At 43.3% G+C, this 57,671-nt stretch carries 47 protein-coding genes and 2 pseudogenes (1 of these 49 only partly in view); 20 read left to right on the top strand and 29 right to left on the bottom strand.

From position 1 onward, the window contains the following. Positions 1–435 precede the first annotated feature (435 nt). A complete protein-coding gene (locus tag CXF83_RS15805) occupies positions 436–681 on the bottom strand; it encodes a hypothetical protein (RefSeq protein WP_101093552.1) in 246 nt (81 codons plus the stop codon). 525 nt (positions 682–1,206) lie between these two features. Here CXF83_RS15805 and CXF83_RS15800 point away from each other — a divergent pair. Next, positions 1,207–2,100 carry a hypothetical protein gene (locus CXF83_RS15800; RefSeq protein WP_232775129.1) on the top strand — a complete coding sequence of 298 codons (894 nt, stop codon included), beginning with the start codon at positions 1,207–1,209 and terminating at the stop codon, positions 2,098–2,100. A gap of 1,087 nt (positions 2,101–3,187) precedes the next feature. Beyond that, positions 3,188–3,397: pseudogene (locus tag CXF83_RS15795) on the top strand (IS5/IS1182 family transposase); the annotation flags it as partial. A 171-nt stretch (positions 3,398–3,568) separates the two neighbouring features. On the opposite strand, the gene CXF83_RS15790 reads toward CXF83_RS15795, so the two are convergent. Beyond that, a complete protein-coding gene (locus tag CXF83_RS15790) occupies positions 3,569–4,333 on the bottom strand; it encodes a Crp/Fnr family transcriptional regulator (protein WP_232775128.1) in 765 nt (254 codons plus the stop codon). Positions 4,334–4,769: 436 nt separating this feature from the next. Between CXF83_RS15790 and CXF83_RS15785 the strand changes: the two genes are divergently transcribed. The 6 genes from CXF83_RS15785 to CXF83_RS15760 all read left to right on the top strand — a co-directional run bounded on the left by CXF83_RS15785 (position 4,770) and on the right by CXF83_RS15760 (position 12,183). After that, positions 4,770–5,720 carry a DmsE family decaheme c-type cytochrome gene (locus CXF83_RS15785; RefSeq protein WP_101089286.1) on the top strand — a complete coding sequence of 317 codons (951 nt, stop codon included), beginning with the start codon at positions 4,770–4,772 and terminating at the stop codon, positions 5,718–5,720. Between the two features lie 14 nt (positions 5,721–5,734). Continuing rightward, positions 5,735–7,729, top strand: a complete 1,995-nt coding sequence (locus tag CXF83_RS15780) for an MtrB/PioB family decaheme-associated outer membrane protein (RefSeq protein WP_101089285.1) — start codon at positions 5,735–5,737, stop codon at positions 7,727–7,729. Positions 7,730–7,761: 32 nt separating this feature from the next. Further along, a complete protein-coding gene (locus CXF83_RS15775; protein WP_101089284.1) occupies positions 7,762–10,308 on the top strand; it encodes a DMSO/selenate family reductase complex A subunit in 2,547 nt (848 codons plus the stop codon). Positions 10,309–10,319: 11 nt separating this feature from the next. Beyond that, positions 10,320–10,997 carry a DMSO/selenate family reductase complex B subunit gene (locus tag CXF83_RS15770; protein WP_101089283.1) on the top strand — a complete coding sequence of 226 codons (678 nt, stop codon included), beginning with the start codon at positions 10,320–10,322 and terminating at the stop codon, positions 10,995–10,997. Between the two features lie 66 nt (positions 10,998–11,063). After that, on the top strand, positions 11,064–11,720 hold the full coding sequence (locus CXF83_RS15765) for a TorD/DmsD family molecular chaperone (protein WP_232775198.1): 657 nt from the start codon (positions 11,064–11,066) through the stop codon (positions 11,718–11,720). Between the two features lie 10 nt (positions 11,721–11,730). Then, positions 11,731–12,183, top strand: coding sequence for a hypothetical protein (locus tag CXF83_RS15760; RefSeq protein WP_101089281.1), 453 nt, complete (start codon positions 11,731–11,733; stop codon positions 12,181–12,183). A 35-nt stretch (positions 12,184–12,218) separates the two neighbouring features. Here CXF83_RS15760 and CXF83_RS22860 read toward each other — a convergent pair. From CXF83_RS22860 to CXF83_RS15735, 5 genes and pseudogenes are all read right to left on the bottom strand, one after another. After that, a pseudogene (locus CXF83_RS22860) lies at positions 12,219–12,394 on the bottom strand (transposase); the annotation flags it as partial. Between the two features lie 630 nt (positions 12,395–13,024). Further along, positions 13,025–14,287, bottom strand: a complete 1,263-nt coding sequence (locus tag CXF83_RS15750) for a valine--pyruvate transaminase (RefSeq protein ID WP_101089279.1) — start codon at positions 14,285–14,287, stop codon at positions 13,025–13,027. Positions 14,288–14,500: 213 nt separating this feature from the next. After that, the gene (locus CXF83_RS15745; RefSeq protein WP_101089278.1) at positions 14,501–15,943 is read right to left on the bottom strand and encodes a HAMP domain-containing sensor histidine kinase; all 1,443 of its coding nucleotides are present in this window, start codon (positions 15,941–15,943) and stop codon (positions 14,501–14,503) included. After that, positions 15,879–16,562 carry a winged helix-turn-helix domain-containing protein gene (locus tag CXF83_RS15740; protein WP_101089277.1) on the bottom strand — a complete coding sequence of 228 codons (684 nt, stop codon included), beginning with the start codon at positions 16,560–16,562 and terminating at the stop codon, positions 15,879–15,881. The genes CXF83_RS15745 and CXF83_RS15740 overlap by 65 nt, the downstream gene beginning before the upstream one ends. Positions 16,563–16,609: 47 nt before the next feature. Next, the gene (locus CXF83_RS15735) at positions 16,610–17,149 is read right to left on the bottom strand and encodes a PepSY domain-containing protein (protein ID WP_101089276.1); all 540 of its coding nucleotides are present in this window, start codon (positions 17,147–17,149) and stop codon (positions 16,610–16,612) included. Between the two features lie 267 nt (positions 17,150–17,416). On the opposite strand from CXF83_RS15735, the gene CXF83_RS15730 reads away from it, so the two are divergent. The 3 genes from CXF83_RS15730 (at position 17,417) to CXF83_RS15720 (ending at position 23,244) form a co-directional block, all read left to right on the top strand. Further along, complete coding sequence (locus CXF83_RS15730) at positions 17,417–18,562, top strand: exonuclease SbcCD subunit D (protein ID WP_101089275.1); 1,146 nt, start codon at positions 17,417–17,419, stop codon at positions 18,560–18,562. After that, complete coding sequence (locus CXF83_RS15725) at positions 18,559–21,615, top strand: AAA family ATPase (protein ID WP_101089274.1); 3,057 nt, start codon at positions 18,559–18,561, stop codon at positions 21,613–21,615. Before CXF83_RS15730 ends, CXF83_RS15725 begins: the two co-directional genes overlap by 4 nt. Positions 21,616–21,957: 342 nt before the next feature. After that, positions 21,958–23,244 carry a peptidoglycan DD-metalloendopeptidase family protein gene (locus CXF83_RS15720; RefSeq protein ID WP_180961099.1) on the top strand — a complete coding sequence of 429 codons (1,287 nt, stop codon included), beginning with the start codon at positions 21,958–21,960 and terminating at the stop codon, positions 23,242–23,244. Positions 23,245–23,377: 133 nt separating this feature from the next. Here the strand turns inward: CXF83_RS15720 and CXF83_RS15715 are convergent, their stop codons facing one another. The 3 genes from CXF83_RS15715 to CXF83_RS15705 all read right to left on the bottom strand — a co-directional run bounded on the left by CXF83_RS15715 (position 23,378) and on the right by CXF83_RS15705 (position 25,186). Beyond that, on the bottom strand, positions 23,378–23,791 hold the full coding sequence (locus CXF83_RS15715; protein WP_101089273.1) for a hypothetical protein: 414 nt from the start codon (positions 23,789–23,791) through the stop codon (positions 23,378–23,380). Between the two features lie 72 nt (positions 23,792–23,863). Next, positions 23,864–24,370, bottom strand: coding sequence for a M48 metallopeptidase family protein (locus CXF83_RS15710; protein WP_101089272.1), 507 nt, complete (start codon positions 24,368–24,370; stop codon positions 23,864–23,866). A 372-nt stretch (positions 24,371–24,742) separates the two neighbouring features. Next, positions 24,743–25,186: a DUF3010 family protein gene (locus tag CXF83_RS15705; protein WP_101089271.1), complete on the bottom strand. Its 444-nt coding sequence runs from the start codon at positions 25,184–25,186 to the stop codon at positions 24,743–24,745. Between the two features lie 212 nt (positions 25,187–25,398). On the opposite strand from CXF83_RS15705, the gene CXF83_RS15700 reads away from it, so the two are divergent. Next, positions 25,399–25,875 (top strand): YHS domain-containing (seleno)protein, encoded by a 477-nt coding sequence (locus CXF83_RS15700; RefSeq protein WP_232775127.1) that lies wholly within the window; start codon positions 25,399–25,401, stop codon positions 25,873–25,875. An 86-nt stretch (positions 25,876–25,961) separates the two neighbouring features. Here CXF83_RS15700 and CXF83_RS15695 read toward each other — a convergent pair whose 3' ends face one another. After that, on the bottom strand, positions 25,962–27,302 hold the full coding sequence (locus tag CXF83_RS15695; RefSeq protein ID WP_101089270.1) for a DEAD/DEAH box helicase: 1,341 nt from the start codon (positions 27,300–27,302) through the stop codon (positions 25,962–25,964). 239 nt (positions 27,303–27,541) lie between these two features. Here CXF83_RS15695 and rssA point away from each other — a divergent pair, with 239 nt between their 5' ends. After that, on the top strand, positions 27,542–28,516 hold the full coding sequence (gene rssA, locus CXF83_RS15690) for a patatin-like phospholipase RssA (protein ID WP_101089269.1): 975 nt from the start codon (positions 27,542–27,544) through the stop codon (positions 28,514–28,516). Positions 28,517–28,617: 101 nt separating this feature from the next. Here rssA and CXF83_RS15685 read toward each other — a convergent pair whose 3' ends face one another. Beyond that, positions 28,618–29,616 carry an NADP-dependent oxidoreductase gene (locus tag CXF83_RS15685; RefSeq protein ID WP_101089268.1) on the bottom strand — a complete coding sequence of 333 codons (999 nt, stop codon included), beginning with the start codon at positions 29,614–29,616 and terminating at the stop codon, positions 28,618–28,620. A gap of 179 nt (positions 29,617–29,795) precedes the next feature. Between CXF83_RS15685 and CXF83_RS15680 the strand changes: the two genes are divergently transcribed. The 7 genes from CXF83_RS15680 to CXF83_RS15650 all read left to right on the top strand — a co-directional run bounded on the left by CXF83_RS15680 (position 29,796) and on the right by CXF83_RS15650 (position 36,348). Further along, complete coding sequence (locus CXF83_RS15680) at positions 29,796–30,248, top strand: MarR family winged helix-turn-helix transcriptional regulator (protein WP_232775126.1); 453 nt, start codon at positions 29,796–29,798, stop codon at positions 30,246–30,248. Between the two features lie 80 nt (positions 30,249–30,328). After that, positions 30,329–31,015: a hypothetical protein gene (locus CXF83_RS15675; RefSeq protein ID WP_101089267.1), complete on the top strand. Its 687-nt coding sequence runs from the start codon at positions 30,329–30,331 to the stop codon at positions 31,013–31,015. 456 nt (positions 31,016–31,471) lie between these two features. Beyond that, the gene (nrdD, locus tag CXF83_RS15670) at positions 31,472–33,589 is read left to right on the top strand and encodes an anaerobic ribonucleoside-triphosphate reductase (protein WP_101089266.1); all 2,118 of its coding nucleotides are present in this window, start codon (positions 31,472–31,474) and stop codon (positions 33,587–33,589) included. A 66-nt stretch (positions 33,590–33,655) separates the two neighbouring features. Beyond that, entirely contained in the window at positions 33,656–34,120 is a 465-nt protein-coding gene (gene nrdG, locus CXF83_RS15665; protein WP_101089265.1) for an anaerobic ribonucleoside-triphosphate reductase-activating protein, read from the top strand. Between the two features lie 135 nt (positions 34,121–34,255). Continuing rightward, positions 34,256–34,612 carry a YibL family ribosome-associated protein gene (locus tag CXF83_RS15660; protein WP_101089264.1) on the top strand — a complete coding sequence of 119 codons (357 nt, stop codon included), beginning with the start codon at positions 34,256–34,258 and terminating at the stop codon, positions 34,610–34,612. A gap of 223 nt (positions 34,613–34,835) precedes the next feature. Beyond that, positions 34,836–35,453 (top strand): GTP cyclohydrolase II, encoded by a 618-nt coding sequence (ribA, locus tag CXF83_RS15655; protein WP_101089263.1) that lies wholly within the window; start codon positions 34,836–34,838, stop codon positions 35,451–35,453. Positions 35,454–35,541: 88 nt separating this feature from the next. Next, complete coding sequence (locus CXF83_RS15650; protein ID WP_101089262.1) at positions 35,542–36,348, top strand: hypothetical protein; 807 nt, start codon at positions 35,542–35,544, stop codon at positions 36,346–36,348. Between the two features lie 313 nt (positions 36,349–36,661). Here CXF83_RS15650 and CXF83_RS15645 read toward each other — a convergent pair whose 3' ends face one another. From CXF83_RS15645 to CXF83_RS15565, 17 genes are all read right to left on the bottom strand, one after another. Continuing rightward, positions 36,662–37,018 carry a VF530 family DNA-binding protein gene (locus CXF83_RS15645; RefSeq protein WP_101089261.1) on the bottom strand — a complete coding sequence of 119 codons (357 nt, stop codon included), beginning with the start codon at positions 37,016–37,018 and terminating at the stop codon, positions 36,662–36,664. A gap of 117 nt (positions 37,019–37,135) precedes the next feature. After that, positions 37,136–39,568: a S8 family serine peptidase gene (locus CXF83_RS15640; protein WP_101089260.1), complete on the bottom strand. Its 2,433-nt coding sequence runs from the start codon at positions 39,566–39,568 to the stop codon at positions 37,136–37,138. A 549-nt stretch (positions 39,569–40,117) separates the two neighbouring features. Then, a complete protein-coding gene (locus CXF83_RS15635; RefSeq protein ID WP_101089259.1) occupies positions 40,118–40,510 on the bottom strand; it encodes a rhodanese-like domain-containing protein in 393 nt (130 codons plus the stop codon). A gap of 133 nt (positions 40,511–40,643) precedes the next feature. Next, positions 40,644–40,856: a YgaP family membrane protein gene (locus CXF83_RS15630; protein WP_101089258.1), complete on the bottom strand. Its 213-nt coding sequence runs from the start codon at positions 40,854–40,856 to the stop codon at positions 40,644–40,646. A gap of 59 nt (positions 40,857–40,915) precedes the next feature. Next, the gene (locus tag CXF83_RS15625) at positions 40,916–44,137 is read right to left on the bottom strand and encodes an efflux RND transporter permease subunit (RefSeq protein ID WP_101089257.1); all 3,222 of its coding nucleotides are present in this window, start codon (positions 44,135–44,137) and stop codon (positions 40,916–40,918) included. A gap of 12 nt (positions 44,138–44,149) precedes the next feature. Further along, positions 44,150–45,160: an efflux RND transporter periplasmic adaptor subunit gene (locus CXF83_RS15620; protein WP_101089288.1), complete on the bottom strand. Its 1,011-nt coding sequence runs from the start codon at positions 45,158–45,160 to the stop codon at positions 44,150–44,152. 215 nt (positions 45,161–45,375) lie between these two features. Next, positions 45,376–46,092, bottom strand: a complete 717-nt coding sequence (locus tag CXF83_RS15615) for an SIMPL domain-containing protein (protein ID WP_101089256.1) — start codon at positions 46,090–46,092, stop codon at positions 45,376–45,378. A gap of 139 nt (positions 46,093–46,231) precedes the next feature. Then, on the bottom strand, positions 46,232–47,542 hold the full coding sequence (locus CXF83_RS15610; RefSeq protein ID WP_101089255.1) for an OmpP1/FadL family transporter: 1,311 nt from the start codon (positions 47,540–47,542) through the stop codon (positions 46,232–46,234). 352 nt (positions 47,543–47,894) lie between these two features. Next, positions 47,895–49,346: a sodium/proline symporter PutP gene (gene putP / locus CXF83_RS15605; protein ID WP_101089254.1), complete on the bottom strand. Its 1,452-nt coding sequence runs from the start codon at positions 49,344–49,346 to the stop codon at positions 47,895–47,897. Between the two features lie 136 nt (positions 49,347–49,482). Then, complete coding sequence (locus CXF83_RS15600) at positions 49,483–50,187, bottom strand: DUF3379 domain-containing protein (RefSeq protein WP_101089253.1); 705 nt, start codon at positions 50,185–50,187, stop codon at positions 49,483–49,485. Further along, on the bottom strand, positions 50,180–50,743 hold the full coding sequence (locus tag CXF83_RS15595) for a sigma-70 family RNA polymerase sigma factor (RefSeq protein WP_101089252.1): 564 nt from the start codon (positions 50,741–50,743) through the stop codon (positions 50,180–50,182). Before CXF83_RS15595 ends, CXF83_RS15600 begins: the two co-directional genes overlap by 8 nt. A 202-nt stretch (positions 50,744–50,945) precedes the next feature. Continuing rightward, positions 50,946–52,583, bottom strand: coding sequence for a BatD family protein (locus CXF83_RS15590; protein WP_101089251.1), 1,638 nt, complete (start codon positions 52,581–52,583; stop codon positions 50,946–50,948). Beyond that, on the bottom strand, positions 52,577–54,475 hold the full coding sequence (locus tag CXF83_RS15585) for a VWA domain-containing protein (protein ID WP_101089250.1): 1,899 nt from the start codon (positions 54,473–54,475) through the stop codon (positions 52,577–52,579). The genes CXF83_RS15590 and CXF83_RS15585 overlap by 7 nt, the downstream gene beginning before the upstream one ends. A 2-nt stretch (positions 54,476–54,477) precedes the next feature. Beyond that, positions 54,478–55,476 carry a vWA domain-containing protein gene (locus tag CXF83_RS15580; protein ID WP_101089249.1) on the bottom strand — a complete coding sequence of 333 codons (999 nt, stop codon included), beginning with the start codon at positions 55,474–55,476 and terminating at the stop codon, positions 54,478–54,480. Next, on the bottom strand, positions 55,476–55,997 hold the full coding sequence (locus tag CXF83_RS15575) for a DUF4381 domain-containing protein (protein WP_101089248.1): 522 nt from the start codon (positions 55,995–55,997) through the stop codon (positions 55,476–55,478). The genes CXF83_RS15580 and CXF83_RS15575 overlap by 1 nt, the downstream gene beginning before the upstream one ends. After that, positions 55,998–56,927, bottom strand: coding sequence for a DUF58 domain-containing protein (locus tag CXF83_RS15570; protein WP_101089247.1), 930 nt, complete (start codon positions 56,925–56,927; stop codon positions 55,998–56,000). Beyond that, on the bottom strand, positions 56,927–57,671 hold the 3' portion of the coding sequence (locus CXF83_RS15565) for an AAA family ATPase (protein ID WP_101089246.1). 212 nt of this gene lie beyond the right edge of the window; only the last 745 of its 957 coding nucleotides appear in the window; the start codon falls outside the window, past its right edge — the gene reads right to left on this strand; it ends in the stop codon at positions 56,927–56,929. The genes CXF83_RS15570 and CXF83_RS15565 overlap by 1 nt, the downstream gene beginning before the upstream one ends.

The raw sequence follows: 57,671 nt of genomic DNA, 5'->3' as shown, positions 1-57,671 counted from the left end.
ATCAGCTAATGCTCTAGCTCACTTTTGTCCAAAAATGATTTGAATTAACTCTTCTTTTAGCTCGATAAGCCAGCCAAAGAGCGTATCTACAATTAATATTTTGCGTGTTTGATTAAGTAGAGAATACCGACAACTAGCACGAAGGTAGGGATTAAAAAGTACATATGCTCTCCTTAAAATGATGGTCAACTAGATTATTCGAAACAGTACATAGTAACTGGCGCACCATAAGTTTACTTTTCTCGGATCTTGCTTGCAAAGGGCTTGGTATGTTGAAGTGCCAATAATCAGTTTGCATGTTCCTAAACTATAGACGATGAGATATCGAATATCATCAGTTTCAACATAGATATAGAATACCCAGAGCAATAGCATTGCACCGAATACTAACGGGATACTCGTTGTCTGGTCCGTGGTTAGTTTTTTTCGAGACATTTAGAAATCGTCAAACCCTGAGCTAAATGAGTCGAAGCCACTGTCAAACGAATTATCGAATGACGTGTCAACGCCACAGTCTATTGAGCTGTTGAAACTGTTTTCAATCGCGGTGCAACTTGAATCGACAGGCGACTCGGTTACACCATAAGGATTACCGTGCAGATCCACATCTGCTCCAGGAACCATAACCATAGGGGTGCCATCGACGTTAGCTTGAGGGTCGTAATTAAGATTTTCACTCATATTCGTCTCCATTCTATGTTGTTTAAATGTTCACCACTCCCTATACACATTAATGAAAAATTGCTAAATTACAAACTTGTATGACTGAACTGTTAGCAACAAAAAGTTTGGCCCAACTTCCCCATGTTTTCTACATTTTTAGATTGAAAAACCCTCATTTCTAACTATTACACCCAAACGAATGTGTGCTCTTACAGCAAAATTCGGCACGATTATTTGCAATTAACAGCATGTGAAACATGCGCGTTTGATGTCTTGAAAAGCTAGAGCGTAGCTCGTAAGACAGTGTCGATGACGAGTCATCAGAACTGGCGTGCGTTTCAAGGCATATGAATGTGTCACGAAGTGATTCAATCATTAGGCAACACCTGGCTTGGTAGCGATGGTTATCGCTATTTTCATTCCGAGAGGGGGAAATAAGCTTCTCGGAACGAAAAACTGCACTTATTTGTCTGAGTCACCATAGTTTGTATTATAAAGCTCTATCTCTAGATATCGATTATGAACTGAATGACAGGTATCAAGATGTATAACCAAAATATCCCGCAACAACTGATAAATCAAACACTCGATACTTCAGGTAAAGAGAGCTCTCAGTATCAACCCTACCTATCAATACCCATGCGTTATCAGCAAGGCGCTAACAACAATCAAATAGGCAAAGCAAGGCGAGTGATGACCATGAAACTTGTCGCCCGTTTTGGCCTGACATCTCCGACCATAGTCGCTTGGCTTTACGGTATCCCTCAGCGTCTCGCATTGGAGCATTTGAACAAGCTTGTTAGTGAAAAATTATTGAATCTGGTTATCACACATCGCTCAATCGATGGCCGGGTTTATATACTCGATTACGCGGGAGCCAAATATGCAGAAGAGCTGTTATCGGTAGCGGTATATTTCCGCGCCGGAGAGCCAAGCTTACGCGTCAATCAAAACACCATAATGCATGACCTGATGATGCAGTACGTTCAGCTTAAAGAGCTACATAACACAGTAAAAGATAATACCGATAAACCCTATTGGTACTCGTTTGTCACCGAGCCTGAGTTTAAGCGGCTGTTTAAATCAAATGATGTACGTAATGTCGATAGAATAGCATTAGAGCCTGATGGCACTATCACAGCAATTGAAATAGAGCACTCATTTAAAACCAAAGCAGCACGACAAACCATTCTGCAAAAGTGGCTATATGGCCTTAAGCACGGTTATTACGACAAAGTGATGCTGTTCTCCCAATCACTGCAAATCTTTAATGACATAAAGAGACTGCATAGCCAGCTATTGGATGAAATGCCAAGTAGGTTTGATAAAAAGACAAAATTGGTGATGTTAAGTATCGAGTATGTCGAGGTACTGAGAGGGAAGGTTGTGTATAGAACGGTACTTTGCAAAGAGCTGAGCGATGTCTTTTATTGTTAGGTTTTAAACCGCTTAAACGAAAAAAAGATACATAAAGTATCTTTTCCCGGCAGAACTACATTTTTGTAGGCTACAGAATGCGAAAGCAAATTGAGCGCTTTGGTGCAATTGCAGGACTTCTATCGGTAGGAGTTGCAATAGATGTCTCTCACTAAGTAAGTTTCGCTAACAGAAAGCCTCCAGGTCCCTCTGTAATATTAGATAGAGCTGGTTATTGCTAATTGTCCAAATTTAAACTCCTTCACTGAATTTTCAATCATTTGAAAGACCAATAAAGACTTAGGTAAAAATTGTCCAAAAGTCTGGTTCATCACTTCTTTTAAAAGGAGTGACAGCATTTCAATAATATAATTAGCTGTGTTGAATTTGATGTGGTTCTAATTGGTTTGTAGTGAACTCATTGTGACTAATGTGCATACTCAAAAAGTCATTAATAAAAGTAATTGCTAGTTAGCCCTCAGTTTGAGAGCAATCCCCTTTATCCAAGCTAATATTCATGAGGTTAAGTAAAAAGTACAGTTATACCTCGTCCTTATACAAAGTTGTATTTCTATGTGACTCCTCTTTTTTTAAGTATTTTCTTAGGTTATCTAGTGTTGCGAACAAACTCATTATTCCCTGATTTAGTGATTATCCTGTGATTATAGTTACTTCTTTTTTCTAAATGTAGGTATCGGAAGTAAGTAGGATTGAGTAAGGGGAAATTGAGCCTTTACAAAACTCATATTTTTATTTTCTATTTTTATTAGTTATTTGGCGAACAACTAATATTCTGGTCTAATATTTTGGAAGCCATAATATGAATTATTTTGAACATTAGCTCCAACAAACTTCTGCCCATTGCTTGTTAGATTTGAAACTCGAAATATTTTCACAAGTTCACTTTTTATTTAGTTTATCTAATGCATCTAGTATGAAATTTGGCATATATTGGCTTTGTCGCTATCCACTGTAAGAATATTTGTAATGCCAGTCATCAATAAACCAAAGAGGCCGTCTCCTTATATTAAGGTTGATTTCCAAGTATTCGTGCAGGATTTTAAAATGAATTATTGGGTATAATTCGTATGAAAAAAAGAACAATTAAAAGAGCTTGCAGCTTCAAGCGGTACGACTACCGGGTGATTATCATCAAAGGTCACTATCTGAAACAGCGATATATCGATATAAGCAGTTGGTTAGTCCGAAACTTAGCCTTTGGGATTACCTAGCCGAGCTAGGTGAAGCTTGAGCGGGTATAAAAGCAATCAACAAAGACATGGAACTAGGGATGCCAATTAGGAAACAAGCTGCCTAATCGATAAAACACCTGGGGTAGTAGCGTCTAGAACTGGGATTTGATGAACAGCGCGGTGGTGTATTCAACAGGCACAAGCGTATGGAATACTGAGTTTTTTTTGTGATGATGGGAGTGTCAGATGATCAATCTGTCGATCATTAGTTATCGAATTGATGTGGCGTCTAAATATTAAGTATTATTAATGTCAATCATGTTTTGTGATTTAAATTTTTTCATGTTGTTAGATTTGCAACCAGTGGCATCCTCTCGACCTAAAGGGCACGGCGATAACTCATTGAATATCGCAGGGTTAATTAAGAGAACATTATCTTCCTTTTTTATTAGATTTTTCTTTCGTAATGCACCTAGCATCAAGTCTAGTTTTATTACACTTATATGTAGTACATCGGATATTTCTTCTCTAGTTAATTTAAAGTTAAATGGAAGCCAATCACTTGAAAAGTCAGTATGGGTTGACGTTAAAATATCAAACAGGAATTTGATTAATTTTTCTTCAGGTGACGAGGTCAATAAAAAAAGTGTAAGAGCGGCTTGCCTTTCCATGAAGAAATTAGAGTCAAACATAAACTTAGTGAAAAGTTTAATGTTTGTTTCTATTAGTCCTGTAATCAATATTTTAGGGACGGCTATAATTTTACTATCTCTGGCTGCCTTGATTGTTTTACAGCAAGTGCAATTATCTTCAAGCAGTAAATGATAATCAGTCAATCTATTGGGGATGATAATGTTGACAAACTTTGGTCTTGTATAATCATTAGTACGCTTAATGTAAAACAAAATTCCATCATCTAAGTATATGAAATTATGTAGCAATATGCTCTTTGGGATTGAACTTCCCTTTTTTATTATTTTGGTTTCACCATTTAATAAAAAGTAACGGTGTATATCACTGTTAACCTCTTGAGGAATGAAAATAGTGGCCTTACTTTTCATTTCTGCACTTAAAGATATGGCCTGTACCATTTTAAAACCTCGTCAATCTATAAATAACCGATAAAAGGTTATTTACATAATGTTGTAAATACAATAGATAACTTTTTAAGCCTATATAATTGTGGTGTCAGTCCCACTTTATTAATAAGTGGGACTGATGTTAGATTTTGCTACACTTTATTGTTTTGTGAGGTAGGTCACTGGGTTTTTGTTATTTTATATATGGGTATGTAGGTTTTTGTTGGTGTTTTTAGTTAAATTGGCACCCTAGGTTTTTAATTGTTTAAAACGTTTTAAATATTATGGGTGCTAAGGTAATAAAAGGCGTTTTAGGTACTTTAAATTTCTAATGTATATTGATTTTAATGCTGTTGAGACTACTGACTTAATAAGGTTCCTACAGTATTTTATTTAAACATGCGTCAAAGGTGTATTTATGAAATGGTATCGAAACACAATTAAATTACTCTGCATTATCTGTACTTTATCCATATTACCGCAAGTGAATGCCACTGCGTGGGATGATTTATCTGCAGATGAACTTGAAGCAACCTTAATGGATAAGTTTGCCGCGGGCCAATATTCCGCAAAAGGCGCTGACTCTTGCCTTATGTGCCATCGTAAAAACGCTAAAGTGATGGCGATATTTGATGGTGCACATGGTCAAGGCACTACCGCTAACTCACCGATGTCAGGCTTACAGTGTGAAGCATGCCATGGCCCGCAAGGTAAGCATAATAAAGGCGGCAAAGAGCCAATGATTAGCTTTGGACCTCAGAGTCAGTTAGCCGCAACAACGAAAAACAGTGTCTGCCAAGGTTGTCATAACGATGCGCAGCAGATGAGCTGGCACAGCAGTACACATAACCTTGAAGAAATAGCCTGTAGTGATTGCCATAACGTGCATGCCGCTAAAGACCCTGTGCTAGCTAAGTTAACAGTCAATGATACTTGTGTCAGCTGTCACGCCGAGCAAAAAAATGACATGAGTAAACGCTCATCTCATCCGCTCAAATGGGACGAGATGACTTGTATCGATTGTCACGCGCCTCACGGATCTATGGGTGAAAACGCCCTGACTAAAGCCACAGTAAACGACACTTGTTACAGCTGTCATGCCGAAAAACGGGGTCCTTTCTTATGGGAGCATGCCCCTGTAACTGAAGATTGTGTTACCTGTCATAACCCCCATGGAAGTGTCAATGAAGGCATGGTCAAGCAGCGTGCGCCACAGTTGTGTCAGCAGTGCCACGTCAATGATGGACACGCCAGTCGCGTGGTTGTTGAACCAGGAATGGACGCCTTTGGCGGCGGTAAGAGTTGTTTGAACTGCCATAGCCAAATTCATGGTTCTAACCACCCATCAGGCAGCTTGCTGCAACGTTAAGGGAGAGCAAGATTATGTCATTCAAAATCAATCTTATTACGTTGTCGATATTGGCGGTGTCAGGGACTAGTTTCGCCGCTGGCTTTGGCGTCGGGCAAGCTAACACTAGCAAGGTAAATACCAGTCAATATGAGTGTAAGCGCTGTGGCGATAGTAGTGCTTACCGCAGTGAGGTGAGTGTCGCGGCGGGCTATAACGATATCGATGATATCCATGCCGGTAATGCATTAGGTACCGCTGAAGAGGGCTTTGTGGGTGCAGTGAGTGGTGATGTTAACTACCAAGCTAAATCAGGTTACCGCGCTAATGTTCAAGCACATCAGCTCGGAATGGATAATGGTTTTGCCAGTATTACGCTAGGGCAGGCAGGTTTGTATGAGGTGGCCGTTGATTACGCGGCACTGAAAACCTACCAAGCCGGAGATGTCCAAAGTCAGCTATGGCACAACAAGGGTTTGCTCACGCCAAGTACTAGTATCAATCAATTTGACTTGGCCTTAGAGCGTGAAAAGTTAGGTTTAGGGCTGGAGTATGGGCAGGACTTTTACCGCGGCTTTATACGTTATAACCAAGAAGATAAAACCGGTCATCAATCCAGCAGTATCGTGACGCCTCAGCCAGTGAATTTTGGTTTACCTGTCGATGCGACCACTAAGCAGTGGGATGCCGGTATTGCGTTTCATGGTGATAACTGGCTCACCGAGTTGAGTTACTTCGGGAGTGCTTACGAGAACAGCATCAGTGATTTGAGCTTACCGTACAGCGACGACATTTACGCTGCCAGCCCAGACAACCAAGCACATCAAGTGTCGTTATCAGGTCAGTACCGCTTAAACCGCACCGTCATTAGTGGTCGCTTGGTGTCAGGACGAATGATCCAAGATGAAGACTTAATCCAAATGAGCGGCAACCCGCTGCAAAGTTGGGATGGTCAAGTCGACACTTTAGATGGCCGATTGGCCGTAACCTCCATGGTCAGTAATCGCTTACGTCTCGGCGGCAGTGTTGATTACAGCGATCGTGATAATAAAAGCTCAACGGCTGAATTTGCACAGTACAACTACAACAGTGTGACAGGTGCGTTTAGGCAAAATACGCCGCGAGATTATGAGCGTAGTACCTACAAGGTCAATGCCAGTTATCGCATTGCCAGTGGTTATCGCTTACAAGCGGGCTATGACCGTAAAGAAGTCGAGCGTAGCTTTAGCGATCGCGAAGAAACCAAGGATGACAGCTTATGGATGAAGTTTAACGTCCGCGCATTGGAGGGTTTTAACATCAACCTTAATGCCGAGTACGCCAATCGTGGTGGCTCAACGTATGAAACCGATGCACTTACGTCGTCAGAAGAAAATAGTTTAATGCGCAAATACTACTTGGCCGACCGTACACGTAATTCGGTAGAGCTCAAAGTTGCGCATATGCCGCTTGATTGGGTGAGTGTTGATTTCAGCGCTCGATATGCCAAAGACGATTATGACGAAACACAAATCGGCTTAACCGAGTCAGACGACTACGGCTATGACGTGAACTTGAATATGCAATTGAGTTCGCAGATTGATGCCTATGGATTTGTTGGGCAGCAATGGATTAACTCGTCGCAAGCGGGCAGTCAGTCTTACAGCACCGCGGATTGGTATACCGATATTGAAGATGAGTTTATCAATATTGGTGCTGGTTTGAGTTATGGCGGTTTGATGCAAGACCAGCTGACGTTGGGGCTAGATTACCTATTTAGTAACTCGATAAGTGACACCTATGTAACCGCTGATGGTAGCCAGCCTTATGGTGACTACTACAGCTATAACCACAGTGCCAGTGTATACGCGGATTACGCGCTTAATGAGCAAATGGCATTAAAACTGAGTTATCGCTATGAACGCTACTATGACACCGATGCAGCAGTGGTGGATGTAGACAGCATTTCAGGGCTGGTGACGCTCGGTGATATCAACCATGACTATAACGCACACCAAGTGATGTTGTCGTTTAGCTACAAATTACGCTAAGTCGTGATCAGCATAACTACGAGGATAGATGTATGGAACGTAGAAATTTTTTGAAGATGAGCGCGGCACTGAGTTGTGCGGCAACAGTAACAGGTTGTAAGACAAGTTCAGACGATGTCGATGTTGTGCCACCGGAGCCGCCAGTGACAGCTGATGAACAACTTAATTGGTCTGCGTGTTTAGTTAACTGTGGTTCTAACTGCCCAATCAAAGTTTACAGTAAAGATGGAGTGATCACGCGTATAGAAACTGACCATGAAACTACAGATGAGTACGGTGTAAACCATCAAGTTCGTGCTTGTCCACGTGGTCGTTCACTTCGTCAACGCACTTACGCAACTGACAGACTACGTTCGCCAATGAAGCGTGTTGGTAAGCGTGGCGAAGGTCAATTTGTGCCTATTAGTTGGGAGCAGGCTTACTCTGAAATTGCTGAAAAGCTAAAAACTATCAAAGACTCTTACGGACCCGAATCAATTTATATGCACTATGGTACGGGGGCTTACTATGGCTTCTCATCAAATACCGCCACTTGGGGACGTTTACTGAATTTAAACGGCGGTTTTCTGGACCATCACTGGGATTACTCATGGGCCGGTGCTTATGCCGCTTGTATGGCAACATATGGTAATCAATGGGACAGTATTGCTGGTAGTTCATTAAGTGAAATCGAAAACTCAGATTTATTTATTGGATTCGGTTTTAATCCCGCTGAAACGCGTATGAGTGGTAGTGGTGAAGGCTATGACTTTGTTAAAGCGCTAGAGCTGAATCAGAAAGATATTAAAGTCTGGATGATTGAGCCTCGCTACACAGATTCAATGCGTGGCACTGAAGATGAATGGTTAGCGATTCGACCAGGAACTGATGCAGCTTTGATTGAGGCGGTTATTTATCAGATGATAAATAGTGGCTGGGTTGAGAGTAACGCTAAAACATTTTTAGACAAATACGCGGTGGGTTATGACCGAGCATCACTTGTGGCGGCAAAAGAATCTGTCGCACTCGATGCAGACCCTTATATTGCGTCACATGCAGAGCATATAGATCCTGACCAAAACTATTATGAATATATTCTAGGTGAAGGCGTCTATGTTGGAGAGGGTGCTCGTACCCCAGCTTGGGCTGCAGGTATATGTGGTGTACCAGAGGAGCAAATCATTGCGTTAGCGACTGCCATTATGGTCGCAAAGGCGCCGTATATTTCTGCTGGAGCAGGTATAAGCCGTCATGCCAATGGTGATCAAGCGACCCGTGCGGTATACACCTTAGCGATTATGACCGGTAAAATTGGTCAAGCGGGTGTTAACAGTGGCGCAATGCCTTCAAGCTATAGTTTTGGTATTGCAGGCATGCCAGCTGGAACAAACCCTGTGGATGTGACAATACCGGTTTATACATGGTCTGATGCCGTTGTGCGTGGTGAAGATTATACCGGTCATACCGACGGTGTTCGTTTTAAAGCAAGTGGTGCAGAAGAAAGAGTAGATAACAACCCTGCTAAATTAGGCACTAACATCAAGGCCATCATTAATTGTGCGGGTAATGCCCTTATTAACCAACACTCAGACAGTAATGGTACCGCTCAAATCTTAGAAGATGACAGCCAATGTGAACTCATTATCGTGAGCGATTGCTGGATGACGGCGTCAGCCAAGTTTGCCGATTACTTATTACCAGACAGTACATGGTTAGAATCAGTTGATTACGCAAATGATTCATATGCATCCGGCCAAATGGCATACGCGACCTTTATGAGCACATCGCTTGAGCCACTAGGCGAAGCGCAGTCAATGTATGAGATTTGTAGCGGTATTGCGAAGGCGATGGGTGTAGAGCAAGAATACACTGGTGGTCTGACTGGCCAGCAATGGTGTGAAGAGCTTTATCAAACAACAAAATCAATGAATGCTGATGTTGATATGCCAGATACATATAAAGAAGCACAAGACATTGGTTTATTCCGTAAGTACATGGCTTCATCGGTAATTGCATACCAATCATTTATTCAAGATCCAGTTTCAAATCCACGCCCAACAATTTCGGGTAAGTTTGAAATTTTCTCAATATCACTTGCGCGAAAAGCCGCTACGTGGACATTACCTGCAGGTGATGTGATCACGCCATTACCTCAATATGTTATCACGTGGGATGGTTACGAAGATCAAGGTGCAATTGATGACGGCTTCCCGTTACAACTTTGTGGTTATCACACTAAAGGACGCACGCACTCGAGTTATCACAATGTGGCTTGGCTTCGAGAAGCGGTAGAAGATGCGGTATGGATGAACCCACAGGATGCGGTATCTCGTGGCTTATCTGATGGTGATATGGTTCATGTATACAATGACAGAGGCACAATCGAATTGCCTGTCAAACTGACTCCAAGAGTGACCCCTGGTATTTGCTCCTTAGGTCAAGGGGCTTGGTACAAACCGGATGCGAATGGAAAGGTTGGTCCATCTGGCCACGTGCTAGATGTAGGGGGATGTATCAATACATTGACAAAATATCACCCATCTCCAATAACAAAGGGTAATCCACAACATACCAATCGCGTACAGGTTGCTAAAGCTTAAGGGGAATAAAAATGACACAGGAAACTCAATTAGGATTCTATTTCGATAGCAGCAAATGTACCGGTTGTAAGACTTGCCATATTGCTTGTAAAGATCGAATGGTGGGGGAAACTCGAAACCAAGATGACGTCAGTAATAGCGGTGTATCGGCGTTGCCTGGGATGTTATGGCGCCGAGTGTACGAATATGGCGGTGGATCATGGAGCCAGAATGGTGATAGTAGCTATAAACAGAATGTTTTTGCTTACTATACATCTTTAGGGTGTAACCATTGCTCAGAACCTGTCTGTGTAAAAGCATGCCCGACTGGAGCCATGTATAAACGCAGTGAAGATGGGCTGGTATTGGTCAATGAATCATTATGTATAGGTTGTGAAAGTTGTTCACGAGCTTGCCCTTATGATGCCCCTCAAATAGATAGAGAGCGGGAAGTGATGACTAAGTGTGATGGCTGTTTAGACCGCTTAGTTGAAGGTAAAAAGCCGGTGTGTGTTGAGGGCTGCCCATTGCGTGCGCTTGACTTTGACACCATGGCAAACCTTCGTGCTAAGTATGGTGATGGCGATGCTCACTTTGCTCCATTACCGTCTGCATCAATTACAACTCCAAACTTAATTGTTAAAGGGTCTAGAAAAGCTCAGCCGTCAGGTTCTGCTAACGGTAAAGTGTTAAACGTTCGCGAAGTTTAGAAAGTCTAGTGAGGGTGCAATCATTGCACCCTTTTTCTCTCAGCCATAAAGTCCAATGTGAATGATATGAACGAAGACAAACTTATAGAAATGCAAGCCATCGCAAATGTAATGCATACTGTTTTAAGCATGTACCCTGAAAGAGATTTAATTGATACTTTTAAGAGTCAAAATATTGTTGATAGTTGGCCTCGATTATCAAACTCAGCTGATGAGTTACAAGGTTTACAATACCTAAAGCAATATCTAGAAAATTGGCAAAATACTGAAGATGAACTGATACAGTTAAAGCTCGATTACGGTCAATTATTTTTTGGCCCCGGTACTCCTCAGGCCGCACCTTGGGGCTCTGCTTATACCAGTACTTCGCTGTTGCTGAATGACCGTACTACTGTCGAATTGAAAGCATTTTATATCGCCAATGGTATTAACGTTGACCTAAATACTAATGAACCTGTTGATCATATTGGTCTTATAGTCGCTGTTTTGGCATTTTTATTGGAACAGATGATAAGCAATGCTCGTGATTCATCAGTTAAAGGCGTTATGAAAAACTTACTACAGGAACATCTATTACCCTGGGGTGATAGATGTTTAGAGTTAGCTGCAATTCATGCTAGAACAGATTTTTTTAAAGGTTTTTCGATATTATTTCGGGAGTATTTTTTACATCTGGCTCAAATATTTGAAATCACCCCTAAATCCATCGCTATCTACCGTTAGGTAACGTGCAATGACGTTTATTCGCTCTATTGTGCAACAATGGAATAAATCAAAACTGGGTTACAGTCTTTTACTTGCGTTGCAAACATCCGGTCCAATATTGCAGTTGTTTGTTGGCGCAACCAAACAAAGTACTGTCACTAATTTAATCGCGGCATTAGTTTATAGTGATGGGGAGCCCATATGGCTATCTGAACATAAACACGATTCAGATACTCCGTTGAGTGATAAGTTGGTTTTAAACTGTTTGTTTTCAAGTAGTCATATATTATTTGTTAAAGTTGCTCAAGGTCATGAATTGAACCAAGCTGAAAGGTTGATTCTGACAATTGCTAAAGTGTGGGTTGCTCACAAAGGAGGGGCACTTGTAAACGAAAATATCGGCGAGCTTATTAATACAATAAATACTCAAGTCGAAACGATGAAAGTTGAGCGAAGAATTAAACTGAAAAATATGCAATAGCTCTAAAGCGATATTAATTGCTAATTATTCTGTCCAAATACGCCTTTGATAACTAGTACTGTTTCAATGGTAACATCAGAGTAAATATACCTTCGCCACGACAGGCATGATGTTCGGTGCAATACAAAAACTTGATAGTTTGCTCATCAATCCAGAAGATCATGGAGCCACGATTAACGAGTGCCTTGTTGTACTGAGACCAATTGGTAAGGCAATAGACTTCTTGTTTCGCTTTCCCACCGGCAGGTTGATTTTAGCAGCGATAATATTTGTAAGTACAGGCATGGCTGGTATGAGGCTTTTTACGTCACTAACATTTGGTGTGATTATCGGTATAGTCGGTGCATATCTCTTACTCTGGGAGAAGGACTACTAAAGGTGTATGAGAGGCTGCCAAGTTAGTCAGGCTAAAGTCAGTTTTTGGCACCAAGACAACATAACAAAGCGTTACAGGCAGATCGCAATCGTTTGGTTGGCTATTGCTCGTACCTCGCAGATACTAACCAATCAAACTACTTCCGCTGAGTTGGGCGTTACCGCATATCCGATTGCCATATTTTCCCTAATGACACTCATCACTTCAAGAACTTTAACTCTAACAAGCTTTTGTCCAAAAGTGAGTTTACAGAGGTATGTCCTAAAACAAGTGATTAACAGCAAAATTCGAATCTAATCTTCCAACACGTGGACGTAAACACGGCAGTGAGCTTCTGTGACAAGGCTACGTCAATTCACCGTGGATTAGTTCAAACCGAATTAAGTCGCAGCCTTGTCAGACTCGTGGACAAGGTATTTCCATTTTTTGAAAAAACCACCTTGAACTTGAAGAACACCGACTGAATTAACCGTTGCTATAAGCCTTGGTGACCTCTTGTGCAATGATAGCGATGCCATCGCGCATCTTGGCTTCATCCTGCACGTAGTTCATTCGCAAACATTGATGGGCGTGATCCCACTTTCCTTCAGACTGGTCTTTCTGTCCGAAGAAAAAGTACTCTCCGGGTACAATCAATACACCGCGAGCCTTTAATCGGTCATAGAGTTCCATGGTGCTAATCGGTAACTCGTCGAACCACAGCCAAAGAAACATTGCGCCTTCAGGTTTATGGATTTTAAATCTGCTATCGGTGATAGATTGCTGCAATAATTTCAGAGCAAACTCTGATTTTTGTTTATAAAAAGGCTTAATCACCGTTTCACTTAGGCTCAATAGATCACCCGAGTCAATCATGTGCTTGGCGATGGCGGGCCCAAATCCTCCAGGGGCAAGGCTGATGATGCCATTAAGGTTCGTCAGCGCTTGAGTGATCTCCTCACTCGCGATAACGATGCCACAACGTACGCCGGGTAATCCAAGCTTAGACAGACTCATACAGAGTATGGTGTTGCTGTTCCAAAACGGGGTCACTTCTTCGAAGATGATATTTGGAAACGGGGTGCCATACGCGTTATCGATGATAAGGGGAATGCCATTTTCGCGGGCTAAGATGTCTAACTTGGATATTTCAGTGTCAGTCAGCACATTACCGGTGGGATTGGTGGGGCGAGAAACACATATGGCGGCCACAGAGCTGTCGACTTCTAATTGCTCAAAATCCACATGGTACTTAAACATGCGGTTACCTAGCATCTCGATTTCGGGGCGGTAAGAGACAAATATATCGTCATCAAGCCCAGCATCATTGTAACCGATATATTCAGGGGCCAATGGCAACAGAATTTTCTTATGGCTGCCATCAACTTGCTTGCCTGCAAGCAGGTTAAACAGGTAGAAGAAGGCACTTTGGCTACCATTGGTCAGACTGATATTTTTCTCGCTGATCTCCCAGCCGTAGGTATCTCGTAACAAGTCAGCCAAGGCTTTTAAAAATGTGTCTTTACCTTGCGGTCCATCATAGTTGCCTAATGCCGCGACCAGTTCTCCATTTGCCAGCATCTCACTTGCTGCTTGGTGAAAGTAATCTTGCATCGCGGGAATGGTTGCAGGGTTTCCTCCGCCCAGCATAATGGCCCCCGGAGTACGCAGCCCTTCATTGAGGTCATTCATCAGCTGATTAATGCCGGAGTTACGATTAAATTTTTCACCAAATTTTGAATACTGCATGACAGCTACACCTGAAGATACCGAAAGGACTTAAAGAGTGCCTGTAGTAACAATATTTAGCGGCAAACGCACTTATTATTTAATTTTTTAGTGACTAATTTGGAATACATCATGTTTTGTTGGGGAAATCGTAAATTATTTGCACACTTGTCCATTATTCTACAAAGCAGGGCTGGTGGCTTTGATTCAAGTTTAGTCGTGTTTTAAGCGACATTAAGCATCAGTGGTATTGGCATTGGTGCTTTCATCCGTTGCCGTTTTCTTAGGCTTTATAAATTCAACATTTACGATTAATCCTGGCTTATTATCGAGTAATTCAATTTTTCCGTTATGCAGTTGAATAATCGCTTTTACTAAGGTTAAACCTAAGCCAAAGCCTACAATCTGCCGGCTCTTTTCGATGCGATATAAGCGCTGGAAAACTTTCTCTTTTTCGACATCACAAATACCTGGACCATTATCGCTAACGGTAAAACCACGGGGTGTTAATTGAACACTGATTTGTGCATTATCTCCAGCGTACTTACTGGCATTTTCTAATAGGTTGTATATGGCTCTAAACAACAGCGTTGCATCACCTTGAATAGACAATGGCTCAGCGCTTCCTATACTGACAAGTTGTTGTTTCTCTTCTGCAAGCGGCTCAATTAAATCCACGGCATCGACAATTATTTGCTGTAAATTAACGGTTTTAAAGTGTTGGCTGTTGCTCTCTTTTTGTTGCTGAAGCCTTGTTAACTCAAGCATTGCACTAAAGGTGAATAATATTTCGTCTAGCTTATCCAGCATCGATTGTAGCTGTTCACTAGGGTGATTCAGTTGTTGTTTACTTAATATCTCCGATTCAATTTGCTGCCTTAAATGGCTCAGTGGCGTACGCAAATCATGAGCTATAGCATCGGTAATTCCAGAAATCGTTTCAAAGGAGTGCTGCAATTGATTGAGCATAGTATTGATATGTAGCGCCATATGATCATATTCATCATTTTGCTTAGAGACTGCGACACGTGCGCTCAATTGGCCTGATTCAACTCGTAAGGCGACTTGGTTAAAGTTGTTAATGCGCTTTAATACCCGCATTGAGAAAACTAACCCGGTTATAACGCCAAGCAATACGGCCAGTAATAATGCAATTGCTGACGCACTAATAAATTGTCCCTTGAGTTCATACAATGATTCATCGTCGACAGCAACAATTAGCGTCCCAGAGGCCAAAGGCTGAGAGCAACCAGAGACCAGTCTGATTTCATCAAATTGGTCTAGCCAAATGGGAAAACGCGATAAGCTCGGGCATTGCGATAAGGTCGTCGGGGGAGCGCTAAGCCTACCAATAATTTTTTGCTTTATTTGATAACTTAGAATGTATTGACGTGAACTCTGAGCCTGTAGTTCAAATTGTTCAATAAATTGCTCATGACTTAATTGCTCAGCAAGTAATGTTTGCTGAGCAATAATATTAGCCATTTGTAACTGTTGCTGACGGTTCATTTGGCCAATACTCAATTGGTACAATACTACCAGTAGGATGGCTACCACTGATAATAATAAGCCAGTATACAAACGGGTTAAACGCCACACCGAGTGGGCTGTTTTAACGCTGTTCCACCATTCTGTAACCGACGCCGCGTACTGTTTCCAGTAAAGGGATAAGACCATCAAATTCTACCTTTTTACGCAATCTTGCCATATGAACATCAATAACATTCGTTTGTGGATCAAATTGATAATCCCAAACGGCTTCAAACAGTAACGATCGAGATACTACTTGTCCGTTATGTTCCATCAAATAACGTAACAGTTTAAACTCTTTTGGCTGCAGAGATATTTCTGCTGAACCTCGGAACACCTTATGAGAAAGCAGGTCCATTTTTAGATCGGCAACATGTAAAACGGTGGTTAGCTTTTCGTTGTGAGTCCCTTTGCGCTGAATGAGGATCTCTATACGCACGAGTAGCTCAGAAAGCGCAAAAGGTTTGATGAGGTAATCGTCACCGCCTTCACGCAGCCCTTTTACACGTTCAGATACACTATCTAATGCACTTAAAATCAGAACGGGTGTTTGTTTGCCAGCATTTCTTAAGGTTGTTAATACCGTTAAGCCATCTAATTTAGGCAGCATCCGATCAAGCACAATTAATTGGTAGTCGCCTTCCAGCGCTAAGAATAAACCATCTTGGCCATTATCCGCGAGGTCAATCTCATAGCCCTGTTCTTGAAGGGCTTTTTGTAAATATTGACGAGTCGTCTGGTTATCTTCAATAACAAGAATTCGCAAAAAAGTTTCCCTAGGGGAGTGCTACTCCCCTATAAATATTGACGGAGTTAGCGCTTCATTACCGGAATAGCTTTGCCTGTGGTTACATCTACAATGACACGTGTAAGGCCTTGATCACCCATCAGCTTAAACTTGTAGAAAGTAATGCCTTTTTTATTCTTTAATTCAAATTCAAAAACATCAGCAGAATATTTTAGCTGTAATTGGGCAATAGTAGCGCGTAAGTTAAATTTTGATGCTTGTAACTCCTGTAACGCTAACAGGTCATCATCATCTAATCGGCTTAAGCTATTTTGGGTTTTATGTTTTAAAATCGCGCCATCTGCAAGGCTTAATTCAATGTTATGCTTCTCTTTTGTTTCCAGATTGATCGCTTCAATATCATAGGTAGCTTGATTATCATGATCATCAATTTCAAATTCGACAATGTGCTTAGCGTAATCTGTACTTACCTTTTCAATAGCCTGTTCTAAGGTGTAATTAGCGCGTTGCAATGCGAGTGCTGCCAGTGCGTCGTCTTCTTGACCCGCAAATGCTGATATTGATGTGAAGGCCAGTGCAGCACAGATTAATTTAGTACATCTCATTTTGTTATCCTAGTGGTTGTTTGTTGAGAACTGAATTGTACGTGTTGTCCCTTTCATCAACGTGGATGAATCATTACAAAAAGTTAATCTTCGAACTTGGTATTAACGGCGTATCACTGGGGCCAACTAAATGAGCTCAACTCAAAAATACTAACATATCTTTAGCTGCAGAAGTGTTTGCAACAACGGTTATCACGCTTGTGAAACGTCGATAGTTTTCTTACTATAGAACTCTCTCTCATCTCCTTCATTTTTAAACGAGAATGCATGAAATTTATCCACACCTCTGACTGGCATATCGGCAGGCAGCTTCATAATCAGAGCCTGCTCGATGATCAGCGCTTCGTGTTAAACCAGATTGTTGAACTTGCGACTGAGCATAATGTCGATGCGGTGATTATTGCTGGCGATATCTATGATCGTTCCATTCCGCCAGCTAACGCGATAGCGCTGTTAAACGAAGTGGTTAATCGTCTGGTGAATGAACTAAAAATCGCGGTAATTATGATTGCTGGCAACCATGATGGCCATGAACGTTTAGGCTTTGCCTCGAAGCAGATGAGTGACAGTGGGCTGCATATCGTTGGGCCGTTGACCAATAAAGTGAGTGCCATCAAGCTTAAAGGCAAGCAGGGCAGTGCGGTGTTTTACGGTCTGCCCTATGCCGATCCAGCCACCGTACGGCATGTGTTTGATTGCGAAGTGAGCACCCATGAAGCAGCGATGGATAAATTGCTTGAACAAGTGCATGAACATGACAGCCAAGGTTTGCCCAAAGTAGTGATCAGTCACTGTTTCATTGATGGGGGCAGTGAATCTGAATCTGAGCGCCCTCTGAGTATTGGCGGCGCCGATAAAATTTCAGCAAAATTGTTTATGCCCTTTAACTATACGGCGCTCGGTCATCTGCATGGGCCACAGTATAAAGGCGCTGAAAATGTTCGATATTCAGGCTCTATGCTCAAGTATTCGTTCAGTGAGCAGCACCAGAATAAGTCAGTGACCTTGGTTGAGTTAGATGCAGAGGGTAAAGCTGATTTTGAGTTGCTGCCATTGTCTGCCATGAGAGATGTGCGGATTATTGAAGGCAACCTCGTTGAGTTGCTCGAGCAAGGTAAAATAGATGTTAACCGTGACGATTATCTCATGGTGAGATTGAGTGATAAAACCGCCATTTTAGATGCTATGGGTAAGCTCAGAAGCGTGTATCCAAATGTGCTGCATTTAGAGCGTACCGGCTTGATGCGCGATAACGGCAAGGTAGAGTTAAGCCGAGACCATATCAAGAAAGGCGAGATGGATATGTTTAGTGATTTCTTTGCGCAAGTGTCCGGTGAATCAATGACAGAGGCGCAGCAACACGCGATGACAACAGCCATCGATGAGCTACATAAAGTGGAGCGCACATCATGAGACCGCTTATTTTAGAGATGTCAGCCTTTGGTCCATTTGCATCGGTTCAAACAACCGATTTTTCAGCGTTAGGCTCTAATCCGCTGTTCTTGATCAATGGCCCGACTGGCGCGGGTAAAACGACTTTGCTTGATGCCATCTGTTTTGCACTCTATGGCAAGACCACAGGCGATGAGCGTGAGGGCAGTCAGATGCGCTGTGACTTAGCGGCTGACAGCGTGTTAACCGAAGTGACTTTCAGCTTTGCGCTTGGTGAGCAGCAATATCGTATTCGTCGCGTCCCAGAGCAGCAGCGAGCGAAGAAAAGTGGTGATGGTTACACGGTACAAAAGCCGGAAGCGCAGCTTTACCACATCGATAATGATGGCACCGAGCATTTGCTGGTGGCCAGCAAGGTGTCGGAAGCGACCGCTGAGATTGAACTGCTCACGGGGTTGGATGCGGATCAGTTCCGCCAAGTGATGGTGTTACCTCAGGGCAAGTTCCGTGAACTGCTGATGGCAGATTCAAAAGACAGAGAGAAGATTTTTAGCCAACTGTTTCAAACGCAGATATACCGCCGCATTGAAGACAAATTAAAGTTTCAGGCCTCAGCCATTAAGGCCGAAGTCAGGGACCAGCGTAACAAACGTGATGGCATTTTACATAATATCGTCCTTGATTCTGATGATGCATTAACGAGCGAACTTACAGAGCTGACGCCAACACTGGCTCAAGCGTCGGAGGCTAAAGAGACGGCCAAACTAGCCCTTATCAATGCCAATAAGCTGTTTGAATCGGCTAAGTTACTGGTTAAGGATTTTGATGCTCAAGATAAATTGCAACAGAGTGCAGTATTATTAGCAGAGCAAAAAGACAGTATGGCTCAGCGTCAATCTAAGCTCGATAATGGCCAAAAAGCACTGCAACTTAAGCCAGTGTTAGAGGGATCATTAGCGCGTGAAGTTGAGCGGACTCTAGCGCAAGCTGCTGTTAGTCAGGTTCAATCCACCAAGCTGGCGAGCGAGCAGGCGCTCACTGTAAGTCAAAGCAAGTTTGATACCTTGACTGAGTTGGATCTTAAATGCCAACAGGCTCAGAACGACGAGCAAAAACTGACACAATTAGTACCACAGCTGCAGGGATTAGAGAGCTTACAAACAGCGCTGAGTCTTGCAACCAATGAACGTGATCAAGCTAAAAATAGCGGGATTAAAGGTAAGGCTACATTGGATGCTTTATTGGCAGACAAGCAAGCAGCAGAGCAACAGGTACCTCAGTTAGAACTGGTTGCGAGTCAGCAAGTTGATGCCCAGCAAGCGTTAACGGCACAAAGCGAATTGATTGAGCGTTACCAGCAGTGGCAGGTGGCGGCTCACCATGCGGGAAACACCGAGCAGGCGTTGCAGCTGGCGGAAGACAAAGGGAAGCAGTGTCGTCTTGATGCCAAAGCTAAAGGGGAGGCTTATGATCAACTTCAGCTGATCTGGCACCGTGGCCAAGCAAGTCTATTGGCGCAAAAACTCAACCCCGGGCAACCCTGTCCAGTGTGTGGCAGCGCTGAGCACCCTAATCCTGCTCAAAGTGAACAGCGATTACCGACAGAAGATGATTTAGAGTCAAGCAGACTGACGAGTGAAACCGCCAAAGATGCACTGAGCCAAGCTATCGCCGATTATAAAGGCTTGAAAGCTCAACTTCAGGAGCAAGTGAAGCTTAGGGATGAATATCAGCAAAAGCTGGGTGAGTGGGTTTCTCATTCACTTGAATCATTGCAAGCTCATCTTCAACAAGTACAGCAGCAAGTTCATCACGCTAATACTGCCGCTCAAGCGTTAATTCAGCTTCGGCAGAAAATACAAAGCGGGCAATTGAAGGAGAGAGAGCTTCAAACTCAACTCGATGCTGAACGAGAGCGTTTTCAAGCGTTGCAAACCCGCGTCGCAACAGTTCAAGGCCAGCAAGAACAAGCATTAGCTGCAATCCCTGAACAGTACCGTAGTTTGCAAGCGCTCACTGGCGCAATTAACCAAGTAAAGCAACAGTTAGCGACGCTACAACAAACGATAAACCACATCCGTCAGTCCCATACCCAAGCGCTGGAGCAAGATGCGGCTAAAGCGGCGGCATTAACAGCCGCTCAGTCAAGCTTACTTCAAGCACAAGAGCAAGCGGATAAGGCTCAAGCGGAGCTTGACTCACAATTATCAACATCAGGTTTCAGTGACAAGCAAGCGTTAAGCCATGCCTTGTTATCGAGTGATGGGCTGCAGACGTTAACCGATGAGATTGCCAAGTATCAACAGGACTGTATCGCTAATCAAGCGACGCTCACTCTAATAAGCGATAAGTTAGCAGGGCAAGTCAAACCACAGCTGGCAGAGAGCGAGCTGAGTTTAGCGAGTATTCAGACAGAGCAACAACTGGCAGAGCAAAGCTGGCAGCGAGTACAGAGTCGAGTTACTCAACTGACTCAAACTCAGCAACAGCTGAAAGAGGCTGATGCTAACGCTAAGAAGCTAGAAGATGAATATGCCATCATAGGGACATTATCCGAAGTGGCTAATGGTCAAACGGGTAACAAGGTGAGCTTACAGCGCTTTGTGCTTAGTGTACTGCTCGATGATGTGCTGCTTGAGGCCAGTCATCGACTGCAATTGATGAGTAAAGGTCGATATCGCTTAATCCGCAAGGAGGAACGCGCTAAAGGCAATAAAGCTTCTGGGCTTGAGCTTGAAGTTGAAGATGCCTACACCTCAAAAGTACGCCCTGTGGCAACGCTCAGTGGCGGTGAGAGCTTTATGGCTGCACTCTCTATGGCATTGGGTTTATCTGATGTCGTGCAAGCGTATGCGGGCGGTATTAAGCTCGACACCCTATTTATCGACGAAGGCTTTGGCAGTTTAGACCAAGACTCGCTTGATTTAGCGATCCGTACCTTAATGGATCTTCAATCTGCTGGGCGCATGATAGGAGTTATCTCCCATGTGTCGGAAATGAAAGAGCAGATCGGTACTCGAATCGATATCAATAAGAGTGTACTCGGAAGCGAGATCTCAATTGTACTACCGTAGAACATACCGTTACTTTTTATGTCCTGATATAAACGGCTTAGCGTGATTGTTTAAGCCGTTTTTGTGTGATGAAGCAAGCAACGCTACTCTTTTAGCATTGCTGTCTGATATCTTCTGATTTAACGGGTCATAAGCGACGATCGCGCTTTTTAATCTACCCATGTTACTCATTTTATCGGTTAGCAATCTCATTCTGCGTTTTTTCATGCAATAAAATTGCAAATTTGTGCACTGAAAGAGTTCATATAAATCCAATTATTTGGTATAAATTGACATCAGCCTTCAATAATAGGAGGCATTTGGCGTGAATGAAAAAAATAATAATTCAAGGTTGGGATTAGGTTGCAGTCAGGTAAATTTTCTTTTTTAAAATTGTCGATTATTCGTTTCGCAGCTTTGCCTTCTCTGCACCGAAAAATCTTAATTGGTTCCGTGTTGTTGTTTGGTGCATCATTTTTGGTCCCCAAAACTCAACCGTTACTATCGCAACGCATTGCCGTTAAATTGGATATCGAAGCGCTGTCTTCGCAGTCATCCCCTCCACCTGTGGCAAGTGTTCTGCTCGACACTCCTAAGTTTGAAAAAGTGATTGTTAAAGGCGACACACTAAGTGGCTTATTTGAGCAAGGTAGCGTCGATCAGCAAACCATGTATCGCGTATTAGAAGCCGATTTAAACGTACTAGCACTCGATACTTTAATGCCTGGTAACCAGATCCAATTTTGGCTCGATGATGCTGGCGAACTAGAAAAACTCTCGCTCTATTTTAGTGCGGCAAGGCAAGTGACCTATAGCCGTTTTGATGACGGCTCATTTAAAGTCGATGAGATCCACATCGAAGGCATATGGCGTAATCGCAGTGTAGTGGGTGAGATTAATGGCTCATTTTACCTTTCAGCGAAGAAAATGGGCCTAAATGCGGCCGAGATCCAGCGCGTTGAATCGCTATTAAAAGAAAAGCTCAATTTTGCTCGTGACCTTCGCGCCGGAGACAAGTTCTCGGTACTGATGAACGATCAATTTATTGATGGCGTTGCGACCGGTAGCAGTAACATTTTAGGTGTCACAATTGACCGTGGACGCAGTAGCATTAATGCCTATCAGTTTAGTGATGGTAATTTCTATGATGAACAGGGCAGAAGCTTAGCAAGAGCCTTTCAACGTATTCCTCTTCAGCGGAATTACCGTATTAGCTCAAGCTTTAACCCTAATCGTCATCACCCTGTCACTGGCCGCAACTCTCCCCACAACGGCACTGATTTTGCTACCCCTATCGGCACGAAAGTTATAGCACCTGGAGACGGTATAGTTTCTTTGGTAACAGATCATCGTTTTGCAGGTAAATATGTGGTTATTGATCACGGTAATAAATACCGTACGCGCTATTTGCACTTATCAAAAGCGCTAGTCCACAAAGGTCAGCGAGTCTCTCGTGGGCAGGTGATTGCACTATCGGGCAATACTGGGCGGATCACTGGGCCACATTTGCATTATGAATTCCATATCAATGGCCGACCTGTAAACCCAATGAAAGCTAAGATCCCGATGGCAAATCAACTATCCAAGAAACAAATGGGTGCTTTTGAGCAATTAGTTAAAGTGCGAAAAATAATGATGGGCCAAGTCTAAGCGGGTTATCGGCTTAGCTTGTTAGAATAGCCAGTAGCGCTCAGCAAAAAACTATCATTAGATGGTTTTTTCGTTTTGATAGTTTAATGATTAGTATTGTTAAGGTGATAACTCATCGCAAACAATCGCGGTGTTATAATGCTTGTTGTCGCTGCTGTTGCTTAATCGCACACAGGCAATCTTTACCTCTTAAAGCAGGGCAACTCTTACAAGGGTTTGCTTTATAGGGACGGTAAAATACATTAGTGCTGTTAAGGCTTAGCTTGTCTATTAACCTGAGTGATGTAAAAGCACCATTATCATTGGCACTATGCAGTTTGGTATAGGCAATCGCAGTTTGTGTTACAGCACTGATGTTGGCTAGCTTCGCTTGGTATTTGAGTGTTTTTAGTTGGTATTTGTTGATTTTGACTGAGCGCTTATCCATGGAAATCTTATGTTTAATGCAATCTATTTCAGTTAAAGACAGATAGAAACTCAGCTTATGCTGCGACTTAGCCAGCTTATATTGGTATTTTTGCTGATAACTGCAGTGCTTCTCGCCCATAACAACTCGCTCTTTAAATCAAGTGTTTGCATTGTAAGTGAAAATCATTATCAATTAAAGAGTTTCGTTAAACTAGCGGTAAGGGTTTTGCTCTGCATCAATTAAGGTCAGTAGCAGCCTCAATTCAAATTCTAATTGATGGTAGTCACCATCCATGTGGCAGCATAGCTGGTAGAAGGCTTTGTTATGATCTTTCTCTTTCAAGTGTGCAAGTTCATGTACCACGACCATTCTAAGTAAACCTTCCGGAACCTTTTTCAAACGAGAGGAAATACGTATCTCATTTTTGGCCTTTATCTTGGCACCTTGCTTACGGGCAACGTAAGAGTGGAGACCCAATGCTTGATGACTAAGCGAGATTTTGTCGTCAAAAATAACTTTGGATAATGGTTGTGACTTGCGCAAATACTGGTTTTTGATGGCGATAGTGTATTCATACAGTGCTTTATCTGTTCTCACAGTGTGTATTTCAGGATGTCTTTTGAGTAAAAAGTCTCCCAATTTACCCTGAGATAATAAAGTTTGTACTTGCTGCTGGATCTCGGCTTGGTAGCCATTTAGGTAGGTTAATGTTTGCATAATGACTATAAGTTTTTAGGGACAGCTGTTTTTAAAGCAGCTTATCTTCATTCTCTGAAGATTAATGTCCCTAGGGGCTGTTGATTTTTCGAGCTTAGTTTTTGTTCGAATTCAATGATTTTAGTACAAGGCTTGAGCGATGATGCTTAATAAATTAAACAAGACTCGTAACGCACTCTTGTAACAAAAAAACTAAAAGCATTGAAACGAACCCTAAGGGCCGCGCTTCTTGGCTATTTTTACGGTGTTGTAGGCTATTTGTGGAGAATGACTAAACGACATAACCTCCGCCTTGTCAAAATAGCCAATAAACGGCGGCAAAAACAACCGTGATAGATCAACAGCCCCTAGTACTATTTCCTCAACGACTGATTAGTCTTCTTCTCTTTTGAAGATGGTGCAGTTGTGAGATGCGTAAGCAGCATCAAAAGCATTTCGTTGAAAACGCTTTAGGTCTAGCCCTTCAAAGTCAACTTGTGGCGGGTTACGCTTTAGTTGTGCTTTAATCGTGACTGGAGAAATAAACGTTACCGGAACGCCAATCACTTGAATCACAGCTTCGAGCTTAAAGCTTGTGACGCTACCAGCGCCTTTACCTTTTTGCTCACGCTCAATGATGACGACTTCATCTACACGGTAGTCTTCTAAAAGTTTACTAAATGCAAAGTGAAACTCACGAATAGCGTCAGTTTGTGCTGAGTTTGAAATAGCGAATGATTTCTGACGGCAATCAGGCACATTGTAAGTTTCGCCTTCATAACTTAATAAACTGATGATGGCTTCGCCACCTTTTAACTCTACGCCACAAACTTTCATGATAAACCTTCGAAATAACAATATTGCGCATATTGTAGCGTTATTTTTGTCACTGGTCAGCGTTTAGCGTTAGCAATTGAAAATAAATTTCCTATTGTTGTATGACATTCAAACAAAATTAATCTGAAGTCAGTGCTATGAAATACACCGAGCGGTAATTCGGTCTTATACAAAAGACACAGTGACTCCCTTAGGGGAAAGAGGACATTGCTATGAAGCTAGGTTTTATGAAAACAGATTTTATCAGCCCCTTTTTTAAATTGACGGTACTATTATTGAGTTTTGTCTTAGTGGGGTGCACAAGCTTAGGTGGAGAGCCGACGTTTCAGGATAAAGGCGTGGCGGTGAATGGTTACGATGTAGTCGCTTATTTTTCCGAGCAACAGCCTGTTACAGGCAAAGTAGAATATAGTAGTCAGTACAACAATGTAGAGTGGCTCTTTAGCAGCGAGCAAAATAAAATAATGTTCGAGCAAGATCAGCAGTACTACGTGCCACAATATGGTGGCTATTGCGCTTATGGTATGTCTAAAGGGTTTGTGGTGGATACCGATCCAAATGCGTTTACTATTTTGAATAATAAGCTGTATCTAAACTATAGTCTTGGGGTCAGAGAAACTTGGCTTAACGATACGGCGGTTTATATAGAACGTGCAGATAAAAACTGGCAAGAGAAAACCGCTAAGTAATGTTATCGATGAAGCACAGAAAATAAAAAACGCTGGGATAGATAACCATCACAGCGTTTAATCAACAGCCTTAACTTAGGCTAAATCTAATCTTCAGGAGTATCTTGCAGTTTAGATTTAGGCTTTTTAAGCATTGGTGCGTCACCAACATCAACACCGGTTGCAAAACGTCTATCACGGTTAGCAGATGCTTTTGCTGCGGTTCTTTTCTTGGCTGTTACTGCTTTTTTCTTAGCTGCTGGTTTCGCTTTACTCTTGCTCACAGGTTTTGCTTTTAAACCTGCGAACTTACCTTTCAAGCCTTCAAGCTCACTAAAGCCAAACTTCTTGTTTAAGAATGTTTGTACCTGGGTAAAGTTTACCCAGTCTTTAGGGCCGACGAGTGAAACTGCATCACCTTTAGCGCCAGCACGGCCTGTACGACCAATGCGGTGTACATATTCCTCAGCAAATTTTGGCATATCAAAGTTGATCACTAACGATACGTTGAGTAGATCTAGACCACGAGAGGCCACATCGGTAGTGACCAATATCTGCTGCAAACCACGGCTAAACTCATCCATGATTTGATTACGAGCGGTTTGCTTTAACTCACCACTGAGTGATGCCGTTTTAAAACCTTCTTCAGCAAGCTTTATAGCGAGGCGTTCTGTATCGGATCTTGTGGCTGTAAAGATGATGATCTGCTTTTGCTGCTCATCTTTTAAGATCCGCGATAGTAGCGCTTCTTTATGATCAAGATGATCACATAGGAATATACGTTGAGTAATGTCTTTGTGCTCTAAATTACCGGCACCAATAGAGACATGCTCCGGTGTTTTAAGCAGCTCTGCAGCTATTTCATTGACATCGCCATGATCAAGCGTGGCAGAAAACATCAATGTTTGACGACGTTTATGATCTGCTGCATTGTTAATTTGCTTAAGTTGTTCAGCAAAGCCTAAATCTAACATACGATCGGCTTCATCTAATATGAGCAACTCAAGCCCATTAAGGTGCAAGTGATGTTGCTTAAGATGGTCTGCTAAACGACCTGGGGTTGCCACAACAAAATGCGGGTCACGAGCAAGTGCTTTTGCTTGGTCGTTAAAGTTTTCACCGCCTAGAATTTTGGTGGCTTTATATTGGGTGTTGGCGACTAGTAAACGCAGTTGGCTATAGACTTGGGTAGCAAGCTCTCGAGTCGGTAGCAAAATAACAACGCGTGGATCGCGCTTACTCAATGCTCTACACGAAATCATCCTTTGCATCGCAGGTAGCAAGAACGCCAAGGTTTTGCCTGAACCTGTTTTAGATGATGCCATTATATCTTTGCCCGCAAGGGCAATAGGGATGGCTTGTTCCTGGATCTCAGTTGGGGTGTCTATACCCATGTGCTTTAACGTTTGTAAAAGACGTTGATCCAGTGAAAAATCGGTGAATGGCAAAGGTGAACTCCTTAAATAATCTGACCGAGTATTATAACCTAGATAGATAGAGCAGGGCTATGATTAGCCATTAAGTTTATGCCAAAGCTGTCGAAATAGGCGGGTGGCAAGCTGAATATGGATGCACAACACGATAGCGTGATTAAATTAGGTTAAAATTAGCGGCCGTAATGCCGTAACATAGCGCTGTATTGCAAAAGAGTAACTCGATCTTAATTAGCTTGTAGGAGTCGCAACGCGTGTCGGACAATAATAATTCAGTTAAAATTGGACTCGCTTTAGGCAGCGGTGCCGCTAAAGGCTGGGCGCATATTGGTGTGCTCAATGGGCTAGCCAAAATGGGCGTTTATCCTGATAAAATAGCTGGCTGCTCTATCGGCGCAGTCGTGGGGGCTGCCTATGCTAATGATCATCTTGATGAGCTAGAAACCTGGGTGAGAAGTTTTAGCAGCTGGGACGTATTAGGTTTGATGGATCTGAGCTGGCGAAAAGGCGGGCTGATTGGCGGCGAAAAAGTGTTTGATGTGTTGCAAAAACGGATGGGCGACATGCAGATCGAGGATCTTAAAAAACCCTTCACCGCGGTAGCAACTGATCTATATTCTGGTCAAGAAATTTGGTTTACCGAAGGTGATCTACGCCATGCAGTGCGTGCTTCATGTTCTATGCCTGGTATTTTACCGCCAGTCAAAGTGGCCGATCGCTGGCTGGTGGATGGCGCGGTGGTGAATCCTGTTCCAGTATCAGTAAGCCGAGCAATGGGTGTTGATATTGTTATTGCGGTTGACCTTCACGGGCTTCGCCGTGGGCGTATGCAAGTGTTGCCAGTCAACATGAAAAGTAATAAGCCGACAAACCAAGAAGTTGCGGAAGCAGAGAAGCATCAAGAATTGGGCTTTACCGATCTGCTTGCGCGCGGAAGAGATTATATTACCGGCTTAACGGATAAGTTTTCTCCTAGTAACAAAACTGGCGGTCATATTAATCCCAATCCCGGTATGCTGGCGGTGATGTCACAGTCGATGGAAATACTAGAACAGCGCCATAAGCGGGCGAGACTAATGGGCGATCCACCAGATATTTGTATCGTGCCAGATCTTGGTGATATCGGTACTATGGAGTTTCATCGCGCGGAGGAAGCTATTGCGGCAGGTGAAGCGGCAGTAGAGCAAGTAGCACACCTTATTGAAGCTGCATTGGCACCATATCGTTAAATAATCTTAACTTGGTTGTAATAAAAGGGCCAAAAGGCCCTTTTATGTCACTGTTTTTCAGTGTGATATTAACGCATGAAGTATGCTGGTTTCTTAACGAATTAAGCCAGTTTTACAATCATCTTGCCGCGGTTTTTACCTTCAAATAGACCGATAAAGGCATCAGGTGCGTTTGATAACCCTTCATAAATAGTCTGCTCTGCAGTGACTTTTCCTTCAGCTAACCATTGGCCCATTTGCTTAGCGAACTCAGGGTAATGAGCCCAATGTTCAAATACAATGAAACCTTCAATCTTTAACTTCTTCATGATGATCATGGCTAAATTACTCGGTCCAGGTGTCGGCACTGTATCGTTGTATTGTGAAATCATGCCGCACACGGCGATACGGCCATGGTCATTCATATTGTTCAATGCGGCCGTTAAGTGATCGCCACCGACATTTTCAAAATACACATCAACACCTTCTGGCGCCGCAGCTGCTAATGCAGCGCTTAAATCACCACAAGTCTTGTAGTTGATCACGGCATCAACACCAAGTGATTTAATATGCTCAGCTTTCTCATCAGAGCCTACGGATGCAATAACGCGGGCACCCATTAATTTTCCAATCTGTACAGCTACACTGCCAACTGCACCGGATGCTGCTGAAACGAAGAGTGTTTCGCCCGCCTTTAATTCTGCAATGCGGTTGAGGCCTGTCCAAGCCGTCATACCCGGCATACCGAGTACACCGAGAAAGTGTGATTCGTTGATAGGAGTTTGCGGTAGGCGAGTTATTTCGGTGCCATCACTAACATAATGACTGCGCCAGCCGTGCATGCTGCTAACCTTGCTGCCCACTGGAAATTCAACATTGTTTGATTCTGTGACTTCACCAATAGCGCCGCCTTCAAGCACTGCACCAATCTGAAAAGGAGCAATGTAGCTTTTCCTATCAATCATGCGGCCACGCATGTACGGGTCAACCGACATCCATAAATTTTTGACGAGAAATTCACCCTCTTTAATGGCGGGTAAAGTCACTTCTGCTTCGGTAAAGTTACTGGCGTTAGGTAATCCTTCAGGACGAGATTTTAGTTGAATTTGTTTAGCATTCATAATGAGCCTTTATTTTTGTTTGTGCGCAAAGTAATTGTTTGCATCATAACTAACCGCCAAAATTTATGCAAATGCTTTGCGCGCAAAATAACTCTGCGCAAAATAAAATGCGATCAGCTAGTTTTGTTAAAGGGAGTCAGGTAAAATTGCAGTACTTAATAAAGGTAGTGAAGGTCGTAGTGAAAAACAAAGTGTCAAATAACGATACCGAAGCATGTCTGTCGGATAATGTTTGTTTTGCTCTGTATACCGCAGGGAATGCACTTATGCGCGCTTACCGCCCTTTATTGGATCAGTATGAACTCACTTATCCACAGTATCTGGTGATGCAAGCATTGTGGCTACAAGATAGAGCAAGCATGACCCAGTTGTCTCGCGCGACTCGTCTGGATATGGGCACATTGACGCCCATCGTTAAACGTTTAGAGAGCAAGTTATTTTTACAACGCTTGGCTGATGAAACCGATGAACGTAAAAAAGTTATCGCACTCACCAAAGCGGGCTTCGCTCTGCAAGCCGATGCGCTTGCACAAAAAAGTACCTTGCTTGAAAAAGTCAGCATGACTGAGCATGATATTGAATCATTGCGCACACTTTGCTTGACCTTAACCGCAGAATTGAACCAAAAGTAAGCAGTCAATTTTATCATCAAAAAAACGGCACGTTTCCTGCTTAGTTAGGCTATGACTAAATCAGTGCCGAATTTTTGACGATGAACCCACTTAGTAGTATCAATAACCCTGTAAATAGCGGCGCAGTGCTGGCAGATGCATATGGTGTGTCAGGCACTAAAGCGGGAGTCGGCAGCGCTACAGGCATCCAAGGCATTAATGCTGACGCATCAGCTTCATCAACAAATACCGTCACTAAAGATGATCACGGCTTAGTGTTATCTGGCCGCGCTGAGCGAGCGCAGAAAATAGAAGCCATGGCGAAGGACTTTTTTCAAGATGGCAGTTTCAGCTCTGAAAAATTACCCAGTCTTATTCAGCGGCTCTATAAAGATGGTATTTTGTCCGATGGGCAACTGAACCGTCTAACGAATAGTGGCTTTGATATTCCGCCCACTGAAGCGCAGTCATTAGCTGATTTTATTGACGAGCAGCGTGCGACGCTAACCAATAGTGATGAAGATAGAGAGCTGGCAGGGACGTTAGATGAAGCAAAATGGGTTATGCGCACGATGGATTCAATCCAGTCTCCTGCCATTGCACAAAAAGCAAATCGCGTTGCCACTGACATTACTGCTTTGCTAGGGTCTGAACGCCCACTCACTGATCAACAGAAGCATCAATATCAGGGCATAAAATCTTTAATGCAGTTAGCCTCAATGACAGGTGAACATCAACAAGCATCGGGTCAGCTGAACAGTTATTTGGCGCTCGCAAAACAGCATTAATGTCGTTGGTTTTTAGTTAACCCCCTAGCAGGTTATTTTGATGGCTTCACTGGTTAAAAATTGAGGCCGTTATCTGTAACGTTAACCCCATGAACGGTAACATCCGCTCGTTAAAACCGCATAAATCGGTTGTCGTTTACTCATCTTAATCAAATTCCAGCAGCCTCAACAGAGCGTTAAAAATAGCCAGTGAAAGTGCTTGTCTATTTATCCACAATTTATCCCTATTTTATACTGGCACTAGCTCGCTTATAGGCCATCGTCAAGGGCATAATTTTAGATAAGCGTGATCGTTCCCAGTTATTTTTTCTTATTATCTTCGTTGTTTAAAATAATGATCTGGATCAAAGTACTTCTCGTCTTTTTATAGCTTAATGCGCTACATATTGTGATTTAGAATAAAAGTGCCACTATATGTAGTGTTGCTTGTCGATGATGTAGAAGAGGAATTATACAATGCCAGTGGTTATTAAACGGGATGGTTACCGTACGCCTTTTGACGAAACAAGGATTAGAGACGCAGTGATAGCAGCTGCTAACTCGGCAGGTATTGATGACACCGCTTATGCAGAATCTGTCGCGAGACAAGCAGCCGATTCGGTGGCGACATTAGATGAGATAAATATCCACGATCTTCAAGATGCCGTGGAAAACTTGTTGATGGAAGGACCATATAAATCATTAGCGCGGGTTTACATTGAATATCGCCATGATAGAGATGTGAATCGGGAAGTCAGTAGCAGACTCAATCAAGAGATCCGTGGCTTAGTTGAGCAGAGCAATGCGGCGCTATTGAACGAAAATGCTAACAAAGATTCAAAAGTGATCCCCACTCAACGTGATCTGTTGGCGGGTATTGTTGCTAAGCATTATGCCAAATGTCACATCTTGCCAAAAGATGTCGTTGCTGCCCACGAGTCAGGTGAGATCCACTACCATGATTTAGACTACGCGCCATTCTTCCCTATGTTTAATTGTATGTTGATTGATCTTAGTGGCATGTTGACCGAAGGCTTCAAAATGGGCAATGCGGAGATTGAAACGCCTAAATCAATTTCGACAGCGACTGCAGTGACAGCACAGATCATTGCGCAGGTTGCCAGCCACATTTATGGCGGTACCACGATTAACCGTATTGATGAAGTACTGGCGCCATTTGTCACCAAAAGTTATAACAAACATTACCAAGTCGCGCTGACGTGGGGGATTACAGATGCCAAAGCATTTGCGATCTCATTGACTGAAAAAGAGTGTCATGACGCATTTCAGTCGCTTGAATATGAAGTCAATACACTGCATACCGCTAATGGCCAAACACCGTTTGTGACTTTTGGTTTTGGTTTAGGCACCTCTTGGGAATCTCGGCTGATTCAACAGTCAATGATGCAAGTGCGTATTGCTGGTTTAGGTAAAAACCGTAAGACAGCGGTTTTCCCTAAGTTAGTTTTTGCTATTCGTGATGGTATTAACCATAAAACGGGTGATTGTAACTACGACATTAAACAGCTTGCATTGAAGTGTGCAACAACACGTATGTACCCTGATATTCTTAACTATGAGCAGGTTGAAAAGGTGACCGGTTCGTTCAAAACGCCAATGGGTTGCCGTAGCTTCCTCGGGACATTTGAGGAAAATGGAGAATTGGTACATGAAGGGCGTAATAACCTTGGTGTCGTAAGTTTGAACTTGCCGCGCGTTGCACTTGAAGCCAATGGCGATGAAGCTGAATTTTACCGTATCTTAGATGAGCGTTTACTCATTGCCCGTAAAGCATTAGATACTCGTATCGCTCGTTTAGACGGCGTTAAAGCCCGTGTTGCACCTATCCTGTATATGGAAGGTGCATGTGGCGTACGACTACGTGCAGATGATGATGTCTCTGAGATCTTTAAGAATGGCCGCGCGTCAATTTCTCTCGGATACATTGGTTTGCATGAAACCATCAATGCACTTTACGGCAGCGAAACACATGTTTACGACAGTGCTCAACTGCGCGAAAAAGCGGTAACAGTGATCAAATACCTAAAAGCTGCCACCGACGCATGGAAAGAAGAGACGGGTTACGGCTTTAGCCTTTACAGCACGCCAAGCGAAAACTTGTGTAGCCGTTTTTGCAATTTAGATGCAAAAGCCTTCGGGGTTGTTGAGGGCGTGACATCTAAAGGTTATTACACCAATAGTTTCCATTTAGATGTTGAAAAGCAAGTTAACCCATACGATAAGATTGATTTCGAGCAACCTTATCCAGAAATCGCCAATGGCGGGTTTATCTGTTACGGCGAGTTTCCTAACATGCAAAACAATGTTGAAGCATTGGAAGATGTTTGGGATTATAGCTATTCAAGAGTGCCTTATTACGGCACCAATACGCCGATAGATGAGTGTTATGACTGCGGCTTTACTGGTGAATTTGGTTGTACGAGTAAAGGGTTTACTTGCCCTAAATGCGGTAACCACGAACCCAGCCGAGTGTCGGTAACCCGACGTGTGTGTGGCTACTTAGGTAGCCCAGATGCAAGACCATTTAACTATGGTAAGCAAGAAGAGGTTAAGCGCCGAATTAAGCACCTTTAATTTAAGGCCAGCGAGAACGAAACGAGGTGCCATCATTGGCACCTTTTTGTTAAGGAAGAGTTTATTATGCACTATCATCAATATTATCAGACCGATGTGCTTAACGGCCCTGGGACTCGAGCAACACTGTTTGTCTCAGGTTGTGAGCATCAATGCCGTGGCTGTTATAATCAATCGACGTGGAATCCGTGTTCTGGCCATCAGTTTGATGAGCCAATGATGCAGACCATTATTGATGACCTAAATGATACTCGTATAAAAAGACGAGGGCTTTCCCTGTCTGGTGGTGATCCACTGTTCCCTGGCAATGTCGCTGAGATATTGAAACTGGTTAAACGGGTGAAATCTCAATGCCCTGGCAAAGATATTTGGCTGTGGACGGGCTATTTACTCGAACAATTAACCATAGAACAACAAGCGGTGGTTGATCTGGTCAATGTGGTTGTTGATGGCAAATTCGAACAATCATTTGCTGATCCAAGTTTAGTTTTTCGAGGCAGTAGTAACCAAGTGATCCATTATCTAAGATAAGCTAAGCATAAACCTAGGTAATATTACGCTATATGCTGTTATAATGAGGCAATAATGACAAACAGCATCAATACTTTTTTTGAAGCTGTTTTTGTTTCTAAATATGTTATTTAGATTTGAATTTAAGGTTTGTAAATGAATTTAAAGCAGGAGCTGCAAACGCTCAACGATAAGCTCGATAAATTTGGTCGTAAGTTGGCAGCAGCTGAAAAGCGCGAAGATCCAGGGATCGTTATCCAGTTTAAACGTGAGATTGCCACTTTGACTAAGCGTATTGCTAACGTTAAAAAGCAGCAAAATCGTGAGCTAGGCAAAGAAGGATCAACGGTTAAAGATCTTAAATTTAGTCGTGTACTGACTAAAGAAGAGCAAGCTGACATGGGCAAACTGAAGAAGTCAGTTAAAGGATTAGTGGTTATTCACCCTATGACTGCACTTGGTCGTGAAATGGGTATAAAGCAAGTTACTGGTTTTGCAGCGAAAGAATTTTAAGCAAACAGTAAGCTAATTTATTCATTTAGTGAGCCGCTTCAAGTTTATGTGTGAGCGCGCAGCTTATGCTGCGCTATACCGCTCATATATTTGCTAATTGATCAGCTAGTAATGGTTGATGTTTACGCTTTGCGGCGCTCGACGTTAGTTTTCATCCACATTAATATCTTTATCAGGATTCTCTGCAGTCTCAGGGAATGAGAGTAGTCGTTAAGGTTTTATCATGTCGATTAAATATATCGCGTCTTCAAAATTGCCAACACCTTGGGGTGTTTTTGAAATGCACGGCTTTGAAGATAGCGAGACAGGTAAAGAGCACGTTGCGCTTACATTGGGCGTATTTGATGCCGAAAGTCCTATTTTAGGTCGTATTCATTCCGAGTGTTTAACCGGTGATGCGCTTTTCAGTTTACGTTGTGATTGTGGTTTTCAGCTGCAAACAGCGATGCAAAATATTGCTGAAGTAGGTCAGGGCTTTATCCTCTATCTGCGCCAAGAAGGGCGGGGTATTGGGTTGCTGAATAAAATCAGAGCTTATGAGTTACAAGATGGAGGAGCAAATACTGTAGAGGCTAATGAGCGTCTAGGTTTTGCTGCTGATATGCGTAAATATGACATGATTATTCCAATGATGGAACAGATCGGTGTCAGCAAGGTTAGACTTATGACCAATAACCCGAGAAAAGTAAAAGCGATGGAAAGCTTTGGCTTAGAGGTTGTTGAGCGTGTGCCGCTTCAAGTCGGTAAGAACCGTTATAATGAAGCTTACCTTAAGACTAAGTCGACTGAATTAGGTCATATGATGTCAGAGTATCATTTTACCGAGGAAGATAAAGACTAGGCAGCAATTATTAACCGTGGATTTTCCTTGGTTATACCGCTATATTCAGGGCTATCAATTAGAGACCAGTTAAGTTGACATTTAATTTATGGCCCTTTCGCGTTACCTTTCAATTCTACTGATTTTTTTTGTCCTGCCAGCCAATGCTGAAAAGGACTACAGCCATTATGCATTTGCCAATTATTTAGGAAGCGGTGTTTACCGAACCTCTGGGCAAAATGCGACGGTTATTAATATCCCTTTAAGCTTCGACCTTCAGCGAACAGATACAGAATCCTTAGTGCTACGCACGCCATTATCACTCGGCTTTTATAACTTTACTTGGAGTGATATTCCTGACGGTGACTTTCCAAGCAGTGTTGGTACCGCCACTTTTACCCCCGGTATAGAATATCGAATAAAGACCTCTGAGACCCATGAGTTTCAGTCATATGTAGATTTAGGCGTTGGTACTAATACCACTAATGGCAATGATGTGATTATCTACTCAGCAGGGATGTCGAGCCTGCTTGATTTTGAGCTTAAGGATACAAAGCCCGTTTGGGTCAATCGTATATTCTTTGCAGGCTATCGCAGTCTTGATGACGCCCCGAATGAAACCTATTCAGCGATTCAATCTGGCGTGGATATTGGCACTAATTATCATTTTCAAGTCGCTGACATTGGCATTGAGCCAAGATTATTTGTGGCAGGTTACTGGTACTTTGACAAACTTAGGTTTGTGACGCCTTTTGAGGAAGATGTTTTGGTGACAAACAGTTTTGAAGCTGGGATAACCTTGGCTTTTTCAAAACCGGTCGGATGGGATCTGTTTAATATGAGCCGGTTTGGAGTGAGTTATCGTACTGGTGATGGGATACAGGTTTGGCGGCTTATATTTGATTTTCCGATGTAGTGGGAAATTTCACACCATTAAAAAAGGCTTAACAACTTTGATTGTTAAGCCTTTTTTAGTACTGTGAATGATGCCTATATTACTTAACCTGAACTCGGGATAATGAGTGTTTAGATGTTCTGAAGTATCTTTTAAAATCATTAGCTTAATCATTTTGTATTTCTCATATATCTAACAGTTTTGCTCGATACCAAAATTATTGCCTATATCAAGGCGAGGTTTCGTACGTAATAGCAGGCTATTACTAGAAAGCTCAACACAGATAGGGGCGATAATAGGGGTATTGAGCTGCACTGCTTATCCCGAGTTCAGGTTACTTACCCCAGATGTTGGCATTTAGCTGAGTGTCATCATTCGAGTCTTTGCTTGGTTTATCAATCGCTCTGTTATTCGCAGTACGAAGTGTTTTATCACTGGCTTGATAACCGTCATCCCTTGGCTTTCTTGCTGGCAAAGGTAATTTATTCATCTTAAGGTAAAGATATTCAACTTTCTCTCTTGCCCAGAGGGTTTTACGCAAAAACCTCAAGCTAGATTTGATACTCGGGTCGTGGTTAAAGCAGCGGACATCGATACGAGTTCCCAACTCTTCCCAACCGTAGTGGTCGACAAGATCTTTGAGTAAATCTTCGAGCTTAATACCGTGTAAAGGATTGTTTGCTTGGGTCATGATTACGTTCATTGCAGATACTATTAAAGTAATTATACCAGTTAAATCGCTCAATGCAGAGCAAAAAAAAGAGAGCCCTTAAGGCTCTCCTAAAACACGCTTAAAATGAGTAGAGGATTATTGGAAACTCAACTCCCAAGAATTAATCGTGCCTGTATCACGTCGAGCACTGTCAACGGCTTTCAGTTCCCAATTACCCACTGAATCAGCGCCAGACATATCGACGGTGTAAGTCTTAACAATGTCGTTAGCACTGCCGCCAGTATTATCATGTAATATCGCCACTTGACCTGTAGGGCTATGTAGCTCTACTTGTAAGTCGCCGATGTAAGTATGGCTAATGTTAACCTTGATGGTTACAGTGCCTGAATCACCCGTTCGCGCTGCTGCAATGACACTGGTGATACCGGTGCTGCTATTATCAGGGATACTGTAGCTACTGTTGTTAGTGTATGTTGCTGGACCGCCTGTTTCGCCGCCAGTTCCCCCACCGGTATCTTCGGTAAAGTTCGCAACAAGGTTTACACCACTAAAGGCGCTATAGCCTTGGACCATTACGTAGTATGTGCCAGTTTGTGCTGTAGTGATTGGGCATGATTCAGCATTTCCGCCTTTCCATGGACGACAATCATAACCTCCCGTAGCGGTAGTGGGGGCCGCGCCATAATTGACATAAAGGTCAGCATCACCCGTACCACCACTCATGGTAAAGCTTAAATCGGTCGCACCAGCAGGCACATCGATAGAGTAATGTAACTCATCACTCGCTGCACCCGTAAGGTTTGATTGTACTACACCATTGACCAATACATTGTCGCCACCACCTGTATCTGGGTCGGTTGGGCCTGTGCATGATTGATCTAGGTACGCTTTCGCCGCAACCGCATCAATTAAGCCATAACCGGTGTTATTGTCACGCCCTGCAGTTTCTAAATCTTCTGCTGTCGCGTTGAGTGCTGAGCGAATTTGCGCTGCACTACACTCTGTATGATGACTCCAGACTAATGTTGCGACACCAGAAACGTGCGGTGTTGCCATCGAGGTACCATTGTAATACTCGTAATCTTCATTATCGGTATTTGCTACGGTAACGGATGCCCCAACTTGATTACGTAAGGCAAGTCCCGTTGCACGGTCAACAGAGACCGATACAATAGGCGCCTCATTATTACTGTCTACCAAAAATGGGTTTTGTAGCCCTGGTAGTGTGCTATTACTGTAAACGATGGTTGCACTAGCACCCGCCGCTTCACAGGCTTTTACAGCGTCTATTTCAGGGTAAGTCGCACCTTGATTACCAACACGCTCCACTAAACACACTTTGTTGCTCATGTTGCCACAGTTGAAGTTACTGCCGCTGACTGAACACTCTGCTAATGTACCTGTAACGCTACCAATGAGTGGAGAGCCCACGTGAGTCGTGCCAGATTGTACAAAACGATTATGAGGTACAACACCATTATCAAAGTATGATTGACCAGCAATAGTAATGTCAGCTAAGCGTCCTTCACCACGGGTTACCGTTGAAAGAATAGCTTCACCGGGTCCTGAAATTTCAACCTGATCCGTGAACTGTGAGAATGCCGCGTGATCTTTGTTGCTATCAACAGCAGCAACAGACATTACAGCGTCATATGATGCAGGGTAACTGTGAGTGTTGTTACCATCATTACCTGCAGCAGCAATCAATAAAATACCGTTAGCTTCGTGAGCCGCTAAGGCATTTTTCTCGGTGTTATTTGAGCTTGCTCCCCCTAAACTCATAGTCACAACATTAGCGCCATTACTAACACAAGTATCAACTGCAGAGACTAAAGATGAAGAGTAACCCCAACCTGCAGCATTAAAGACTTTGATAACATGAATATTGGCATTTTGATTTGGCATCACGCCAACAACACCTTCATTATTTGCTATTGCTGCAATTGTTCCTGCTACGTGAGTACCATGAGCATTACCTGCTCCAGGTTCAAACCAATTACCCGTACCTGAGTTATTTGTACCTGTGACATTGTTGGCATTGAGATCGTTATGGCCACGGTCATAGCCCGAGTCAATAATACAAATAGTACGATTTCCTGCTTGGCTATCGCTTAGTGTGGTTGCACCAACGTAGGTTTGACCCCAAGGTGTGGTTTCGCTGAGTAGTCGACGGGGGGCATCTTCTTCAACATAGTCTACATCTGCACGGAATCGAAGCGCTTGCAGATCTTTACCGTCTAACTTAACCGTATAACTGTTACTGCGACCGATACGCTTCATCTCTTTTGCTGAGACGCTGTTAAGTGCGCGGAAGTGAGAAAAGACTTCGTTAGCTCTAGGTTCATATTGAGCATCATCAATGGCGTTAGTCGCGATTGAAAAGCCTGAGGCGGCCGCAGCCGTTTTGAACTTTACAATATAACGCTTTGGTAGCGGACTTTCGTTATTCAATGGTGATGCGTTGCTGTGTAAACCAGAGTTGAAAGAAGGTGCTGCGCCGACACTTGCAGAGATCGAAAGTGCAAGTACAGACAGGCTAAGTGCTGCTGTTACTTTATTTTTTGTCATAACTGTCTTCCATGTTATTCAGGATATTATGTTGTTTCTTATAATGTTTACAGCAGACAATTATGTTTTGCCTTGCTGTGTGAACGAATGTATCTGCAGTTATTACAAATGTAAAACAAATGTTAATGGGGCGGTGGGTTGACATAAGAGTGTGGATAGATTTCGTTACTTGAATGGATATGCTTATTACTTAGCCCATGCTGACTAGTGATGCTTTTTATGTGACTTTATATTCTATTGCGGGAGATGGTGCAAATAATGGTATCTTGTATTCAATATGAGGGCCGGGAGTTACTTCAATCTTAACTGCCTGAAATAAATAAAATTAAATACCAATGCAACTTTAGTAATAACTTATACTTATTTGGAATTAGCCTGTCTAGTTTAATCGTCTGTTAAGATGCTTTGCGCGGGGTGTATATCCAAAAACATGTGTTTTTTTAGTTTAAAGATCTGATTGTGTTGTTGGGAAAGGTAAATGTAGCAGGAGCAGACGCTTATCAAACATAAAAGGCCGCAAATATGCAGCCGTACCATAGATTATTGAAGTTATTTTTGTTGCTGAATTAACGTCTGATAACCGCCACCATTATAGGTATTGGAATAACCAGCACTAATTAAAGCATCATTCGCAATGCCGCTACGACGGCCACTGCGGCAATAAAGGACTACAGCCTGATCTGTATCGATATTTTTGTCGGCAAATACAGTCACTATTTGCTCGAAGGGAATATTGATTGCGTTGGGTAAATGGCCCTCGGCAAACTCTTCAGCCGTTCTAACATCAACCACTAAGGCACCAGCCTCTATATTCTGCCAAGCCTGTTGTGCATTTTGATCTGCGGCAAGTGCTAGGTTATTAACCATAAGTAATAAAGCACTGAATGTCATAAATTTAATGATGTTTGACAATTTATATTGCAACTTAAGCGAGTGACTCATCAACATTCCTTAATATTGTTATTATTTGATGTGTATTGATGGTGTTTTAAATTGTTATAGAGGAGATTAATGAGCCGATGATTCAAATCAGCTCACTATATTTCACTTGTTAATCAAAATAAAAAACACCACGTTATTCATTTCTTGCCAATTGCGCCTCTGATTTGAAGCCCAATTTTCGCAGCACAATTGCAGCAGGGCAAAAACCAGTATAGGCACTTTGTAATAAATTTGCGCCTACAAATGCAGTAAGCCAGACGAAGTTGTGATTGACCCACAAGGTTAGTGCTAACGATAACAAGATCATCACACCGGCAAAAGCCATAATGGCACGTTCTGTAGACATATCGATTCCTCACTAGTTAAAAGGCAAGCTCGCGTTAGCAGCCTGCGCGGTTTTGAATATTAATGTTGATACCGGTTTTTCATCACTGCGTAATACAGGACGGGAATAACCACCAAGGTGAGCAGGGTGGAAACCAAAATTCCAAAAATAAGGCTAATGGCCAAGCCATTAAAAATAGGGTCATCTAAGATGAAAAGCGCGCCTATCATGGCCGCCAAGGCCGTTAGCATAATGGGTTTTGCACGCACTGCACCAGAATGAATAACGGCTTGTTCAAACGGCACACCTGCCGCGATTTCTTGATGGATAAAATCCACTAATAAAATGGAGTTGCGCACAATGATCCCTGCGAGCGCTATCATGCCTATCATCGATGTGGCGGTGAATTGCGCCCCAAGCAATGCATGACCGGGCATGACACCGATGATCGTTAGCGGGATGGGAGCCATGATAATGAGCGGAACGCTATAAGACTTAAATTGGGCTACGACTAACAGGTAAATCGCTATCATGCCTACGGCGTAAGCGATACCCATGTCCCTAAACGTTTCATAGGTGACTTTCCATTCTCCATCCCAGAGTATGGCGATACTGTCGAGTCCTGAAGGTTGGTTGATGTAGTGTTGGTCGAAGCCCAAGCCATCTTCTGCATTGATTTGGCTGACCATGTCAAACATGCCGTACAGAGGACTGTCCAGAGGGCCTGCCATATCAGCCACGACCATGATCATTGGAATCATGTTCTTATGGATGATTGGCGTGTCGATAACGCCCTTGTCTATCTGTAATAGCTCAGACATCGCAATGGCTTGACCCTTACTATTCTTTATAGTGAGGTTTAGCACCTGCTCTAAATTGAACTTGTCTTCCTCTTTTAGCTGGATGCGGATGGGAACAGGGTGCTTTTGGTTAGGCGCATGAAGGTAGCTAATATCTTTACCCCCTATGCTGGTGGCGACCAAATCGACTATTTGACTATATTGAATGCCCAGTAGACTGGCTTTACTGCGGTCGATATTGACCTGCCATTTGGCTTGGTTAGCGGGTAGATAGATATCGATATCGACAACGTCTGTCGTTTGCTTAAAAAGGGCTTCAAGCGCTGTTGCAGCTTGCTCGCGAATAGCGGCACTTGGACCATAAACTTCAGCCAAAATGGGCGACCACACTGGTGGGCCTGGAGGCACTTCTACGATTTTTACATTGGCATTATATTGTTTTGCTATCTCCTGCAACGGCGCTCTTACCGCGATAGCAATACTGTGGCTATCACGTTCTCTATGTTGTTTATCGACGAGGTTAACTTGAATATCGCCTAACTCTTGGGTTTGTCGCAGAAAGTAGTGACGAAGCAAACCATTAAAGTTCATTGGCGCACTGGTGCCTGCATAGATCTGATAATTATCGACCTCTTCAACTTGGTTAAGATGTTGAGCTAATGCTTTTAATGTGCGTTGAGTTTGTTCAACCGGTGTTCCCTCAGGCAGGTCGACCAAAATCTGAAACTCTGACTTATTGTCAAACGGAAGCATTTTTAGCACCACCAGTTTTCCGATAGGCAGTGCCACCGCGATAGCGATGAGTACAAAAATTGCCGCAGCTAATCCAAAGCGTGCCTTTCTGGCAGCTTTACCGATGACAAATGGCCCAATTAACCGTGTGAAAACCCGCAGCATTAGACCGTCGGTATGCGGTTGTTGTGTATTGTTAGCCTCACTTTCGGCAGCTGTTTTAGTGCTGTCATGTTTTAACAGTTTACGGCTCAACCAAGGAGTGACCATAAAAGCGACGGCTAAAGAGATCAACATCCCCATGCTGGCATTGATAGGAATAGGGCTCATATAAGGCCCCATTAATCCTGATACAAAAGCCATTGGTAGCAAGGCTGCGATAACAGTAAAGGTGGCTAAAATGGTAGGGCCGCCCACTTCATCAACGGCTATAGGTATAAGCTCTGTGAATGTGCGCTTACCCATCGCCATATGCCGATGAATGTTCTCCACAACCACAATGGCATCATCGACCAAAATGCCAATCGAGAAGATTAGGGCAAATAAAGAGATACGATTTAAGGTAAATCCCCATGCCCAAGAGGCAAAGAGGGTGAGGGCAAGTGTTATGACAATGGCGATACCAACAACAAGTGCTTCTCTAAATCCCATGGTCAGTAACACGAGAATGACCACCGCCGAGGTAGCAAACATCAATTTTAAAATCAAAGTATTGGCTTTATTACCCGCAGTTTCACCATAGTTACGTGACACTGAAATATTTACTCCGTCTGGCAATAATATATTGTCGACTTTATCTACGCGCTCAAGTATTGCATCAGCAATATCGACGGCGTTTACGCCTGGTTGTTTGCCTATAGCAATCGTTACAGCGGGATAGATTTTCTTTTTGTCGCCATGCCAAGCGCTCTGAACAGGGATGTCGGCTTTAAGGGTGATATCGGCAATGTCGGCAAGGAATACGGGTGCAGTATGCTTATCGCTATCCTCCCTAATCGCAACCACCAGTTGTTTTACATCGTCTATATTGGTTAGGAACTCACCTGTTTGAACCTTGATTTCTTGGTTTTGTTGTACTAATGAAGCTGGCATAGAGACGTAGTTATTACTGCTTAAACTATTATGGATTTCGTTATATGAGATCCCATAGTAGTTCATTTTTACAGGATCTATTCTGACATTGAGAGTGAGTTGGTGCGCACCCACTGAGTTGATTTCACGGGTGCCTGGAATCCGTTTAATCTCAGTTTCCAAACTATTGGCAACATGGGTGAGTTGCTCAGCTGAGACACTAGACTCTTTTGACCACAAGGTTAAGCTGACTATCGGTACATCATCAATGCCGCGAGGTTTAATAAGAGGCTGACCGACGCCAGCATTGAGTGGCAGTTTATCTAAGTTAGCGTAGATCTGATTATAGAGTTTTACGATGGCGTCGTTACGTGCAATGCCCACTTCAAAAATAACAATAAAGAGGGCGCCATCCGGCTGTGAAAATGAGTATAGGGTGTCAATTCCTTTAAGTTCAGAGATGATTTGTTCAGTGGGTAAGGTCACTAAACTCTCTACTTCAGCAGGCGATGCTCCTGCAAAAGGGATATAAACATCAGCAAAAGTGACGTCTATTTGAGGCTCTTCCTCTTTTGGGGTCACCAATACTGCAAATAAGCCGAGTAAAAGGCCGAGTAATGCGAGTAAAGGGGTAATAGCACTAAGCTGGAAAGCAGCGGCAATGCGTCCTGAAATCCCTAATTTTTGTCTGTTTGTCATCTTGTCAGCTCCTTAAGGTTTAGACTGCTTTTGTAAACGCAATAAGGTCTGATAAGCATCTCTTGCGATGACATCACCATTAGATAATCCTGATAACACTTCAATTGTATCGCTGTCCTGCTGGCCAACTCTGACTTGATTAAGCACCCACTTGTTATTCTGCTGTAGATAAACGGCATTTAACTCGTTCATGGTGATAAGGGCTGTTTGAGGAATGAACATTGTTTGGCGTTGACCGCTAATAAACCGGGCTTTAATAAGGCTGCCAGGGATGAGACCCGATATTTCAGTGGGCAGTTCGATACGCACTTTATAACTGTGACTGGCTTGGTCGACAAAGCCAAATACATTGAGCTTGTCGCTGAAAATGTGTTTGCCATCGGCTAATGTGAGTTTGAACTTAGGCTGCAGCTTTAAGGCGCTGATATAACGTTGTGGTACGTGGGTGACCGCGCGCATCTGGGTTAAAGAGTAGCCAGAATATAATGCTTGCCCAGGGCTGACGGTCTCACCTTGTTCAACGTGCCTTTGGGTCACCACCCCCGCAAAGGGCGCGCTTACCGCGGTATATTTTAAAGATTCAGTGGCTTGCACTATGCCTGCATTTGCTGCACTGACTGCTTGCTGAGTTGATTTAGCATTAGCTTGTGCTTCATCCATTGAGCCTTCAGAAATAGCGCCTTGAGGAAAAAGCTTTTTATAACGTTGCAACTGCGCTTGGGCTTCGACATTTTGTGCATTTGCTCTTGCATATTCAGCTTCGGCTGCAGCTAATAGCGCACCTTGCTCTTTACTGGTAATTTCTAATAGTGATGCATTTTTAGCGACAATATCATTCACATCATAATTGAGTTTTATAATACGTCCCGATGTCTGCGCCGACACCGTAGCGGCTTTTGTTGGCTCGATAACCGCATCTAGTACAACCCAATTGGGGTAGGAGGTGTATTCAACCGTTATGGTTGGAACGCTATCAACCGTCGATGCAGCATAGGCCAATGTAGGTAAAGCTAGGCTAGACATTAGCGATAATAAGAGCAGTGCAAAGGGGGGAGCGTAAGTTGCCATCGTTGATTACCTAAAATACATCCATGAGATTATTCTAATGGATGTATTTCAAAGGCGCAATCATTATTCATTAGTAAAATGCGATGAATATGCTTTTATGCGCAATTGCAGCACCTGTCGACCGTGTCATTACGCGTTTAATGCTAAAGCGCTAAAGGTGTTTTGGCGGGTTAATCATTAAGGTAATAGGTCAATGTAGAGACGATACGGACTTTCTTTATATACGGCGTATTACTATCTCGGTCGTTAATGCTAAATTGACCTTGAGCGGCCTTTTTAATTTTTCCCAATTTTGAGTCAGAATCCTTCGCAAATTTCTCGGCAACTTGGCGTGCATTTTGAGTTGCGGATTGGATCATCTCCGGCTTAACGTCGTTGAGCTTGGTAAACAAGAACTGTGCTTTGCTGTCGTAATCTTGATCTGAGATAGCAATGCCTTCTTTAGCAAGTGACAGCATATTACTGCGGGCTGAAAGTAGTAGGTCGATCTTATCGGTATAGAGTGAGAGAGACACTCTTGCTGCGTAGCGAAACTTCACATTAGGATCCGCATAACCTTGGGCTAATCGGTCATCGATAGCGGGAAGTGAGATAGTTATTTCTGACTTATCAAAACCTTGTTGCTTTAGAAACGTGGCCACTTTTTCTGTTTTAGTTTGCACATTTGCATAAAGGTTGTCGAGATCGTTATCGACTTCGGTAAAGCGAATGGGCCAAATGGCGACATTGGCGCGCACCTCTTTCTCGGCTAAACCTTTAACCGTGACGGTACGTTCCATTGATTTCATTTTTATTAGCTTATCGCCAACGGTATTGGCCATCAGCACTAATCCAAGGCAAATAAACCCTCCTAGGATAATCGCGGCTAGAGTATTATTTTTTTGCATAAGTTCAGTTTCAAAATGAGGTGTAATAAGCTCACGTTAGCAAGGTTTATCGATTGAGTACAATGAAATAGGGTTAATGGAATGTGGGCAATAAAAAAGCCGCAATGAATGCGGCTTTTTCGTTTATGTAAATACAGCGTTAAAACTTGTAGTTGTACTGCATTGAATAGTAAGTTGCATTTGATAGCGTTGTCGCGTGCACAGTACCTAGATCATCACCTAATGTAGGCATCTGCTGACCCACAAGGCCTAAAACAGAACTTTGTTCAGTTAGCTGTGTTTCTTCACCTCGAATAAAGGCGATACCAAAGTCGATGCTCGTATGCTTAGACACGTTGTATGTAGCGCCCATTGTGTACCACTGACGGTCTGAATCAGGAATAGAGATAGAGCTGACTTCGCCAACAACACCTTGGTCGAACATGTAGCCTGCGCGTACAGTCCAGTTTTCAGTCAGTGAGTAAGTACCACCAACACTGAATAGCCAAGAGTCATCCCAAGCGTACTTTTTAAGTTGTGCTTCGCTTGGATCCGTTACTGTGATTTCATGGAAGTCACCCCAAGTTGTCATTTGTGCAGTGTAATGCAATGCAAACTTGTCTGTTAACTGGTGGAACCCAGCAACTTGGAAAATATCAGGGATCGGGATGTTGATCTCTTGATAATCGGTTCCACCAAACTTTACGGTACCGTCAGCAGTAAATTCTGGGCTGAAACGGTAGCTTACGCCTATACGATGATTAGCATTAATTTCATAAACGGCGCCCACAATACCACCAAAGGCGACACCATCAGCATCAACGTCTACAAGATCCACTGGCACATATGAACCATCTGGCGCTAGAGGCAGTTCACCTGAACGAGTCAGTGTGCCTTGACCATAAATAACATCTAAACCGGCACCAACACTGAAGTGGTCATTAATACGGTAAGACGCGCTTAGGTTGAAGTTAATGGTAGTTACTTCAGTTTTACCGAGTAAATCGACGGGTGCAGGAATTGTCGCTTTACCGCCTAAGATGGATTTTGGTTGTGACAAATCACCAGTGTCGGTACCAGTACCGAAGTTACTAAACATAGCAACACCGTAAGCGAACTTGTCGTTGATTGGGCTAATATAGTAAAAGTTTGGGATAATTTTAGCTTCGGCTGCGTCTGGAACATTGCCGTAGTGAATTTGCCCAACGTTCGAATTAATATACACATCACTGACTTCAACCTCTACGTCTGCATACGTTAAGCCCATTGAGAGTTGCTTCTCGTCAAACATGGCCATTGCTGCAGGGTTACGAGATAAAACGGATGCGTTATCGGCGATGACAGCATCACCCGCAAATGCGCGACCGATCCCCGTTGCTGATTGGCTGTTAAGTTGGAAGCCTGCGGCCATTGATTGTGTGCTGACTAAAGCTACAGATACTGCGATAAGAGTCTTGTTGAAATACTTCATTATTATCATCTCTATTATTATTGGTCTTACTTATATGAGTGTTAAATTTAAATTAACTGTAAGATCCACTTGTTAGACCAGTGCATATTAGGTAGGTAATAGTAAGCTGACAACTCCGACCAGTGCTAAAATGTTGTTAAATATTAGTTAATTAAATATTTTTCATGTCCAAAAAAATATCTATTCGATTGAATATTCAAAAAGAAGCCATATAGCATAGAGGCTTGAGAGATGCTCTAAGTTTAACTTATGGTTAATAGTATGTAACGGCTGGTTGTTCAAGGGCTTAATAGAGAGATATAAAAAAAGCGTACACCTGTACGCTTTTTAGTGACAGTGCCAAATTACAAGTTTATAGCTTTGCTTCAAACTCATTAAATTGCGCTTTAACTGCGTCTGAAGGTGCTTTTAATTTGCTAACAAGCACACCGGCTATTGTAGCAAAAAGGAAGCCAGGTAAGATTTCGTAAAGATCAAAAATCCCTCCGCTTAGTTGCTTCCAAATAACCACAGTAACGGCACCAACAACGATAGTGGTAACAGCGCCATCGCGGCTATAGTCACGCCAGAAGAGCGACATTAATACGACTGGACCAAATGCGGCACCAAAACCTGCCCACGCATAGCTAACGAGTCCAAGTACGCTGCTTTCAGGATTCAATGCAACGATCCCTGCGATGATTGCAATGGCAAGTACGCCGATGCGACCAACGAGCATGAGTTCTTTGCTTTGCGCTTGTGGGCGTAACCACTTTTTATAAAAGTCTTCAGTAATGACGCTTGAACAAACTAGTAGTTGTGAATCAATCGTACTCATAATTGCCGACAATATGGCCGCGATAAGTAATCCGCCTATCCATGGATTGAAGGCGGCATGTGCTAGATGAATAAACACGGTTTCAGGATTTTCTAGTGGACTCGCGGCAAAGTATAATGTTCCTGCGATACCGGTCGCCAACGCGCCCAATAATGCGATGAGCATCCAGCTCATTGCAATGCGGCGCGAAACAGGAATATCGTCGGCTGAACCAATCGCCATAAAACGTGACAGGATATGCGGTTGACCGAAATAGCCTAGCCCCCAAGCAAGTAGCGATATGAGGCCAATAAAGGTGGTGTTTTCGCTGAATAATGACAGCATAGCAGGATCGAGTGCTTCAAACCCTTGTTGTGTTTCTGGTTGACTAAAAATGGCGATGGGCACAATGAGTAACGCCACTAACATTAAGCAACCTTGGAAGAAATCGGTCCAACTTACCGCAAAGAAGCCACCGACAAAGGTGTAACCCACAATGATGCTCGAGCCAATAATCAATGCGAGTGTGTAATCAAGGCCAAAGACTTTCTCAAACAAAATAGCGCCGCCTACCATGCCAGACGACGCATAGAAGGTAAAAAACACTAATATGGTGACAGCAGAGACTAACTTGAGTATGCCTTTATTATCTTCAAATCGTTTTTCGAAAAAGTCGGGAAGGGTCAGTGCGTTATCGGTAAACTCGGTGTAGATCCGTAATCGCTTGGCGACAAACAGCCAGTTTAACCAGGCACCAAAGACCAATCCGAAACCAATCCAAGCTTCACCTAAACCCCCTAAATAGACGGCGCCAGGTAAACCAAGCAGCAGCCAGCCAGACATATCAGAAGCGCCAACACTTAGTGCCGTTACCGCTGGCCCCATGCCGCGGCCACCTAAAATGTAATCTTCTACAGAATCAGTTGCCTTGTAAGCCCAAAGGCCAATGCCCATCATTAAGGCAAGATAGCCAATGAAGGTAATTAAAATGGGTAATTCAATGGTCATGAGATATATACGCTTTTATCATTTTTTAGTTGTGGCGCTATGCTAGCAGATATTCGAGCATGGGCTCAATAAATGATGGAATTGTGATGTAGATCTAACCAATGGCGCGTAAATAGCACCATTGGTTGTCAAAGGACTAGATGAATGTTTGCTTAATTTCGTTTCTAACGTAATTAAGGTCTTGGATCTCTTCACCAACGAGCAACATATATGCGTTGTCAGTTTCAAATCCCATACCTTTATATTTATTATCGGCAAAAGCTTCTTCTAATACCATTCTGTCTTCTAGCGGTACGATAAATAGGGTGACTTTTCCGTGTTCACCTTGCATCACTAAATGCAGGCTTTTTACCCCTTGAAAATCACAATAGGTACTGTAAAACACTTTACCTGGCTGCTCGGTAAATTGCATATCTCCAATATTACCAAGCGAAGCTAGTTGAAAGTTAACGTCTTGGTATTGGACATTTTTATCAAGATGAAGCGCTTTATCTTCATGATAAACATGTGCCAAAGCATGTTGTCCTAGATCAACAGGCCCCATACGCATTAACGTAAAGGTAATACCCGCTAAGAAGGCCACTGACGCGACCATCGCAAACGCAAATCCTGTTTTACGACGTTGTGCATGGTGATGTTGCAACTGTTGGCGTAATAACAACTTAGCCACCAGATCATCTGGTACATCAATGCTCAGTGCTTTTTCAATTTTGTTATCTAAGCCTTTAAGAGTATTTAAAAAGGCTTCTCTTTCTGCCGATTCCATTGCTGCGTGAAGGAACTCGGGATCTTGGTTATTTGGCTCACCATAAGCTTGGCGGCGAAATTTAAGCTCATCCATTGGATTGACCTCTGATAGTCGGTTGTTCGAGTGCATCCTTCAGTTGGTTTCTTGCTCTAAATAAACGAGTCATAACAGTATTTCGATTAAGATCTAATATCTTTGCTATTTCTTCGCCACTAAAACCACCAATTACTTGCAGTAATAACGGTTCTCGGTATTCAAGTTCCAACTTTGAAATTTGTCTCTGTAATAAATGTTGTTCAGCATGGTCTTCGGTACTGCTTGAAAACGTGTCTTCAATAAACTCTTGTTCAACATCAGAGTAATTAAATTGTTTACGCTCAAAACGTCGTGCATTTTCACGGCGGAGAATGGTAATCAGCCATGCTTTTGCGGCTTTTTCATCTTTTAATGAATCAAGTGAACGCCATGCGCGCAGAAACGTTTCCTGGGTGATATCTTCAGCGATATGTTTATCGCCGCATAGCCAATAGGCATAACGGTATATATCGGTATGAAGTGCCCTGACAAGGCTATCGTATCGTCTTTGTTTGCTAACCATGTCTGAAGAGACCGTGGTGCTCGACTTTTTATTTCGCCAACTATCAAACATTTTTTATTTTTTCTAACTGGATCAATAAAACACAGCTTAACCTTGTTCATCGTCGAATACCAATATGTGGAATCACTAAACAAAGCCAAGAACAAAATAGTGTAAACAGATAGGCTCAAAATAGCGGTAGATTCTGTTACTGATATAAAAATGACGCTCTTAGTGAGCGTCATTTTTTAAATGATGTATTACTCCGTAATCGTTATATCTGCGGGTTGAGTGAATTAAGGGCAGAGGTATTACTCTGTTTATCGTTCATTTTTGTCGTCAAAACGATGTTGAGTAATTGCTTGTAGTCAATATCTGTGGTGTTTTTGCTATAAGCAGATTGCTGCAATGAGGCGATTTCGATAGAAAGCTCCACTGATATATTGGCTATATCTCGCAATGTTATTGGTTGTCCTAAAAGCTCAGAGTAGTAAGCTATTAGTGCGTTGATGACTTTTGTTGGCTCTTTTGCAGCACAACTTTGCTCAAGTAATTTTCGGGCACTGTTATTGATAGTCACTGGATTTCTGTCGTCGCTTTTAGTCGTGCTTACTGCCTGTTTTTTTCTGGCATTGAGCCAAAGCATTAGCGTTAATAACCATAACAACGCAAAACCAGCAGTTAACCAAGGCCAGTAACCTGCAGTGGTTGTTTGAATCGTGTTTGGTGGTTGATGGATGTTCACTGACTCGGCAATTTCCCCTCTCGTGACGACAACCGTACGGGCGGGAAGGGTGGCGTATTGCTGCTGTTTGAGGTGGGGGTTCCACCAAGGGACTTTTATTTCAGGTAGCGTGTAAGTGCCGGCTTTTGTCGCCACTATTGCGGTGGTTTGCGTGAGTTGTGACACCATTTGTTTATCTCGAACAAACGACTTTCGTTGTGCCTTTTCTGGATAAGTTTTTAGCTCAGCAGGTGTTGATAATCGGATGTCGGGCAAGCTGGTCTCATCAGCATTAGACGCTAATAAGCTTATCGTACGAGTAATTGGGTCGCCGACTTTATACTCGACGGGTGTTGTCGGCCAATCTTCTTTTAACACAACTAAATCAGATACTAACCACTGACCTTGATACTCGACAGGCTCAGGGTTGATCAATACGATTGATTTTGGCGCTTGAGTTTGAGTCGGCCGACTTTCATTGAATGAAAACATACCGCCATTGCGTTTGGTTTGTACCAGTACATCTCCAGAAAAACTGGCACCATTGATGGTCAGTTCACCGGGTTGGTCGGCGATAATGGCATAAGCGCGTTCAATGACACGGTAACGCTTGCCATTAACGATTTCATTGCTGTCTTTATCTTCACCCAGTTGCTTGATTTGAGCGCCGTCTAGCACTGGTGCACTAAGCACGCCGCGTTGTAATTCTAGTGCCAGATAAAGCTTCACTCTGTAGGTTAACATTTGGCCGACATAAGCTTCTTCTGAGGATAAGCTCGATCGCATAAAGATATCTTGCATCTGTTGCGGTTGCGACTTTCTATCTACTACCGCAAGGGTAATGGGCGCAGAACTCACGCCTTTAATATTGAAGGCGGGGATGGTGATGTTTCCGCCAAATTTTGGCGATAAAAGCACTTGCCAACGAGTCTCATTTCTCGCATCAAAATTCATGATCTGTTTACTGCGACTGATGCTTGTTCTACCAACGATAAAGTCCTTTAGCAGTGATGAGGTGTTGAGCTCACCACTGTTGAGATCGTCATCAGCAACAACCGTTAGCACCAGAGATTCACCTTCAATTACAGGATTACGGTCAACCGATGCTTGCAAGCTGGTGATTGCATAGGCGGGTGTCGCAGCGGTTAAGGCTACAATTAAGAACGCACATAGATGTCGAATTACCACTGTTGGTTTTCCTTGGTATTAATGCCTTGGCGGCGTCGTTTCTGATATTCAAGCTGCATTTTATTACGGAGTAGTACCTGCGGGTCGTCTGCAATCGCTCTTAATGCTCTTTCCATTTCTGGCGGAAGAGGTTCATCTGAAGGGGTTGTTGGAGCCATTGAGCCTTGTTGTTCATTTTCTTGTTCATCACTTTCAGCTGCGGATTGTTGCGCTTTGGCTTGCTGGCTTTGCTGAGATTCATCTTTCGAATCATCTTTTGAATTTTCGGCTTCCATCGCAGCATCATTATCATTGGGCTGCTCTTTATCTGAGTTTTGCTCAGCGTCCTGCGCAGCCTCTTCATTTTTCTGAGATTCAGCGGATTCATCGCCAGAATCATCTGCAGAATTGGCATCATCAGATTGTTCTTTGTTCTGTTCACTTTGGCCATTTTTAGACTCAGAGCTGCTGTCTTGTGATTGTTTATCACTAGACTCTGAATCGTCAGACTGCTGTTGCTCATCTGACTTTTGGCTGTCATCTCCTTCGCCATTTTGTTTTTGCTGCTCTTGTTGCTGTTGCAGCTCTTTTGCTAGGGCTAAATTTTGCTTAGCGGCGTCCATCTCTGGCGCTTGGTCGAGTGCCTGTTGATAGCGCTTTTCGGCTTTATCATACTGGCCGAGCTGCATGAGCGCATTGCCTTGGTTATAGAGTCCACTAGCAGAGGTATCTTGCTCAAAGCCTGTAAGAGCTTCATCAAATTGACCCGCCTTATAACGGGCGCTGGCTTGCCATTGAGTTTGTTCAAATTGCTCTGCCGCAGCTTGATACTGCTGAGCTTGATAGGCGTTTGATGCTTGTTGATTTTGAGTTTGCCAAAGGTTATCCCAACTATCGGCATAAACGGGCTGGATTGGCTGCATAATGACCATTAACGCAAAGGCACCGATAATGCCGTGTCTGAAGCTAAGCAGAGCGGGGAGTAGTAATAATAGTGCGATGTAGCCGCCCAGATCTTGCCAAACTTCACCCTCTAAATCACTCTCTTTAGTGTCTTTTGTGCTGGCAAGCCATTGCACGAGTTGGGTTACATCTTGACCATCAGCACGAATAGGGATCACAGTACCATTGGCTGACGATGCCAATGTTTGTAGCAATCCATAATCTGTTTTGGCGATGACGACTTGATTACCGTTATCACGCAATAGTTGACCATTGGGCAGTTGAATAGGAGCACCTTGTTCACTGCCAAAAGCCAGAATACCTAGGCGGTAGGAACTGCCTTTTAAGACGGATTGTGCTCGATTAAGTTGCGAGCTGGAAATACCATCGGTAAAAAGCACAATATCACCACGAACATGCCCTCCCTGAATTAACAATGACTTGGCATGCTCTAGCGCGACTTCAACATTAGAGCCTTTAACGGGCATGATACTTGGCGTTAACGTCGGCAATAGGTTCAATAAGGTAGCTTTATCACGTGTTAATGGACTAATGGTAAAGGCATCACCGGCATAAGCGATTAGGCCAGTTTCACCTTCTACTACCGTCTCAATCAGATCTGTGGCTCGGTATTTTGATTGGGTTAGTCGATTCGGTGATAGATCGTTAGCATACATAGATAACGACATATCCATAACTATGACTCGACCTTGAGCCGATTCATAGACTGGTAGCGCCGTTTTTTCCAATGCGGGACCCGATAGCGCAAGCACTGCAATTAACCAAGCAAATGCAAGATAGAAAACATTACGACTTTGCTTTCTCTCAGTACTGCCGAGTAATACGTTGGCAAGGTGAGGTGCAATATATTGGTTCCAACTGGAACTGGCACCTTGTTTTTTCTTAATAAAAAGCAGCAGAATGACAAGTGGAATGATCGCCAAAAACCACTCAGGGCGTAAAAAATGCATGGCTAATGGCCTCCCGATGGCTGTTTAGGCTTAAGACTAAAAATAGATAATTGGCCAATACTTTTAAATATTGAAAGTAATAATGCCAAGCCCAAAGGCCAGTAGAAAAGCTCCGATTGTGGGCGATAACTTAATTGCTCTCGGCTAATGGGTTCTAGGTTGTCAATCTCTTGATAGATACGTTCAAGTTCTTCGGCATTTCGCGCGCGAAAATAGGTACCGCCCGTTTTAGCGGCAATCTGTTTAAGCTGCGGCTCATCTAAATCCATCGAAGGGTTAACACGTTCTTTACCAAAAAGAGTGCGACGCTCCATCACTTCAGCTCCTACGCCAATGGTATAGATAGTGATCCCTCTTTTAGCGGCTATTTCAGTTGCTTTTTCTGGCGATATTGTACCGGCATTATTAGCGCCATCAGTAAGTAAGATAAGCACTCTATTACTCTCGTCTACTTGATCGAATCGTTTAACCCCTAGAGCAATCGCTTCACCAATGGCGGTTTGCCTGCCGACTAAGCCAATTTCCGCTTCATTCAGATACTGCGCTACAGTGCGTCTATCTTGGGTGAGAGGGGACTGCAGGTAAGCATGATCCGCAAACAAGATAAGCCCTATGCGATCCCCTTTTCGACGTTCAATAAACTGGCTAACCACATGTTGGATAAGTGTGAATCTGTCGGTGGCTCTGCCGTCGATGACCATATCTTCTATCTGCATGCTGCCAGATAAGTCAACGGACAACATTAAGTCACGCCCTTTACTGGGCAGCTCTATCGGTTCACCCATCCATAATGGCCTTGCAACGGCGATAACCAATAATACCCACAAGATCCAATAACCTTTCTTTGTACTCGGCGTTATTTTAACAGGTAGGTTTTGGGACTCGATATCACTTCCTGGAAGATAAAGGTGACCCCCCAGCTTAACTTGTTGCTGCTGTTTTCTAAAAAGAAGTGGCAGTGGTAATAATAGTAATAACCATGGCAGCGCTAGTGTTAACATTATTTAGCCTCCATATTGACGGCTAAGGCAGCGTCAAGCCGTTTCGAATCAAGCGGAAGAGCGCTTTTTAGCCAATGTTCTGCACTTTGTTTTAATGCTATCGCTTGTGATTGAGTCAGCTCTGTACGCTGATAACTCAATTTAAGCAGTTCACATAATTCAACCGGGGGGGAGTTCACTTGCGCTGTAAGCCAAGCATACCAATGAGTGCCCGATAAGCCTGCAACCAATGAACGGTCGCAATAGCTCATTGCTGCCCGTTTTAATATTTCACTGACATTGGTGATGTATTGTGCCGTGCTCGGATCCAGCTTTGCGAGCTCCACTAATGCTGCTCTTTTAGCTGCGGTGTGCTGCCGGCGTTTTCTGAGGTAAATAAAAGCTGCAGCGACAGATATCAACACGACAAGTAGCAAGAGCCAGTATCCATAAGCCAGCGGCCAAAGCCCAATTTCTGTCGGGGTTTGAATATCTTGTAGTGATGCTAAAGCAGGATTTGCTGCTGGAGTTTGCACAGCCATTTATCGTAATGCTCCCAATTGTTGATTTAGGCGTTGTCCAGCATCAATAACACGGGTTTCAACATTAATTTTTTGCATCATGTCAGTGAATACCGATTTAATTTGCTGTTGATTCTTGAGCCAATGCTCATAGCTGTGTCTATCGATGATGCGCTCTTTACTGCCGTCCTTTACGGGGAGCTGAAAGTGTTTCGGCAAGGTCAAATTACCTTCTCGTAAAGGATCTGTAATGAGAAAAGCGCCCATATCACAATGACGTTTCAGGTCGGACAGCATCGCCAAACAGGCTGGGGTAAAATGGCTTCCGTCTGAGACTATCCAGATAAGAGAGCCTGGCTTGGCGAGACGCCGCAGTCGTTGGCATGCTTTTAACATGTGATCGGGTTCAGATCCCTGAACCGACAGGGCATCTAATTGACGTTGATGCAGGTGTTTAATGGCTGAGACAAGTTGCAAAATACCCTGCTGTCGGCTTCTTGGTTTCAACTCTATGTGTTCTTGCTCTGTCGCGATAACCGCACCGAGTCGGTCGCCATGTAAAATGGCATTCCACCCGAGCGTGGTGGCGACGTGCGCCGCTTGCACCGATTGCAGTAGCAAGCTTGAGCCAAAGTACAGGCTATGGCTTAAGTCGAGCAATATCAGGATAGGGCGCTCACGCTCTTCGACAAATAATTTCGTATGAGTTTTGCCTGTTCTGGCGGTTACGCGCCAGTCGATAGTGCGTACGTCATCACCGCTTTGGTATTGACGAACTTCAGCAAACTCCATCCCACGGCCTTTGATCGCGCTCGCTCGATGTCCGGCTAAGTTTGCTCTTGCCTTGGACCGTTTCTCAGGCAACGCCCGCGCAATACGTTGACAAGCAAGTAGCTCTTTTTCGTTGATGTTGATGCCATCCGCAAAAAGAGGCAGCTCTGAATTGACCATTAAGGAACCGCAACTTGAGAAAGAATATGGTTGATCACATCGTCGGCAGACACGCCGTCAGCTTGCGCTTGGTAGCTCAGCAATAATCTATGGCGCAATACATTGGGTGCCACAGCTTGAATATCTTCAGGTGAGACAAAATCACGTTCATATAAATAAGCACGGGCTCTGGCGCAACGCTCAATCGAAATGGTTGCGCGCGGGCTAACACCATACTCAAGCCAACTTGCTAGCTCAGGGCTATAAGCGGCTGGCTGGCGAGTTGCCATTACAATGTCGACAATATATTTTTCTAGCGGTTCAGCAAGATAGATCTGTAAAGCCTGCTCTCGCGCTGCAAAAATATCGGCTTGAATAATCGGCGTCACTTTCGGCACTTCTTTCTTTAGTGCTTCATTACGGGAAAGACGTAAAATTTCAAACTCAGTTTCAGCACTTGGATAATCAAGATTTAAGTGCATTAAGAAACGGTCTAATTGCGCTTCTGGTAGTGGGTAAGTCCCTTCGTTTTCAAGAGGGTTTTGGGTTGCCATAACCAGAAACAGTTCGGGCAGTGGATAGCTATTTTTACCGACAGTGACTTGGCTTTCGGCCATTGCTTCAAGCAACGCTGACTGCACTTTTGCGGGGGCGCGGTTTATTTCATCAGCGAGAATTAAATTATGGAATATGGGGCCCGCTTCAAATTCGAAGGTTGCCGTTTGGGCGCGATATATATCCGTGCCTGTAAGATCGGCGGGCAGT

This window comes from Shewanella sp. Choline-02u-19 (genome assembly GCF_002836205.1).
GTDB lineage: Bacteria > Pseudomonadota > Gammaproteobacteria > Enterobacterales > Shewanellaceae > Shewanella.
Note: the sequence above shows the minus strand (reverse complement) of the source record. Positions and strands in the feature narration are given on the sequence as shown.

Bases quoted from the DNA above. Each gene is read 5' to 3' on its own strand.
- CXF83_RS15620 (WP_101089288.1), bottom strand. From the start codon at position 45,160: ATGTCTAGCCTAGCTTTACCTACATTGGCCTATGCTGCATCGACGGTT.
- CXF83_RS15805 (WP_101093552.1), bottom strand. From the start codon at position 681: ATGAGTGAAAATCTTAATTACGACCCTCAAGCTAACGTCGATGGCACC.
- CXF83_RS15585 (WP_101089250.1), bottom strand. From the start codon at position 54,475: ATGCATTTTTTACGCCCTGAGTGGTTTTTGGCGATCATTCCACTTGTC.
- CXF83_RS15635 (WP_101089259.1), bottom strand. From the start codon at position 40,510: ATGAGTCACTCGCTTAAGTTGCAATATAAATTGTCAAACATCATTAAA.
- ribA (WP_101089263.1), top strand. From the start codon at position 34,836: ATGTCGATTAAATATATCGCGTCTTCAAAATTGCCAACACCTTGGGGT.
- CXF83_RS15800 (WP_232775129.1), top strand. From the start codon at position 1,207: ATGTATAACCAAAATATCCCGCAACAACTGATAAATCAAACACTCGAT.
- CXF83_RS15595 (WP_101089252.1), bottom strand. From the start codon at position 50,743: ATGTTTGATAGTTGGCGAAATAAAAAGTCGAGCACCACGGTCTCTTCA.
- CXF83_RS15645 (WP_101089261.1), bottom strand. From the start codon at position 37,018: ATGACCCAAGCAAACAATCCTTTACACGGTATTAAGCTCGAAGATTTA.
- CXF83_RS15725 (WP_101089274.1), top strand. From the start codon at position 18,559: ATGAGACCGCTTATTTTAGAGATGTCAGCCTTTGGTCCATTTGCATCG.
- CXF83_RS15575 (WP_101089248.1), bottom strand. From the start codon at position 55,997: ATGGCTGTGCAAACTCCAGCAGCAAATCCTGCTTTAGCATCACTACAA.
- CXF83_RS15685 (WP_101089268.1), bottom strand. From the start codon at position 29,616: ATGAATGCTAAACAAATTCAACTAAAATCTCGTCCTGAAGGATTACCT.
- CXF83_RS15710 (WP_101089272.1), bottom strand. From the start codon at position 24,370: ATGCAAACATTAACCTACCTAAATGGCTACCAAGCCGAGATCCAGCAG.
- CXF83_RS15640 (WP_101089260.1), bottom strand. From the start codon at position 39,568: ATGACAAAAAATAAAGTAACAGCAGCACTTAGCCTGTCTGTACTTGCA.
- CXF83_RS15735 (WP_101089276.1), bottom strand. From the start codon at position 17,149: ATGAGATGTACTAAATTAATCTGTGCTGCACTGGCCTTCACATCAATA.
- CXF83_RS15630 (WP_101089258.1), bottom strand. From the start codon at position 40,856: ATGTCTACAGAACGTGCCATTATGGCTTTTGCCGGTGTGATGATCTTG.
- CXF83_RS15730 (WP_101089275.1), top strand. From the start codon at position 17,417: ATGAAATTTATCCACACCTCTGACTGGCATATCGGCAGGCAGCTTCAT.
- CXF83_RS15750 (WP_101089279.1), bottom strand. From the start codon at position 14,287: ATGCAGTATTCAAAATTTGGTGAAAAATTTAATCGTAACTCCGGCATT.
- CXF83_RS15660 (WP_101089264.1), top strand. From the start codon at position 34,256: ATGAATTTAAAGCAGGAGCTGCAAACGCTCAACGATAAGCTCGATAAA.
- CXF83_RS15785 (WP_101089286.1), top strand. From the start codon at position 4,770: ATGAAATGGTATCGAAACACAATTAAATTACTCTGCATTATCTGTACT.
- CXF83_RS15745 (WP_101089278.1), bottom strand. From the start codon at position 15,943: ATGGTCTTATCCCTTTACTGGAAACAGTACGCGGCGTCGGTTACAGAA.
- putP (WP_101089254.1), bottom strand. From the start codon at position 49,346: ATGACCATTGAATTACCCATTTTAATTACCTTCATTGGCTATCTTGCC.
- CXF83_RS15715 (WP_101089273.1), bottom strand. From the start codon at position 23,791: ATGGGCGAGAAGCACTGCAGTTATCAGCAAAAATACCAATATAAGCTG.
- nrdD (WP_101089266.1), top strand. From the start codon at position 31,472: ATGCCAGTGGTTATTAAACGGGATGGTTACCGTACGCCTTTTGACGAA.
- CXF83_RS15580 (WP_101089249.1), bottom strand. From the start codon at position 55,476: ATGTTAACACTAGCGCTGCCATGGTTATTACTATTATTACCACTGCCA.
- CXF83_RS15615 (WP_101089256.1), bottom strand. From the start codon at position 46,092: ATGCAAAAAAATAATACTCTAGCCGCGATTATCCTAGGAGGGTTTATT.
- CXF83_RS15610 (WP_101089255.1), bottom strand. From the start codon at position 47,542: ATGAAGTATTTCAACAAGACTCTTATCGCAGTATCTGTAGCTTTAGTC.
- CXF83_RS15760 (WP_101089281.1), top strand. From the start codon at position 11,731: ATGACGTTTATTCGCTCTATTGTGCAACAATGGAATAAATCAAAACTG.
- nrdG (WP_101089265.1), top strand. From the start codon at position 33,656: ATGCACTATCATCAATATTATCAGACCGATGTGCTTAACGGCCCTGGG.
- CXF83_RS15650 (WP_101089262.1), top strand. From the start codon at position 35,542: ATGGCCCTTTCGCGTTACCTTTCAATTCTACTGATTTTTTTTGTCCTG.
- CXF83_RS15790 (WP_232775128.1), bottom strand. From the start codon at position 4,333: ATGAAAAGTAAGGCCACTATTTTCATTCCTCAAGAGGTTAACAGTGAT.
- CXF83_RS15775 (WP_101089284.1), top strand. From the start codon at position 7,762: ATGGAACGTAGAAATTTTTTGAAGATGAGCGCGGCACTGAGTTGTGCG.
- CXF83_RS15770 (WP_101089283.1), top strand. From the start codon at position 10,320: ATGACACAGGAAACTCAATTAGGATTCTATTTCGATAGCAGCAAATGT.
- CXF83_RS15625 (WP_101089257.1), bottom strand. From the start codon at position 44,137: ATGACAAACAGACAAAAATTAGGGATTTCAGGACGCATTGCCGCTGCT.
- CXF83_RS15700 (WP_232775127.1), top strand. From the start codon at position 25,399: ATGAAGCTAGGTTTTATGAAAACAGATTTTATCAGCCCCTTTTTTAAA.
- CXF83_RS15780 (WP_101089285.1), top strand. From the start codon at position 5,735: ATGTCATTCAAAATCAATCTTATTACGTTGTCGATATTGGCGGTGTCA.
- CXF83_RS15705 (WP_101089271.1), bottom strand. From the start codon at position 25,186: ATGAAAGTTTGTGGCGTAGAGTTAAAAGGTGGCGAAGCCATCATCAGT.
- CXF83_RS15600 (WP_101089253.1), bottom strand. From the start codon at position 50,187: ATGGATGAGCTTAAATTTCGCCGCCAAGCTTATGGTGAGCCAAATAAC.
- CXF83_RS15765 (WP_232775198.1), top strand. From the start codon at position 11,064: ATGAACGAAGACAAACTTATAGAAATGCAAGCCATCGCAAATGTAATG.
- CXF83_RS15675 (WP_101089267.1), top strand. From the start codon at position 30,329: ATGAACCCACTTAGTAGTATCAATAACCCTGTAAATAGCGGCGCAGTG.
- CXF83_RS15570 (WP_101089247.1), bottom strand. From the start codon at position 56,927: ATGGTCAATTCAGAGCTGCCTCTTTTTGCGGATGGCATCAACATCAAC.